Origin of the sequence: Streptomyces sp. NPDC098789 (genome assembly GCF_044759975.1) — a bacterium.
In the GTDB taxonomy this organism is placed as follows: Bacteria; Actinomycetota; Actinomycetes; order Streptomycetales; family Streptomycetaceae; genus Streptomyces.
The window spans coordinates 405,271-459,916 of record NZ_JBIWAJ010000005.1 but is presented as its reverse complement, the minus strand read 5'-3'; the positions used below and the strand labels follow the sequence as shown (position 1 = coordinate 459,916).

55 protein-coding genes (2 of these 55 running past the window's edge) are annotated in these 54,646 nt (G+C 72.3%); 28 read left to right on the top strand and 27 right to left on the bottom strand.

Annotated features, from left to right (window positions below; all coding sequences use genetic code 11):
• Window positions 1-17 carry the beginning of a DUF3558 domain-containing protein gene (locus tag ACIQWR_RS14420; protein ID WP_404008409.1) on the bottom strand. It extends 892 nt beyond the left edge of the window, so only the first 17 of its 909 coding nucleotides appear in the window; it begins with the start codon at window positions 15-17; the stop codon falls past the left edge of the window.
• 207 nt (window positions 18-224) lie between these two features.
• Here ACIQWR_RS14420 and ACIQWR_RS14415 point away from each other — a divergent pair, with 207 nt between their 5' ends.
• Both ACIQWR_RS14415 and ACIQWR_RS14410 read left to right on the top strand, forming a co-directional pair.
• Window positions 225-1,418 carry an RtcB family protein gene (locus ACIQWR_RS14415; RefSeq protein WP_399264029.1) on the top strand — a complete coding sequence of 398 codons (1,194 nt, stop codon included), beginning with the start codon at window positions 225-227 and terminating at the stop codon, window positions 1,416-1,418.
• Between the two features lie 176 nt (window positions 1,419-1,594).
• Window positions 1,595-2,335 carry a polysaccharide deacetylase family protein gene (locus ACIQWR_RS14410; protein WP_404008407.1) on the top strand — a complete coding sequence of 247 codons (741 nt, stop codon included), beginning with the start codon at window positions 1,595-1,597 and terminating at the stop codon, window positions 2,333-2,335.
• 48 nt (window positions 2,336-2,383) lie between these two features.
• Here ACIQWR_RS14410 and ACIQWR_RS14405 read toward each other — a convergent pair whose 3' ends face one another.
• A complete protein-coding gene (locus ACIQWR_RS14405) occupies window positions 2,384-3,148 on the bottom strand; it encodes an SDR family NAD(P)-dependent oxidoreductase (protein ID WP_404008404.1) in 765 nt (254 codons plus the stop codon).
• A 70-nt stretch (window positions 3,149-3,218) separates the two neighbouring features.
• Window positions 3,219-3,554, bottom strand: a complete 336-nt coding sequence (locus tag ACIQWR_RS14400) for a YnfA family protein (protein WP_385787021.1) — start codon at window positions 3,552-3,554, stop codon at window positions 3,219-3,221.
• 126 nt (window positions 3,555-3,680) lie between these two features.
• On the opposite strand from ACIQWR_RS14400, the gene ACIQWR_RS14395 reads away from it, so the two are divergent.
• Complete coding sequence (locus ACIQWR_RS14395) at window positions 3,681-4,262, top strand: hypothetical protein (RefSeq protein ID WP_404008401.1); 582 nt, start codon at window positions 3,681-3,683, stop codon at window positions 4,260-4,262.
• Window positions 4,263-4,292: 30 nt separating this feature from the next.
• Here ACIQWR_RS14395 and ACIQWR_RS14390 read toward each other — a convergent pair whose 3' ends face one another.
• Genes ACIQWR_RS14390 through ACIQWR_RS14380 form a run of 3 tightly spaced genes read right to left on the bottom strand, consistent with a single transcriptional unit; the run spans window position 4,293 to window position 7,191 of the window.
• Window positions 4,293-5,966, bottom strand: a complete 1,674-nt coding sequence (locus ACIQWR_RS14390) for an FAD-dependent oxidoreductase (protein WP_404008398.1) — start codon at window positions 5,964-5,966, stop codon at window positions 4,293-4,295.
• Between the two features lie 31 nt (window positions 5,967-5,997).
• Window positions 5,998-6,735, bottom strand: coding sequence for a Mut7-C RNAse domain-containing protein (locus ACIQWR_RS14385; RefSeq protein ID WP_404008395.1), 738 nt, complete (start codon window positions 6,733-6,735; stop codon window positions 5,998-6,000).
• Between the two features lie 42 nt (window positions 6,736-6,777).
• The gene (locus tag ACIQWR_RS14380; RefSeq protein WP_404008392.1) at window positions 6,778-7,191 is read right to left on the bottom strand and encodes a winged helix-turn-helix transcriptional regulator; all 414 of its coding nucleotides are present in this window, start codon (window positions 7,189-7,191) and stop codon (window positions 6,778-6,780) included.
• 176 nt (window positions 7,192-7,367) lie between these two features.
• Here ACIQWR_RS14380 and ACIQWR_RS14375 point away from each other — a divergent pair, with 176 nt between their 5' ends.
• On the top strand, window positions 7,368-8,276 hold the full coding sequence (locus tag ACIQWR_RS14375; RefSeq protein ID WP_404008511.1) for an NADP-dependent oxidoreductase: 909 nt from the start codon (window positions 7,368-7,370) through the stop codon (window positions 8,274-8,276).
• A 75-nt stretch (window positions 8,277-8,351) separates the two neighbouring features.
• Here ACIQWR_RS14375 and ACIQWR_RS14370 read toward each other — a convergent pair whose 3' ends face one another.
• Both ACIQWR_RS14370 and ACIQWR_RS14365 read right to left on the bottom strand, forming a co-directional pair.
• Window positions 8,352-8,864: a GNAT family N-acetyltransferase gene (locus ACIQWR_RS14370; RefSeq protein ID WP_404008389.1), complete on the bottom strand. Its 513-nt coding sequence runs from the start codon at window positions 8,862-8,864 to the stop codon at window positions 8,352-8,354.
• A 173-nt stretch (window positions 8,865-9,037) separates the two neighbouring features.
• On the bottom strand, window positions 9,038-9,661 hold the full coding sequence (locus tag ACIQWR_RS14365) for a hypothetical protein (protein ID WP_404008386.1): 624 nt from the start codon (window positions 9,659-9,661) through the stop codon (window positions 9,038-9,040).
• A gap of 133 nt (window positions 9,662-9,794) precedes the next feature.
• Here ACIQWR_RS14365 and hemL point away from each other — a divergent pair, with 133 nt between their 5' ends.
• The 7 genes from hemL to ccsB all read left to right on the top strand — a co-directional run bounded on the left by hemL (window position 9,795) and on the right by ccsB (window position 17,625).
• Complete coding sequence (gene hemL / locus ACIQWR_RS14360) at window positions 9,795-11,129, top strand: glutamate-1-semialdehyde 2,1-aminomutase (RefSeq protein ID WP_404008383.1); 1,335 nt, start codon at window positions 9,795-9,797, stop codon at window positions 11,127-11,129.
• Entirely contained in the window at window positions 11,126-11,806 is a 681-nt protein-coding gene (locus ACIQWR_RS14355; protein WP_385787000.1) for a histidine phosphatase family protein, read from the top strand. The genes hemL and ACIQWR_RS14355 overlap by 4 nt, the downstream gene beginning before the upstream one ends.
• A 206-nt stretch (window positions 11,807-12,012) precedes the next feature.
• Complete coding sequence (locus ACIQWR_RS14350; protein ID WP_404008509.1) at window positions 12,013-13,254, top strand: hypothetical protein; 1,242 nt, start codon at window positions 12,013-12,015, stop codon at window positions 13,252-13,254.
• 121 nt (window positions 13,255-13,375) lie between these two features.
• Complete coding sequence (locus ACIQWR_RS14345; RefSeq protein WP_404008380.1) at window positions 13,376-14,011, top strand: TlpA family protein disulfide reductase; 636 nt, start codon at window positions 13,376-13,378, stop codon at window positions 14,009-14,011.
• On the top strand, window positions 14,008-14,754 hold the full coding sequence (locus ACIQWR_RS14340) for a cytochrome c biogenesis CcdA family protein (protein ID WP_404008377.1): 747 nt from the start codon (window positions 14,008-14,010) through the stop codon (window positions 14,752-14,754). Before ACIQWR_RS14345 ends, ACIQWR_RS14340 begins: the two co-directional genes overlap by 4 nt.
• Window positions 14,755-14,767: 13 nt before the next feature.
• A complete protein-coding gene (locus ACIQWR_RS14335) occupies window positions 14,768-16,540 on the top strand; it encodes a cytochrome c biogenesis protein ResB (RefSeq protein ID WP_404008374.1) in 1,773 nt (590 codons plus the stop codon).
• Between the two features lie 2 nt (window positions 16,541-16,542).
• Window positions 16,543-17,625, top strand: coding sequence for a c-type cytochrome biogenesis protein CcsB (ccsB, locus tag ACIQWR_RS14330; RefSeq protein ID WP_404008506.1), 1,083 nt, complete (start codon window positions 16,543-16,545; stop codon window positions 17,623-17,625).
• A gap of 84 nt (window positions 17,626-17,709) precedes the next feature.
• Here the strand turns inward: ccsB and ACIQWR_RS14325 are convergent, their stop codons facing one another.
• A complete protein-coding gene (locus ACIQWR_RS14325; RefSeq protein ID WP_404008372.1) occupies window positions 17,710-18,069 on the bottom strand; it encodes a PLD nuclease N-terminal domain-containing protein in 360 nt (119 codons plus the stop codon).
• Between the two features lie 88 nt (window positions 18,070-18,157).
• Here ACIQWR_RS14325 and ACIQWR_RS14320 point away from each other — a divergent pair, with 88 nt between their 5' ends.
• The 4 genes from ACIQWR_RS14320 to ACIQWR_RS14305 are packed head-to-tail and all read left to right on the top strand — an operon-like array spanning window position 18,158 to window position 21,707.
• Window positions 18,158-19,615, top strand: a complete 1,458-nt coding sequence (locus tag ACIQWR_RS14320) for a menaquinone biosynthesis decarboxylase (RefSeq protein WP_404008369.1) — start codon at window positions 18,158-18,160, stop codon at window positions 19,613-19,615.
• Entirely contained in the window at window positions 19,612-20,082 is a 471-nt protein-coding gene (locus tag ACIQWR_RS14315) for a hypothetical protein (RefSeq protein ID WP_404008366.1), read from the top strand. The genes ACIQWR_RS14320 and ACIQWR_RS14315 overlap by 4 nt, the downstream gene beginning before the upstream one ends.
• Window positions 20,079-21,002 (top strand): menaquinone biosynthesis prenyltransferase MqnP, encoded by a 924-nt coding sequence (gene mqnP, locus ACIQWR_RS14310; RefSeq protein WP_399264061.1) that lies wholly within the window; start codon window positions 20,079-20,081, stop codon window positions 21,000-21,002. The genes ACIQWR_RS14315 and mqnP overlap by 4 nt, the downstream gene beginning before the upstream one ends.
• A gap of 21 nt (window positions 21,003-21,023) precedes the next feature.
• A complete protein-coding gene (locus ACIQWR_RS14305) occupies window positions 21,024-21,707 on the top strand; it encodes a UbiX family flavin prenyltransferase (protein WP_399264063.1) in 684 nt (227 codons plus the stop codon).
• A 16-nt stretch (window positions 21,708-21,723) separates the two neighbouring features.
• Here ACIQWR_RS14305 and ACIQWR_RS14300 read toward each other — a convergent pair whose 3' ends face one another.
• Complete coding sequence (locus ACIQWR_RS14300; protein WP_399264441.1) at window positions 21,724-21,858, bottom strand: hypothetical protein; 135 nt, start codon at window positions 21,856-21,858, stop codon at window positions 21,724-21,726.
• Between the two features lie 130 nt (window positions 21,859-21,988).
• Here ACIQWR_RS14300 and ACIQWR_RS14295 point away from each other — a divergent pair, with 130 nt between their 5' ends.
• The 6 genes from ACIQWR_RS14295 to ACIQWR_RS14270 all read left to right on the top strand — a co-directional run bounded on the left by ACIQWR_RS14295 (window position 21,989) and on the right by ACIQWR_RS14270 (window position 26,528).
• A complete protein-coding gene (locus ACIQWR_RS14295; protein ID WP_354380387.1) occupies window positions 21,989-22,444 on the top strand; it encodes an Lrp/AsnC family transcriptional regulator in 456 nt (151 codons plus the stop codon).
• Window positions 22,445-22,531: 87 nt separating this feature from the next.
• On the top strand, window positions 22,532-23,695 hold the full coding sequence (mqnE, locus tag ACIQWR_RS14290) for an aminofutalosine synthase MqnE (RefSeq protein WP_404008362.1): 1,164 nt from the start codon (window positions 22,532-22,534) through the stop codon (window positions 23,693-23,695).
• 109 nt (window positions 23,696-23,804) lie between these two features.
• Complete coding sequence (locus ACIQWR_RS14285) at window positions 23,805-24,353, top strand: GNAT family N-acetyltransferase (RefSeq protein WP_404008359.1); 549 nt, start codon at window positions 23,805-23,807, stop codon at window positions 24,351-24,353.
• 139 nt (window positions 24,354-24,492) lie between these two features.
• Window positions 24,493-24,801, top strand: a complete 309-nt coding sequence (locus ACIQWR_RS14280; protein WP_399264069.1) for a DUF4229 domain-containing protein — start codon at window positions 24,493-24,495, stop codon at window positions 24,799-24,801.
• 214 nt (window positions 24,802-25,015) lie between these two features.
• On the top strand, window positions 25,016-25,093 hold the full coding sequence (locus tag ACIQWR_RS14275; protein ID WP_330335068.1) for a putative leader peptide: 78 nt from the start codon (window positions 25,016-25,018) through the stop codon (window positions 25,091-25,093).
• Between the two features lie 88 nt (window positions 25,094-25,181).
• Window positions 25,182-26,528, top strand: a complete 1,347-nt coding sequence (locus tag ACIQWR_RS14270; protein ID WP_404008355.1) for a dicarboxylate/amino acid:cation symporter — start codon at window positions 25,182-25,184, stop codon at window positions 26,526-26,528.
• 250 nt (window positions 26,529-26,778) lie between these two features.
• Here the strand turns inward: ACIQWR_RS14270 and ACIQWR_RS14265 are convergent, their stop codons facing one another.
• Both ACIQWR_RS14265 and ACIQWR_RS14260 read right to left on the bottom strand, forming a co-directional pair.
• Entirely contained in the window at window positions 26,779-27,312 is a 534-nt protein-coding gene (locus ACIQWR_RS14265) for a nuclear transport factor 2 family protein (protein ID WP_404008353.1), read from the bottom strand.
• Window positions 27,313-27,389: 77 nt separating this feature from the next.
• Window positions 27,390-28,466, bottom strand: coding sequence for a medium chain dehydrogenase/reductase family protein (locus ACIQWR_RS14260; protein WP_404008350.1), 1,077 nt, complete (start codon window positions 28,464-28,466; stop codon window positions 27,390-27,392).
• Window positions 28,467-28,597: 131 nt separating this feature from the next.
• Between ACIQWR_RS14260 and ACIQWR_RS14255 the strand changes: the two genes are divergently transcribed.
• Together ACIQWR_RS14255 and ACIQWR_RS14250 are read left to right on the top strand one after the other, a co-directional pair.
• Window positions 28,598-29,260, top strand: coding sequence for a TetR/AcrR family transcriptional regulator (locus tag ACIQWR_RS14255; protein WP_404008347.1), 663 nt, complete (start codon window positions 28,598-28,600; stop codon window positions 29,258-29,260).
• A gap of 292 nt (window positions 29,261-29,552) precedes the next feature.
• Complete coding sequence (locus ACIQWR_RS14250) at window positions 29,553-30,809, top strand: hypothetical protein (RefSeq protein WP_404008344.1); 1,257 nt, start codon at window positions 29,553-29,555, stop codon at window positions 30,807-30,809.
• 46 nt (window positions 30,810-30,855) lie between these two features.
• Here the strand turns inward: ACIQWR_RS14250 and ACIQWR_RS14245 are convergent, their stop codons facing one another.
• Entirely contained in the window at window positions 30,856-31,005 is a 150-nt protein-coding gene (locus ACIQWR_RS14245) for a hypothetical protein (RefSeq protein ID WP_404008341.1), read from the bottom strand.
• On the opposite strand from ACIQWR_RS14245, the gene ACIQWR_RS14240 reads away from it, so the two are divergent.
• Window positions 31,000-33,015 carry an AMP-dependent synthetase/ligase gene (locus ACIQWR_RS14240; protein WP_404008338.1) on the top strand — a complete coding sequence of 672 codons (2,016 nt, stop codon included), beginning with the start codon at window positions 31,000-31,002 and terminating at the stop codon, window positions 33,013-33,015. The genes ACIQWR_RS14245 and ACIQWR_RS14240 overlap by 6 nt on opposite strands.
• A 145-nt stretch (window positions 33,016-33,160) precedes the next feature.
• Window positions 33,161-34,744, top strand: coding sequence for an alpha/beta hydrolase (locus ACIQWR_RS14235; RefSeq protein ID WP_404008336.1), 1,584 nt, complete (start codon window positions 33,161-33,163; stop codon window positions 34,742-34,744).
• 28 nt (window positions 34,745-34,772) lie between these two features.
• On the opposite strand, the gene ACIQWR_RS14230 is transcribed toward ACIQWR_RS14235, so the two are convergent.
• The 3 genes from ACIQWR_RS14230 to ACIQWR_RS14220 all read right to left on the bottom strand — a co-directional run bounded on the left by ACIQWR_RS14230 (window position 34,773) and on the right by ACIQWR_RS14220 (window position 38,523).
• Complete coding sequence (locus tag ACIQWR_RS14230) at window positions 34,773-35,972, bottom strand: lipase family protein (RefSeq protein WP_404008333.1); 1,200 nt, start codon at window positions 35,970-35,972, stop codon at window positions 34,773-34,775.
• 108 nt (window positions 35,973-36,080) lie between these two features.
• Window positions 36,081-37,289 (bottom strand): lipase family protein, encoded by a 1,209-nt coding sequence (locus ACIQWR_RS14225; protein ID WP_404008330.1) that lies wholly within the window; start codon window positions 37,287-37,289, stop codon window positions 36,081-36,083.
• Between the two features lie 103 nt (window positions 37,290-37,392).
• Window positions 37,393-38,523, bottom strand: coding sequence for an AraC family transcriptional regulator (locus ACIQWR_RS14220; RefSeq protein WP_404008327.1), 1,131 nt, complete (start codon window positions 38,521-38,523; stop codon window positions 37,393-37,395).
• Between the two features lie 135 nt (window positions 38,524-38,658).
• Here ACIQWR_RS14220 and ACIQWR_RS14215 point away from each other — a divergent pair, with 135 nt between their 5' ends.
• Together ACIQWR_RS14215 and ACIQWR_RS14210 are read left to right on the top strand one after the other, a co-directional pair.
• Window positions 38,659-40,449: an AMP-dependent synthetase/ligase gene (locus ACIQWR_RS14215; protein ID WP_404008324.1), complete on the top strand. Its 1,791-nt coding sequence runs from the start codon at window positions 38,659-38,661 to the stop codon at window positions 40,447-40,449.
• Between the two features lie 38 nt (window positions 40,450-40,487).
• Window positions 40,488-41,126, top strand: a complete 639-nt coding sequence (locus ACIQWR_RS14210) for a DUF1707 domain-containing protein (RefSeq protein WP_404008321.1) — start codon at window positions 40,488-40,490, stop codon at window positions 41,124-41,126.
• A 363-nt stretch (window positions 41,127-41,489) separates the two neighbouring features.
• Here the strand turns inward: ACIQWR_RS14210 and ACIQWR_RS14205 are convergent, their stop codons facing one another.
• From ACIQWR_RS14205 to ACIQWR_RS14165, 9 genes are all read right to left on the bottom strand, one after another.
• Window positions 41,490-42,143 (bottom strand): contact-dependent growth inhibition system immunity protein, encoded by a 654-nt coding sequence (locus tag ACIQWR_RS14205; RefSeq protein WP_404008318.1) that lies wholly within the window; start codon window positions 42,141-42,143, stop codon window positions 41,490-41,492.
• A 12-nt stretch (window positions 42,144-42,155) separates the two neighbouring features.
• Window positions 42,156-42,455: an RNase A-like domain-containing protein gene (locus ACIQWR_RS14200; RefSeq protein WP_404008315.1), complete on the bottom strand. Its 300-nt coding sequence runs from the start codon at window positions 42,453-42,455 to the stop codon at window positions 42,156-42,158.
• 36 nt (window positions 42,456-42,491) lie between these two features.
• The gene (locus tag ACIQWR_RS14195) at window positions 42,492-43,136 is read right to left on the bottom strand and encodes a hypothetical protein (RefSeq protein WP_404008312.1); all 645 of its coding nucleotides are present in this window, start codon (window positions 43,134-43,136) and stop codon (window positions 42,492-42,494) included.
• 50 nt (window positions 43,137-43,186) lie between these two features.
• Window positions 43,187-44,980, bottom strand: coding sequence for an RNase A-like domain-containing protein (locus ACIQWR_RS14190; protein ID WP_404008309.1), 1,794 nt, complete (start codon window positions 44,978-44,980; stop codon window positions 43,187-43,189).
• Window positions 44,980-45,285, bottom strand: a complete 306-nt coding sequence (locus ACIQWR_RS14185) for a WXG100 family type VII secretion target (protein ID WP_385783015.1) — start codon at window positions 45,283-45,285, stop codon at window positions 44,980-44,982. Before ACIQWR_RS14185 ends, ACIQWR_RS14190 begins: the two co-directional genes overlap by 1 nt.
• A 22-nt stretch (window positions 45,286-45,307) precedes the next feature.
• Entirely contained in the window at window positions 45,308-45,709 is a 402-nt protein-coding gene (locus tag ACIQWR_RS14180; protein ID WP_404008305.1) for a WXG100 family type VII secretion target, read from the bottom strand.
• A gap of 108 nt (window positions 45,710-45,817) precedes the next feature.
• A complete protein-coding gene (locus tag ACIQWR_RS14175) occupies window positions 45,818-46,678 on the bottom strand; it encodes a TIGR03619 family F420-dependent LLM class oxidoreductase (protein ID WP_404008503.1) in 861 nt (286 codons plus the stop codon).
• A 62-nt stretch (window positions 46,679-46,740) separates the two neighbouring features.
• The gene (locus ACIQWR_RS14170; protein ID WP_404008302.1) at window positions 46,741-48,612 is read right to left on the bottom strand and encodes a toll/interleukin-1 receptor domain-containing protein; all 1,872 of its coding nucleotides are present in this window, start codon (window positions 48,610-48,612) and stop codon (window positions 46,741-46,743) included.
• A gap of 77 nt (window positions 48,613-48,689) precedes the next feature.
• The gene (locus ACIQWR_RS14165; RefSeq protein WP_404008299.1) at window positions 48,690-49,829 is read right to left on the bottom strand and encodes an ADP-ribosylglycohydrolase family protein; all 1,140 of its coding nucleotides are present in this window, start codon (window positions 49,827-49,829) and stop codon (window positions 48,690-48,692) included.
• Window positions 49,830-50,090: 261 nt separating this feature from the next.
• Here ACIQWR_RS14165 and ACIQWR_RS14160 point away from each other — a divergent pair, with 261 nt between their 5' ends.
• Window positions 50,091-51,185, top strand: coding sequence for a tyrosine-protein phosphatase (locus ACIQWR_RS14160; protein WP_404008297.1), 1,095 nt, complete (start codon window positions 50,091-50,093; stop codon window positions 51,183-51,185).
• Window positions 51,186-51,273: 88 nt separating this feature from the next.
• On the opposite strand, the gene ACIQWR_RS14155 is transcribed toward ACIQWR_RS14160, so the two are convergent.
• Together ACIQWR_RS14155 and ACIQWR_RS14150 are read right to left on the bottom strand one after the other, a co-directional pair.
• Entirely contained in the window at window positions 51,274-53,871 is a 2,598-nt protein-coding gene (locus ACIQWR_RS14155; RefSeq protein WP_404008294.1) for a bifunctional FO biosynthesis protein CofGH, read from the bottom strand.
• Window positions 53,872-53,923: 52 nt separating this feature from the next.
• Window positions 53,924-54,646 carry the 3' portion of an SDR family oxidoreductase gene (locus ACIQWR_RS14150; protein ID WP_404008292.1) on the bottom strand. It continues 60 nt past the right edge of the window, so the window shows 723 of its 783 coding nt (coding positions 61-783); its start codon lies off the right edge, out of view; it ends in the stop codon at window positions 53,924-53,926.

Genomic DNA, 54,646 nt, shown 5'->3' with positions numbered 1-54,646 from the left:
ACCGCGTTGCGCTGCACGTCGTCTGGCTCCGTTCGACAGGCTTTCGACAGGCTCTGGGTGGGCCTTGGGTCGGGAAATTGCGTTGCCGCTGCTGGGCCGCGCGTGGACACAATGTCTATCGCACACGCTGGTGCTGACGCCGGTCCCATGTCGTCTTTGGGCCCTGTTGCGAGGCTTTTTGCGTATTGAGACTTTTCAGTGGTTAACGGGGTGTTGAGGACGTTATGTCTTATGTAGAGGTGCCCGGGGCGAAGGTCCCGATCCGGATGTGGACCGATCCGTCCACGGTCGAGGACAGTGCGATGCGACAGCTGCACAACGTCGCGACCCTGCCCTGGATCAAGGGCCTGGCCGTCATGCCGGACGTGCACTACGGCAAGGGCGCCACCGTCGGCTCGGTGATCGCCATGAAGGACGCGGTCTGCCCGGCCGCGGTGGGCGTGGACATCGGCTGCGGCATGTCGGCGGTCCGCACCTCGCTGACGGCCAACGACCTGCCCGGTGACCTGTCACGGCTGCGGTCGAAGATCGAGCAGGCGATCCCGGTCGGGGCGGGCCTGCACAAGGAGGCGGTGGACCCGGCGCGGCTGTACGGCTTCGCGGCCGACGGCTTCGACGACCTCTGGTCGCGCTTCGACTACATCGCGGACGCGGTCAAGTTCCGGCGCGAGCGCGCCGCGAAGCAGATCGGCACGCTCGGCGGCGGCAACCACTTCATCGAGTTCTGCCTCGACGAGACGGGCGCGGTCTGGCTGATGCTGCACTCCGGTTCCCGGAACATCGGCAACGAGCTGGCCGAACACCACATCGGCGTGGCCCGCGGGCTCGCGCACAACCAGGACCTGGTGGACCGCGACCTCGCGGTGTTCCTGGCGGCCACCCCGCAGATGCAGGACTACCGCAACGACCTCTTCTGGGCGCAGGAGTACGCGAAGTACAACCGCGCCGTGATGATGAGCCTGTTCAAGGAGGTCGTCCGCAAGGAGTTCCGCAAGGCGAAGGTCTCCTTCGACCACGAGATCAGCTGTCACCACAACTACGTGTCCGAAGAGCGCTACGACGGCATGGACCTGCTGGTCACGCGCAAGGGCGCGATCCGCGCGGGCAGCGGTGACTTCGGGATCATCCCCGGTTCGATGGGCACCGGCTCGTACATCGTGAAGGGCCTCGGCAACGCGAAGTCCTTCAACTCGGCCTCGCACGGCGCGGGCCGGAAGATGAGCCGGACCGCGGCGAAGAAGAAGTTCTCGGCGCGCGACCTGGCGGACCAGACCAAGGGCGTGGAGTGCCGCAAGGACTCCGGGGTCGTGGACGAGATCCCGGGCGCCTACAAGTCGATCGAGCAGGTCATCGACCAGCAGACCGACCTCGTCGCGGTCGTGGCCAAGCTCAAGCAGGTCATCTGCGTCAAGGGCTGATCGTCGGCCCGTACGTCGTGCTCGGGAGCGGTGCTCGGGCGCAGCTCGGGGGAGTGGAGGGGCCCGGACCGGTCAAACGGTCCGGGTCCCTCCGTATGTGGGGGTCGATCGGGGTCAACTGTTGCCGCACGCAAGGGGGTTGACGGTCAGAGTTGGTCTAGACCAAGGTGTGCGCCATGTGGAGATCTCGCGTGGTTCTCGGTGTGTTCGCTTCGCTGTCGCTCACCTTCGGGGTGGCCGGATCCGCCGTGGCGGGGGCGGGGGATCCGGTCCCGTCCGCTGCCGCTTCCGAGGCCGCGGCCGGCGCCGTGGGCGCGGTCGTCGGCGTGGGGCTGCCGCCCGTCGTCTCGCACGTACCGACCACCGACAAGGTCGTCTTCATCACCATCGACGACGGCTGGAACCACGACCCCGCCGCCGCGCGGACGCTGATCGACAAGCGGGTGCCGGTGTCCCTGTTCCTGCTGCCGGGGGCGACGTCCTACGACACCGGCTACTTCACGGACCTCATCGAGCAGGGCCGGGCCACCGTGGAGAACCACACCGTCAACCACCCGGACCTGACCACGCTCGACGCGGCCGGCAAGGACGCGGAGGTGTGCGGGGCGCGGCAGCAGCTGACGGGGACCTTCGGGCGGGCGCCGCAGCTGCTGCGACCGCCGTACGGGGCCGTCAACGACGACGTGCGGCTCGCGGCGAAGGCGTGCGGGGCGAAGGCGCTGATCACCTGGACCTACGACTTCACCACCTGGAGCCAGACCCCGCCGACCCCGCGGCTGCAGGCGGGGGACATCGTGCTGCTGCACTTCACGCCCACGCTGGAGGCCGACCTGGAGCGGGCGCTGGGAGCGGCGAAGGCCGCAGGCCTGAAGCCTGCGGCCCTCCTGCCCCAGCTCAAGGCGGCCGGGCTGGCGTAGCCCCGGGGCCTGGGACCGCGGTCCGGGGCCGGGGTCACGCGGCGGGTGTCACAGGTCGCGGTGGACCTTCGTGTTCGAGGCCTGGGCGCGGGGGCGGACCACCAGCAGGTCGATGTTGACGTGGCTGGGGCGGGTCACGGCCCAGGTGATGGTGTCGGCCACGTCGTCGGCGGACAGCGGTTCGGCGACGCCCGCGTACACCTTGGCCGCCTTGTCCGCGTCACCGCGGAAGCGGGTCGTGGCGAACTCCTCCGTCTTGACCATGCCCGGCGCGATCTCGATCACGCGGACCGGCTGGCCGACGATCTCCAGGCGGAGGGTCTCGGCCAGGACGCGGGCGCCGTTCTTCGCGGCGACGTAGCCCGCGCCGCCCTCGTACGTCGAGTGCCCGGCGGTCGAGGACAGGATCACGACGGTGCCGTCGCCGGAGGCGGTCAGGGCCGGGAGCAGGGCCTGGGTGACATTGAGCGTGCCGATGACGTTGACCTCGTACATCGTGCGCCAGTCGGCCGGGTCGCCGGTGGCGACCGGCTCGGCGCCGATGGCCCCGCCCGCGTTGTTGACCAGCACGTCGACGGAGGGGAACTGCTCCAGGAACGCGGCGAAGGCGTCGACGGCGGCGCGGTCCGTCACGTCCAGGGCGTGGGCGGTGGCGAGCCGGCCGGCCGCGGTGATCTCGGCGGCGAGCTGCTCGATGCGGTCCTTGCGGCGGGCGGTCAGCACGACGTGGTAGCCCGCGCCGGCGAGCTGCCGTGCGGTGGCCGCGCCGATTCCGCTGCTCGCCCCGGTGACGACTGCGATGCGGGGGGTCATGGGAGCGCTCCTCGTTCGGGTGATCGATACCCGGCCAGCATAGGCATGCGGACGGGACCCCGGGGGGCGCTCAGCGGCCGCGCGGGGCGTACATGATCAGGGCCATCCCGGCCAGGCAGACCAGGGCTCCGGCGATGTCCCAGCGGTCGGGGCGGTAGCCGTCGGCGACCATGCCCCAGGCGATGGATCCGGCCACGAAGACCCCGCCGTAGGCGGCCAGTACCCGGGCGAAGTCCCCCTCGGGCTGGAGCGTGGCGACGAAGCCGTAGAGGCCGAGGGCGATGACCCCGGCGCCGATCCAGACCCAGCCCTTGTGGTCGCGCACGCCCTGCCAGACGAGCCAGGCGCCACCGATCTCCAGGACGGCGGCGAGGGCGAACAGGGACGCGGAGCGGACGATCAGCATGGGGCAACCCTGGCATGCGACCGGCGTCGGTGCGTGCCCGCCGGGTACGTCGCAGATGGCGGTGGGCGCGCCCTCGTTCGTGTGATGGTCCGACCGGTGGGGGGCGGGGGTCGTTAGCCTCCGCGCGTGGAGGTGGTGACGGTGGCGGTGTGCCGTGGCGTCGTACGAATCGTGGTGGCCCTCGGGCTGGTCCTGGCCGGGGCCGCGGCCCAGACGGGAGCCGCGCAGGCCGGGGTGGTACCGGCCGGGGCGGGGGTCGAGCGGGCCGGCGCGGGTGCCGTGCGGGCCGGCGCGGGTGCCGTGCGGGCCGACGCCTGGCGGGCGCCCGAGGCCGATGTGTCCTACCGCGGGCGGGTGAAGCTGTCCGCGGGGCGGCTCGCCGTCTGGGTGGTCCCGGAGAACCAGGGGCCCGCCCCGCTCGCGAACACCACCCTGCGGCTGCGGTTCTCCGCGGCCCTCGCCGACGGCCAGGAGCTGGCGGAGGGCTGCGCCCGGGCCGGGCAGCGCGAGGTGATGTGCGAGACGGGGGCCCTGCCCGCGCACGGGCCGGGCCGCCACATCGGGCTGCGGCTGTGGCTGAAGGAGCGGCCGTCGGAGGTGGTGGTGCGCGTGGACACCTGGTGGAACGGTGGCGCGAACGACCGCAACCACGCCAACGACGAGCACACGGTGCTCGCCCTCGACACCGGCGACTCCTACTCCTTCTGAGGCCGCTGCTCCGCTACTCCCTCTGGGGCGCTACTCCTTCTGGGGTCGCAGGGTCCAGCGCGCGACGGCCCGGTCGACCTCGGCGGGAGTGGGTGCGGGGGCGGACCAGGCGACGTAGCCGTCGGGGCGCACGAGCACGCAGGCGGTACGTCCGGGGGTGCGCCAGGAGGCGTGGGTGAGCCCCGGCTCCGTCGCGGGGCGGGGTGCCGGTGCGGCGGATCCGTCGGTGCCGGTTGTGGTGGTGCCGGTTGTGGTGGTTGCAGCGGTGGCGGTGGCGCCGGTTCCGGGGGTCGTCCCGGGCGGGGTGATCAGGACGAAGGCGCCGGCGCGCAGCAGCTCGTACAGCCTGCCCTCGCGCAGGACGGCGTCGGGTGCGCGACGGCCCGCGGGGCGGGCAACGCCCGGCGGCGGCGGGTAGGAGATGCCGATCCCGGAGACCGTGCGGACCGCGCGGTCGCGCGCGGGTCGGATCCGTCCCAGCAGCGCGGCGCCGATGTTGCGGGCCGTGCGGCGGACCGGGGTGGTGGCCATCGTGATCCGGGTCAGGGCGCCGCTGCCGCGCAGTACGAGGCGGCCGACGGGGTGCCGTTCGCCCTCGTAGCTGTCCAGCAGGGCCTCGGGGTCGGGGGCGCGTCCTAGGAGGACGGCCGTGAGCTTCCAGGAGAGGTTGGCGGCGTCCTGGAGGCCGGTGTTCATGCCCTGGCCGCCCGCGGGGGAGTGGACGTGGGCGGCGTCGCCGGCGAGGAAGACGCGGCCCACGCGGTAGTGCGGGACCTGGCGTTCGTCGGCGTGGAAGCGGGAGATCCAGCGGGGGTCGTGCATGCCGTGGTCGGTGCCGAGGGCGGTGCGCGTGATGGTGCGCAGTTCGTCGAAGTCGACGGGGTCGCCGTCCTGGGCCCGGCCGTCGCGGTGCCAGGCGATGGCCCGGTACCAGCCGTCGCCGAAGGGGACGAGGAAGGCGAAGGCCCGACCGCTGCTGTTGACGGCGAGCTGGTCCGGGGGTTCCTCGGTCAGGCGTACGTCGGCCAGCACCATCGAGCTGACCACGGCGTGGCCGGGGAAGGGCAGGCCGAGTTCGCGGCGGACGGTGGAGCGGACGCCGTCGGCGCCGACGACGTGTCGGGCGTGCAGGGTGACCGCGGTGCCGGGGGTGCCGGGGGTGTCTGCGGTGCCTGTGGTGTCCGTGGCGCCGGTGGTGTCCGTGGGGGTGCGGAGGTCGAGGGTGACGGTGTCCTGGCCCTCGGCCTGATGCAGTGCGATCAGCTCATGGTCGTACCGGAAGTCCACACCTGTGGACAACGCACGACGCTCCAGCAGGCGTTCGGTCTCAAATTGAGGGGTGATGAGGACGAACGGGAAGCGGGTGGGGAGCGTGTCCAAGGAGAGGGTGAGTCCGCCGAAGAGGCGGAGTTGCCGGATCGGGCGGCCGGTGGCGACGAGGTCGTCGGCGAGTCCGCGCGCGTCGAGGAGTTCGAGGGTGCGGGCGTGGACGGCGAAGGCGCGCGTGAGGTTGGCGGCGGTCTGCGGGCGCCGCTCGATCAGGGCGACGGTCAGTCCGGCGGCGGCGAGATCTCCGGCGATGAGCAGACCGGTCGGACCGGCGCCGATCACCGCGACGTCCACGATGTCCCCGATGTTCGCGGCGGGTTCGGATTCGGATTCGGGCGCGGGATCGGGCACTGGGGCTGGGGCTGGGGATGTCATGGTGGAAGATCCTGCCCACCCCCGCCGGGCCCTACGCGGTGACGCCGCCGCCGAATTCGGCCAACGCCTCGCTGACGATCAGCTCCAGGCGGGCGTGGTGCGCGCCCCGCCAGTACACGCGCTCGCATTCGGCGCATTGGGCGAACACGTCGTAGGAGCGCTGCGTACCGCCCTCCAGGAGGTCGCCGACGCTGTCCTTGTCGGCCGCGCGCAGCGTGCCGTTGCAGGCGGTGCAGCGGGTCCAGGGGGTCAGCTCCGGCGCGAACCGGCCGAGGATGTCGCGCAATTGCTCGTCGGGGCTGTCGCTGTAGACGTAGGCGCCCGCCCAGATCTCGCGGCGCCGCAGCAGGCCGCGGTCACGGGAGAGCAGGACGCGCCGCTCGGCGGCGGAGCGGGTGGCGAGGGCGGGGTCGCCGATGTCCTCGTTCTCGTAGGCCGTGTCGATGCCGAGCAGGCGCATCCGACGGGCGAGCGTGCCGAGGTGGACGTCGAGGAGGAAGCGGAGCGGGGCGCCGGGGACCTCTTGCGGGCGGGGCGGGCCGGAGACCTCGACGGCCTCACCGCCTCGGGGCACGTAGGAGACGGGCGCCTCGCGGCCGTCGACGAGCAGGCGGCCGACCTCGGTGAGCGGGACGCCGACGGATTCGACGACGTGGCCCAGGCTGGAGGTGCCGTCGACCGTGGTGGGTACGCGCTCGCCGCGTCGACTGGGCGCGGTGAAGACGCGCAGCTCGGGGGCGAGGGTGAGGGTGATGTCCGGTCCGTTCACGTGGCCCAGCATGCCAGCTCGGGGCGGGGCGGCGAAGGCCAATTACGCGGGGGCGGCGGCTTCCTCGTCGTAGACCTCGCGGTGGGCGCTGACCTGGTCGAAGTGCTGCTCGGCCCAGTGCTTCACGGAGGTGAGGAGGCCGCCGAGGCTGTGGCCGAGGGGGGTGAGGCGGTAGTCGACGCGGACGGGCACGGAGGCGGTGACGGTGCGGCTGACGAGGCCGTCGCGTTCGAGGGCGCGCAGGGTCTGGGTGAGCATCTTCTGGCTGACGCCGGGGATGCGGCGGCCGAGGTCGCTGTAGTGCATGACCTCCGTCTCGTTGAGGGCGCTCAGGACGAGACCGACCCACTTGTCGCTGATGCGGTCCAGGAGTTGGCTGGTCGGGCATTCCTTGAGGAAGGCGTCGTAGGCGTGGCGGGCCTCCTGGCGGCGGGTCTCGGCAGTGCGGGTGGCCATGGCGGGCTCACTTTCGGGTCGGGTACGCACCTTGGAGTACGTACTTACGAAATGAAAGTACCTCTCCCTAAGTTAGTGCGCATCGGAACGAACGAAAACGAGCGCAAGGGACGAGACCCATGAGCCAGAACCAGCACCAGCACCAGACGCAGGGCCAGACGCAGGGTCAGAAGCTGATCGAGGCGGCGGTCGTCACCGCATTCGGCGGCCCGGAGCGGGTCGTGACGGCGCAGGTGCCGCTGCCGGTTCCGGGGGCCGGGCAGGTACGGGTCCGGGTACGGGCCGCGGGGCTCAATCCGGTGGACGCCCTGGTCCGCCTCGGGGTCTTCGGGGGCGAGGGGAAGCGGCTCGGCTTCGGGTGGGACGTGGCCGGTGAGGTCGATGCGGTCGGCGCCGGGGTGACCCGGTGGAGCGCCGGTCAGCAGGTCGTCGGGCTGCACTACGGCCAGGTCAAGGAGCTCGGGACGCACGCGGAGTACGTGGTCCTCGATGAGGGCGCCCTCGCCGCCGCCCCCGAATCCGTGGACGCGACCGCCGCCGCGGTGCTGCCGCTCGGCGGGCTCACGGCGGCCCGGGCCCTGGGCCAGTTGGGGCTGGCGGGCGGGGAGTCGGTGCTGGTCACCGGGGCTGCCGGGGTGGTCGGTGGGCTGGCGGTCCAGCTCGCGGTGCACGCCGGGCTGAAGGTGACCGCGCTGGCGGCCCCGGCGGACGAGGAGCTGGTCCGGTCGCTGGGCGCCACCGACTTCGTGGCCCGGGGCACGGCCGGGGCGGATGCGGGGGTGCGGGTGGACGGAGTGCTGGATACCGCGGTGCTGGGGGAGGCCGCGCTGGACTTCGTCCGTGACGGCGGCGCCTACGTCGGGCTGCGGCCGGGCGGGGCCCCCGCTCCGGTCCGCGGGATCCGGGTCCTGGAGCAGGAGGTCGCGGCGGACGGGGCGCACCTGGCGCGGCTGGTGTCCTTGGTGGACGAGGGCGCGCTGACCCTGCGGGTGGGCGGGACCTACGCCCTGGCCGACGCGGCCGAGGCGCACGCCCGCCTCGCGGAGGGCGGCGCCCGGGGCCGGCTGGTCCTGACGGTGGCCTGAGCCCGCTCCGACGGTCGTGCCGGGCGGGCGGGCCGCGCAGGGTCAGGTGGGCGGTGCGGTGCGGTGCGGGTCGGGTCAGGCGGGCAGGGTGTAGCGCCAGTCGTGGCTCGGGTGGAACACGCCGGGCGGGTACTCGAAGTTGACGTCACCGAGCGACTCGAAGCCCGCCCGACGGCACACGGAGTTGGATGCGGCGTGGTCCGTGCCGGGGAAGGCGTGCACGAAGCGGCGGGAGCCGTGTTCGGCGACGTACGCGAGGAGTTCGGTGATCGCCGCCACCGCGAGGCCGCGGCCCTGGTGCTCGGGGAAGATCGCCCAGCCGCTCTCGTACACCTCTTCGTCGCGCCACTCGCGGGGCCAGAAGCCCACGGAACCGACGGTCTCGCCCGTCTCCGCCAGGCTGACCCGGAACATCCGTCCGGCGGCGGGTTCCCGGTCGCTCAGGGCGACGTACCGGCGCTGGCGGTCGGCCAGCTTCTCCTCGGACTCGGGTCCCCCCAAGTACTTGGTCATCTGGGGCTCGTTGGCCCGCAGCAGTAACCCGAGGTCCTCTTGGGACCAGGGGGTCAGACGCAGCGATATTTCCATGTTGAGGAGGGTACGAGGAACTCCTCCCCGCTGTCCGGGACTCGGCCCCATGTCGTGGCCGGAAGCGGTGAGAAGCGGAAGGAAGCTGAAGGAGGCGGAAGGAAGTGGAACGGAGTCGAAGGGGGACGAACGGGGCGGAGCCGTCCCGGTCCCTCCCGGCCCGGCGCGGTCCGTCAGGGCCAGACCAGGCAGTACGGCTGGTGGCCGGCCTCGTGCAGGCGGTGGGAGAAGTCCTGCCACTCGTGCAGCAGCTGGTAGACGTTGAAGGCGTCGCGCGGGCCGCCGCGGTCGGGGACCGTGGACCAGATGAAGGCGGCCGCGCCGACGGACTCCTCGCCGATGCCGCGCAGCGGGTCGACCACCGTCATCGGGAGCTTGACCACCGCGTAGTCGGGGTGCAGGACCACGAGCTCCAGCGGCGGGACCTTGTGCAGGGGTATGCCTTCGATGCCGGTGAGGACCATCGCGGCCACCGTCTCCGGCTTGATCTTGCTGAACATGCCGCCCATGCCGAGTTCGTCGCCGCCGAGCTGTTCCGGCCGCATCGAGATCGGGACGCGCGCCGCCGTGGCCCCGTCGGGGGCGCCGAAGTACTTGTAGGTCACTCCCATGCCGCGACCCCCCGGGACCGCGCTCGCGGGTGCCGGTACGCCGTCCACCGCGTCCGCGCCCCGGCGGCGGTGCTTGCCGCGGCGCCGGGCCTCCCGGGATGCCTCTCGGGAAGCGTCGCGGGCCTCGCGCGCACGCTCGGGCCCCAGGCCGTCCGTACCCTCGCCCGGTCCGCCACCGCGTTGCATATCTCCACCCGACTGGTCTTGCCTGCCCCGGCCCCGTGACCCCCGCCACGCGGCCTGATCATCATGGCAGTGACCTCCCCCGCGGCGGCGCGGTGAAACGCCCGTCCGCAAGTCTGTCGCGGCCTCTGAGACCATGGCTGGTGTGAGCTACCCGTATCCGTATGAAGCCCCAGTCTCGCAGAACCTGTTTGACCGCGCGTCCCTCGTGACCCCCGGCGGCGTGAACTCTCCGGTGCGTGCATTCCGCGCCGTGGGGGGAACGCCCCGGTTCATGGTGTCCGGTACCGGTCCGTACCTCACCGATGCCGATGGCCGCGAGTACGTCGACCTGGTCTGCTCGTGGGGGCCGATGATCCTCGGCCATTCCCACCCCGCCGTGATCGAGGCCGTGCAGGCCGCGGTCGCCCGCGGCACGTCCTTCGGCACCCCCGGCGAGGGCGAGGTCGCGCTCGCCGAGGAGATCGTCGCGCGGATCGCGCCCGTCGAGCAGGTGCGCCTGGTGTCCTCCGGTACGGAGGCCACCATGTCCGCGATCCGGCTGGCCCGCGGTTTCACCGGCCGGGCCAAGATCGTGAAGTTCGCGGGCTGCTACCACGGCCACGTGGACGCGCTGCTCGCCGCCGCCGGATCGGGCCTCGCGACCTTCGCGCTGCCCGACACCCCCGGTGTGACGGGTGCGCAGGCCGGCGACACGATCGTCCTCCCCTACAACGACCTCGAAGCGGTCCGTGCCGCCTTCGCCGCGCACCCCGGTGAGATCGCCTGTGTGATCACCGAGGCCGCGCCCGGCAACATGGGCGTGGTGACCCCCGGCGAGGGGTTCAACCAGGGCCTGGCCGACCTGTGCCGCGCGAACGGCGCGCTGTACGTCTCCGACGAGGTCATGACGGGCTTCCGCACCTCCCGCGCCGGATGGTTCGGCGTGGACGGGGTCGCGCCCGACCTGATGACCTTCGGCAAGGTCATGGGCGGCGGCTTCCCGGCCGCGGCCTTCGGTGGCCGCGCCGACGTCATGGGGCACCTGGCCCCCGTCGGCCCCGTCTACCAGGCGGGCACCCTCTCCGGGAACCCGATCGCCACCGCCGCCGGCCTCGCGCAGCTGCGGCTGCTCGACGACGCGGCGTACGCGAAGGTCGACGCCGTGTCGGCCGAGATCCAGGGCCTGGTGACGGACGCGCTCCGCAAGGAGGGCGTGGCACACCGGCTGCAGACCGCGTCCAACATGTTCTCCGTCTTCTTCACCGAGGACGAGGTCAGGAACTACGACGACGCCAAGAAGCAGGAGAGCTTCCGCTTCACCGGCTTCTTCCACTCGATGCTGGCCCAGGGCGTCTACCTGCCGCCCTCGTCCTTCGAGTCCTGGTTCGTCTCCACCGCCCACGACGAGCGGGCGATCGAGCGCATCGCGGCCGCGCTGCCCGCCGCCGCCCGCGCCGCCGCCGAGGCCACCCCGGAGGCCACCGCATGAGCAGCAGCGACATCACCGTCGTCCACCTGATGCGCCACGGAGAGGTGCACAACCCGGACGGGGTCCTCTACGGGCGCCGCCCCGGCTACCACCTCTCCGAGCTGGGCCGGCAGATGGCCGAGCGGGTCGCCGAGCACCTGGAGAACCGCGACATCACCCACGTCGTGTCCTCCCCGCTGGAACGCGCGCAGGAGACGGCGGCCCCGATCGCCAAGGCGCACAGCCTGGACCTGGCGACCGACGGGCGGCTGATCGAGGCGGGCAACGTCTTCGAGGGCAAGACCTTCGGCGTCGGCGACGGCGCCCTGCGCAAGCCCGCCAACTGGAAGCACCTGACGAACCCGTTCCAGCCGTCCTGGGGCGAGCCGTACATCGAACAGGTGGTCCGGATGATGGGCGCGCTGGACGCGGCGCGCGACGCGGCCCGCGGGCACGAGGCGGTGTGCGTGAGCCATCAGCTGCCGATCTGGATCGTGCGCAGCTTCGCCGAGAAGCGCAGGCTGTGGCACGACCCGCGGCGCCGGCAGTGCACGTTGGCCTCGCTGACGTCGTTCACGTACCAGGGCGACAAGATCGTGTCGGTGGGCTACAGCGAGCCGGCCCGGGACCTGGTCCCGGCGCACCTGCTCGCGGGCGCGAAGCCGGTGAAGGGCAAGTCGAAGGCGTTCGGCGCCTGAGTCGTGACGCCGGTCCGCGAGCCGGCGAGCCCGCGGACCCGCGGACCCGCCGGCTCGCGAGCCGGCCCGGAGGCGCTGCCTCCGATCGTCAAGATTCGACATGACCAGACCTAATTTCATACAAGTCGCCGCGCTACTGCCGATCTGACGCTCAGCCTGCGTTGGAATGTCCGTTTATACGACATTCCATCAGCGAGGTGAGCGACATGCGTGAGGTCAGCCGGAGGGGTGCGCTCGGACTCGGGCTCGGCGCCGTGGCCGCGATGGGGATCGCGGGTTGCAGCGGCGGGTCCGGCTCCGGGGGCGCCCACATGGGTGCGGGTTCCGGCAAGGCCGGCCCCGCCCCGAGCGGCGGGGCCGCCCACCCGGTCAGGCCCATCGGGGACGGTTCCACCGCGGACACGGGCCCCCAGCCCCACCAGCCCGCGAAGCCCGTCCCCCTCCAGCCCGGGGAGACCCCGCCGCAGTTCGTCGTCTTCAGCTGGGACGGCGCGGGCGAGATCGGCAACGGTCTCTTCCCGCGCTTCCTCAAGCTCGCCAAGGACCACCACGCGGGCATGACCTTCTTCCTCTCCGGGCTCTACCTGCTCCCCGAGTCGAAGCGGGAGCTCTACCGCCCGCCCAACAACCCGGTGGGCGCCTCCGACATCGGGTTCCTGAAGGACGAGAACGTCCGCAACACCCTGAAGTGCGTGCGCGAGGCCTGGCTCGACGGCCACGAGATCGGCACCCACTTCAACGGGCACTTCTGCGGCGGATCCGGCTCGGTGGCCCACTGGAGCGCGCAGGACTGGCACAGCGAGATCGAGCAGGCCGTGTCCTTCGTCACCAACTGGCGCACCAACACCGGCTTCACCGACCTCGAACCGCTGCCCTTCGACTACGCGAAGGAGCTCGTCGGGGCCCGCACGCCGTGCCTGCTCGGCCAGGACCAGCTGCTGCCCACCGCCGAGAAGCTCGGCTGGCGCTACGACGCCAGCTCGCCCGGCGGCCTCCAGCAGTGGCCGGAGAAGAAGGGGAACGTATGGGACCTGCCCCTGCAGTCCATGCCCTTCCCCGGCCACTCCTTCGAGGTGCTCTCGATGGACTACAACATCCTCGCCAACCAGTCGCAGAACACCACCCGGGGCGTTCCCTCCAACTACCCGGGCTGGCGCAGCCAGGCCACGGCCGCCTATCAGGGCGGCTTCCGGCGGGCGTACGAGACGAACCGCGCGCCGCTCTTCATCGGCAACCACTTCGAGGACTGGAACGGCGGCATCTACATGGACGCCGTCGAGGAAGCGCTCAAGTCGATGGCGGACAAAAGTGACGTACGCCTCGTATCGTTCCGCCAGTTCACCGACTGGCTCGACGTCCAGGACCCCAAGGTGCTCGCCAAACTGCGGGGCCTGGCCCCCGGTCAGCCGCCGACCGGCGGCTGGAAGACCTTCCTGACCGCGACCTGACCACGACCTGACCAGCCGCTGACCACCCCCTGACCGGCCCCTGACCAGGGGGTGGTCAGGATCCGGCCTGGTGGCCGGGGGGCGCGCAAGATCCACAATTCGCCCATGCGAAACTTTTCACATGAGCCTTAGCCGCGCCCCCCGACGCCGCCGCTCGACCAGCGGCCGCGCCGCCTTGCTGACCGCGGTGGCCGTCGCAGGCGCCCTCACCCTCACCTCCTGCGGAGATTCGGCCGGTGGCGCCAAGTCCTCCGGCTCCGCGGGCGGCAACTACGTGACGGGCCCGGGCGGCATCTCCACCGTCGCCAAGGGCCAGCGCGACGACGCCCCCAAGCTCGACGGCGAGACCGTCGACGGCAAGACGCTCGACACGACCACCCTCAAGGGGAAGGTCGTCGTCCTGAACGTCTGGGGCTCTTGGTGCCCGCCGTGCCGCGCCGAAGCCCCCTACTTCGCCAAGGTCTCCAAGGAGATGGCCGACGCGGGCAAGGACATCGCCTTCGTCGGGATCAACACCCGCGACAACAGCAAGCAGAACGCGGTCTCCTTCGAGGAGAACTTCGGGATCACCTACCCGAGCCTCTACGACCCCGACGGCAAGCTGATGCTCCGCTTCCCCAAGGGCACGCTCAACGCGCAGTCGATCCCCTCCACGATCGTCCTCGACAAGGAGGGCAAGATCGCCGCCCGCACCCTGGTCGCGGTCAACGAGGAGCAGCTGCGCAAGATGGTCGACCCGCTCCTCGCGGAGAAGTGACCGGCGTGAACGAGACCGTTTTCGGCGGCGCCCTGCTGCTCGCCCTGCCCATCGCCGTGCTCGCCGGGCTCGTCTCCTTCTTCTCCCCGTGCGTGCTGCCGCTCGTCCCCGGCTACCTCTCCTACGTGACTGGCGTCACCGGCGCCGACATGGCCGAGGCCCGGCGCGGGCGGATGCTGGCCGGGGCGAGCCTGTTCGTCCTCGGCTTCACCGCCGTCTTCGTCTCCACCGGCGCGCTCTTCGGGTTCTTCGGCGACGTCCTCCAGGACAACCGGGTCGTGATCTCCCGGGTGCTCGGCGGCGTGGTCATCCTCATGGGGCTCTTCTTCATGGGCCTGATCCCGGGCCTGACGATGCGGGAGTTCCGCTTCCACAAGAAGCCCACCGGGGGCCTGATCGGCGCGCCCGTCCTCGGGGTCCTCTTCGGCATCGGGTGGACGCCCTGCATGGGCCCGACCCTCACCGCCGTGAACACGCTCTCCCTGAACGAGGCGAGCGCCGGCCGCGGCGCGCTGCTGACCACGGCGTACTGTCTGGGCCTCGGCCTGCCCTTCATCCTCGCCGCGATCGCCTTCCGCAAGGCGCTCGGCGCCTTCGGCTGGGTGAAGAAGCACTACGCGTGGGTGATGCGGATCGGGGGCGGCATGCTGGTCCTGACCGGTCTGCTGCTCGTCACAGGTTGGTGGGCCACGATCGTCAACGACATGCAGAGCTGGACACAGGGCTTCACGGTGGGGATCTGAGGACTAAGAGCACATGAGTACGAGCGACAAGGCGCCCACCGCGGCGTCGGACCCCGAACACGACGCGGCCGCCCCGGAAGCCGACACGGAAGCGGCGGCGGCCGCCACCGACGCCGCGGCGTCGGCCCAGTTGTCCACCGCCCCGCTGGAGGATCCCCCGGCCGGCGGCCCCGCCGTCGGCATCGGCGTGCTCGGCTGGGCCCGTTGGTTCTGGCGCCAGCTCACCTCCATGCGGGTGGCGCTGATCCTGCTCTTCCTGCTGTCCCTCGGCTCGATCCCCGGCTCGCTGATCCCGCAGAACCGGGTCGACCCGATGAAGGTCGCGCTCTGGAAGGGCAAGCACGAGTTCTGGGTGCCGGTCGCCGAGAAGCTCCAGCTCTTCGACGTCTACAGCTCGGTGTGGTTCTCCGCGATCTACATCCTGCTGTTCGTGTCGCTGATCGGCTGCATCGTCCCGCGCACCTGGCAGTTCGTCGGCCAGCTCCGCGGCCGCCCGCCGGGCGCCCCGCGGCGCCTGGACCGGCTCCCCGCCTACACCACCTGGCGCACCGAGGTGGGCCCGGACGAGGTCCTCGCGCACGCGAAGGAGGTGCTCGGCGGGCGCCGCTTCCGTACCGCCCCCGACACCGCCGGGCACGCGGTGGCCGCGGAGAAGGGGTACCTGCGCGAGGCCGGGAACCTGGCCTTCCACATCGCCCTGATCGTGATGCTGGTGGCCTTCGCCACCGGCCAGCTCCTCAAGTCCGAGGGCGGCAAGCTCGTCCTGCGCGGCAAGGGCTTCGCCAACACGCTCACCCAGTACGACGACTTCAAGTCCGGCAGCCTCTTCGACTCGGACGACCTGCCGCCCTTCAGCTTCACCCTGGACAAGTTCGACGCGGAGTACGAGAAGAGCGGCCCGCAGAAGGGCACCCCGCGCGAGTTCAAGGCGTACGTCACCTACAGCAAGGGCGCGCACGGCACCCCGACGAAGACCGAGATCGAGGTCAACAAGCCCCTCGACGTCGAGGGCTCCAAGGTCTACCTGCTGGGCCACGGCTACGCGCCGATCCTCTCGGTGACCGACCCCTCCGGCAAGGTGATCTTCAAGGACGCCGTGCCGATGCTGCCGCAGGACGCGAACCTGACCTCCGCCGGAGCCGTCAAGGTCACCGACGGCTACCAGGACAAGAACGGCAAGAAGGAGCAGCTGGGCTTCAACGCCCGCTTCGTGCCGACCTTCGCGGGCAAGGGCGGGGGCACGATGCTCTCGCAGTTCCCCGCCGCGGACTTCCCGGTCCTGGCGCTCAACGCCTGGCACGGCAGCCTGGGCGTGGACTCGGGGCTGCCGCAGAACGTCTACCAGCTCGACACCGCCAAGATGCAGCAGTTCAAGAAGGAGAACGGCGACCCGTTCTCCCAGCTGATGCTCCCCGGCGAGACGATGACGCTCCCCGACGGCGCGGGCACCGTGAAGTTCGAGGGCATCGAGCGCTGGGCCACCTTCCAGATCTCCCAGGAGCCCGGCACCGGCTACGCCCTGGCGGGCGCGGTGGCGGCCATCCTGGGCCTGGCCGCGTCCCTCTTCATCCAGCGCCGCCGGATCTGGGTCCGGGCGGTGACCGGCGAGGACGGCGTGACCGTCGTCGAGATGGCGGGCCTGGGCCGCAGCGAGTCCGCCAAGCTCCCCGAGGAACTCGCCGACCTGGCCGCCCGGCTGAACGAGCGGGCGCCGACCGCACCCGCGCCCGAGGCCGTCCCCGGCAACACCCCTGTCGAAGCAACCGTTGAAGGAGGACGCGGATGACCCTGCTCGCAGCCGCCGCGACCAACACGAGCCTGGCCCACGCCAGCAACGTGCTGATCTATTCGTCGATGGCGGTCTACATGCTCGCCTTCTTCGCCCACATCGCCGAATGGACCTTCGGCAGCCGCAGCAAGGTGGCCCGCACGGCCAACGCGCTGACGGCGGGCGCGGGCGCCGCGAAGGCCCCCGCCGTCCAGGTCCGCACGAAGGCGGGGGGCACCGCGGTCCTCGACAAGCCGCAGGTCGTCACCCGCTCCGCCACCGGCACGCGCGACGTGCCGGACGGCCCCGGCGCGGCCGGCGGCACGGTCAAGGGCGACCTGTACGGCCGGATCGCGATCTCGCTGACCGCCCTCGGCTTCCTGCTCGCGGCCGGCGGCGTGGTCAGCCGCGCCCTGTCGGTGCAGCGGGCGCCCTGGGGCAACATGTACGAGTTCTCGATCACCTTCTCCACGGTGGCCGCGGGCGCGTACCTGCTGCTGCTGGCCCTGGGCAAGAACGTCCGCTGGATCGGCCTGATCCTGGTCACCACGGTCCTGCTGGACCTGGGCGTGGCCACGACCTGGCTCTACACCGACAGCGCGGCGCTGGTCCCGGCCCTGCACTCGTACTGGCTGTGGATCCACGTCTCCACCGCGATCATCTGCGGCGCGGTCTTCTACATCGGTGCGGCCGGCACGGTCCTCTACCTGTTCCGCGACGCGTACGAGAACCACCTCGCCCAGGGGCGCAAGCCCGGCACCTTCCGCACCTCGATCATGGAGCGGCTGCCCTCGGCGTCCTCGCTCGACAAGTTCTCGTACCGGATCAACGCGGCGGTCTTCCCGCTGTGGACCTTCACGATCATCGCGGGCGCGATCTGGGCGAACGACGCCTGGGGCCGGTACTGGGGCTGGGACCCCAAGGAGGTCTGGTCCTTCATCACCTGGGTCGCCTACGCCTGCTACCTGCACGCGCGCGCCACGGCCGGCTGGAAGGGCCGCAAGGCCGCCTACCTGGCGCTCTTCGCCTTCGCGTGCTGGATCTGGAACTACTACGGCGTGAACATCCTGCTCAACGGCAAGCACTCCTACGGCGGGGTGTAGTCGAGCGGCACGGCGAACGGCGAAGGGCCCGACCCCCCTCGGGGGGTCGGGCCCTTCGCCGTTCGCCGTGTTTCACCGCGTCGACTAGCCCTTGTCGGGGTCGTTGCGGTCCTTCCCGTCCTGCTTGCCCTGGCCGTCCTGCTTGCCCGGGCCGTCCTGTCGCTCCTGCTCCTCGCGCAGCGATTTCAGGAACTCCGGGTTGTCGTCCGGCGCGACCCACTGGGTCCGGCGCGCCCGGCCGCCGCCGAAGCCGCCGCCGACCGCGGAGCGCTTCTTCCCGGCGAACAGCCACACGACGGGGCCGACGATCGAGAAGAGCAGGATGATGATCACCCAGACCACCTTCGGGAGGTGCTTGACCTCCTCCTCGGGCGTGTTCAGGCAGTCGATGAAGGCGTAGATGGTCAGCGCGATGATCAGCAGGAACGGCAGATAGCGCAACACGGTGAGAGCCAGACCCCCAAGACGGTGGCGGGGCCGCGTCGGGCCCCGGTGACTCCCCCAGGGTAGTCCGTGGCCGATACTGGGTCGCATGGCTTACGACGATCTCCGCTCGCTGCTCCGGGCTCTGGAGCGGGAGGGCGACCTCAAGCGCATCAAGGCCGAAGTGGACCCGTACCTGGAGGTCGGGGAGATCGTCGACAGAGTGAACAAGGCGGGCGGGCCCGCGCTGCTCTTCGAGAACGTCAAGGGTTCGGCGATGCCGCTGGCCATGAACGTCTTCGGCACCGACCGCCGGCTGCTCAAGGCCCTCGGCCTGAAGTCCTACGCCGAGATCAGCGAGAAGATCGGCGGCCTGCTCAAGCCCGAGCTGCCGCAGGGCTTCATCGGGGTCCGCGAGGCCTTCGGCAAGCTCGGCTCGATGGTGCACGTACCGCCGAAGAAGGTGAAGGGCGAGTCCGCGCCCGTCCAGGAGGTCGTCCTGACCGGGGACGACGTGGACCTGGACCGGCTGCCGGCCCTCTTCACCTGGCCCAAGGACGGCGGCTCCTTCTTCAACCTGGGGCTGACCCACACCAAGCACCCCGAGACGGGCGTGCGCAACCTCGGGCTCTACCGCCTCCAGCGCCACGACAAGCGCACCATCGGCATGCACTGGCAGATCCACAAGGACAGCCGCAACCACTACGCCGTCGCGGCCAAGCGGGGCGAGCGGCTCCCGGTCGCGATCGCCTTCGGCTGCCCCCCGGCCGTGACGTACGCGTCCACCGCGCCGCTGCCGGGCGACATCGACGAGTACCTCTTCGCCGGGTTCGTCGCGGGCAAGCGGATCGAGATGGTGGACTGCAAGACCGTCCCGCTCCAGGTCCCGGCCCACGCCGAGGTCGTCATCGAGGGCTGGCTGGAGCCGGGGGAGACGCTCCCCGAGGGCCCCTTCGGCGACCACACCGGTTTCTACACCCCGCAGGAGCCCTTCCCGGCCCTGACGATCGACTGCGTGACGATGCGCAAGCGTCCGCTGATCCAGTCGATCGTCGTCGGCCGCCCGCCGACCGAGGACGGGCCGCTGGGCCGCGCGACGGAGCGGTTCTTCCTGCCGCTGCTCAAGATCATCGTGCCGGACATCGTGGACTACCACCTGCCGGAGTCGGGCGGTTTCCACAACTGCGCGATCGTCTCGATCGACAAGAAGTACCCGAAGCACGCGCAGAAGGTCATGCACGCCATCTGGGGCGCGCACATGATGTCGCTGACCAAGCTGATCATCGTGGTGGACGCCGACTGCGACGTGCACGACCTGCACGAGGTCTCCTGGCGGGCGCTGGGCAACACGGACTACGCCCGCGACCTGACCGTCGTCGAAGGCCCGGTGGACCACCTGGACCACGCCTCCTACCAGCAGTTCTGGGGCGGCAAGGCGGGCATCGACGCCACGAAGAAACTGCCCGAAGAGGGCTACACCCGCGACGGCGGCTGGCCGGACATGGTCGAGTCCGACCCCGCGACCGCGGCCCTGGTCGACCGTCGTTGGAAGGAATACGGACTGTGAGCCCCATCGGAGTGAGCGGCCCGGAGCTGTTCATCGGCACCGACGCCGCCTACGTGGCCCTCGTCCGGCCGCAGATCGACCCGACGCTGGCGGAGGTCAAGCTCGCGGCCGAGGAGGCCGGGGTGACGCCCGAGGAGTTCGCGGGCCCCGGCAACATCTGGGCGCTGATGCTCGACGTGGACGGCGAGGGCGACGGCTTCGAGCTGCCCGGCGCGCGGGACGTGGAGGCGGACGACTTCGCGGAGCAGCTCCAGCGGTCCCTGGGGGCCGCCGAGCCCTTCACCGCGGAGGCGGGCGGCTTCCTGTCCCTCGACGCGCGCCCGGCCGACGCCGACGGCTGGCGGCTGACCGTCCGGGTCACCCCGCCCGAAGGCCACGACCAGGGTCCCCGGACCCTGGAACTCGGCCCGCTCCCCACCGCGGAGCTCCTGGCCGACCTCGAAGACTTCCGGAGAAGCCTCGCATGATGACGACCGCCGACGGAGTGGTCGGCCCCGGCCCCGCGCCGCAGCCCACCGGCAAGGTGAAGGCGTTCCTGCGGCTGGTGATGATCGAGCACTCGGTCTTCGCACTGCCCTTCGCCTACATCGCCGCCCTCACCGCGATGTTCCAGCTGGACCGCGAGGTCCACTGGATCAAGCTGCTGCTGGTCACCGTCGCCATGGTGGGCCTGCGCACCTTCGCGATGGCCGCCAACCGGATCATCGACCGCGAGATCGACGCCCGTAACCCGCGCACCGCGGGCCGCGAGCTGGTGACCGGCGCGGTCTCGGTGCGCTCGGCCTGGACCGGCGCCGGCGTCGCGCTCGCGGTGTTCCTCGGGGCGGCGGCGCTGCTGAACCCGCTGTGCCTGGCGCTCGCGCCCATCGCGGTGATCCCGATGGTGGTGTACCCGTACGGCAAGCGCTTCACGAACTTCCCGCACGCGATCCTGGGCCTGGCGCAGGCGATGGGTCCGGTCGGGGCCTGGCTGGCGATCACCGGCGAGTGGTCCTGGGACGCGGTCGTCCTCGGGCTCGCGGTCGGCGTGTGGATCGGCGGCTTCGACCTGATCTTCGGCTGCCAGGACGTGATGGCCGACCGTGCGGAGGGCGTCAAGTCCGTCCCCGCCCGCTTCGGTGTTCCGGCGGCGCTTTGGGGCGCGCGAGTCTGTCATGTCGTGACCACCGGACTGCTGGTCTGGTACGCGCTCGCGACCGGTGCCGGGGTCTTCTTCTGGGCCGGGATGATCGTCGTGGTGGCCGCCTTCGGCTACGAGCACTCGATCGTGACGCCCAAGGACCTGTCCCGGCTGAACCGGGCCTTCTTCACCGTCAACGGCTTCATCGGCATCGCGCTCTTCGTCTGCGCGCTGGGGGACCTGATGGTGCGGGGGCTGACGCTGTAAGTCCCGGATAGGCTCGGACGCATGAGTGAGGGCAAGCGCACCCCCTGGGTGGTCGGGGTTTCAGGGGCGTCCGGGACGCCGTACGCGGCGTCCGTGCTGCGGGGGCTGCTCGCGGCGGGGGAGAGCGTGGACCTGGTGGTCAGCCGGTCCGCGCGGCTCACGCTGCTCGACGAGACGGGGATCGCCTTCCGGGACGCGCACTGGCGCGCGGACCTGGAGCAGTGGCTGGAGCGGGGGGCCGACGGGAAACCGGGCACCTTCGCGGGCTTCGACCTGGACGCGGTGCGCTACTGGAACGCCGGGGACCTGGCGGCCGGGCCGTCGTCCGGCTCGTACCCGGTCAAGGGGATGCTGATCGTGCCCGCGTCCACGGCGTGCGTGGCGGGGGTGTCACTGGGGCTTTCGAAGGACCTGCTCCAGCGGGTGGCGAGCGTCACGCTCAAGGAGCGGCGCCGGCTGGTGGTCGTGGTGCGCGAGACGCCGCTGAGCGGTCAGACGCTCAAGGCGCTGGTGACGCTGGATGAGGCGGGCGCAGTGGTGCTGCCCGCCTCTCCGGCGTTCTACGCGGGTGCGACGCACATCCAGGATCTGGCTGACTTCGTCGCGGGGCGGGTACTGGACGCGGCAGAGGTGCCGCACCGGCTGTACCGCCGTTGGGACGGGGAGCTGGGCGCGGCCCGTGCTCCCGGTGCTGGTGAGGACTAGCCCGGGTGAACCGGTACTAGCGCTTCTTGGCGCCGAACGACTTGCGGGTCTTGTCGACACGCACGGCGGCGGCGGGCTGGTGGGCACGGGATCGGTTGGCCAGCTCCTGGAGCTGTCGCATGTGTGCGTAGGCCATCTCGATCGTGTACACGGTGAACCACTCCTGAAGATTGTCAGATCATCGTTGATCTGTTGAAAGATTCACAGGACGTCGACCCTGTGTGCCTTAGATTCTATACGTAAACTTGCGGGATCGCCGAATAATGGAAGGCTCCAGGTATATGGACACCGTGGACAGGCAGCTCATCCAGGCCCTCCGGGAGAACGGCCGTGCCTCCTACGCGGAGCTGGGCCGGCTCGTGGGCCTCTCCGGCCCCAGCGTCACCGACCGGATCAACCGGCTGGAGACGGCCGGTGTGATCACCGGCTACCGCGCGACCGTGGACGCGGCCTCGCTCGGCCTCGGGGTCACCGCGCTGATCGGCATCTCCCTCTCCGACGCGGCGGACCACGAGGACGTGGCCCGACGACTGCGCGACCTCGCGGAGATCGAGGACTGCTGGTTCATCGCGGGCGACGACTCCTTCATGCTCAAGGTGCGCGCGAGCGACGTGGACGGCCTGGAGAAGATCATCCGGCGGCTGTCCGGCACCAAGGGCGTCTCCCGGACCCGCACCACCATCGTGCTCTCCACCAAGTGGGAGAACCGGGTCGGGGATCTGCCGGAAGAGCACTGAGAGTACGGTGGGGCGGGGTTCCGCAGGGACAGGTACGGACGTCCGCAGGACAGACACAGCAGGACAGACATAGGAGGCGACCGGCACATGGACGCTGGGCTCAAGCGCGAGCTGGAGGAGAAGGTCCGCTCCGGCGAGCGGCTGACGCGTGAGGACGGCATCGCCCTCTACGAGTCGGACGATCTGGCCTGGCTCGGTGGCCTCGCCCACGAGGTGCGCACCCGCAAGAACGGTGACGTGGTCCACTTCAACGTCAACCGCCACCTGAACATGACCAACGTGTGCACCGCCTCCTGCGCGTACTGCTCGTTCCAGCGCAAGCCGGGCGAGAAGGACGCGTACACGATGCGCATCGAGGAAGCCGTTCGCCTGGCCAAGACCATGGAGAACGAGAACCTCACCGAGCTGCACATCGTCAACGGCCTGCACCCCAACCTGCCGTGGCGCTACTACCCGCGCTCGCTGAGCGAGCTGAAGAAGGCGCTGCCGAACGTCTCGCTGAAGGCGTTCACGGCGACGGAGATCCACCACTTCGAGACGATCTCCGGTCTCTCGGCGTCCGAGATCCTGGACGAGCTGATCGAGGCCGGCCTGGAGTCGCTCACCGGCGGCGGCGCGGAGATCTTCGACTGGGAGGTCCGCCAGCACATCGTCGACCACCGCACCCACTGGGAGGACTGGTCGCGCATCCACCGCCTCGCGCACGAGAAGGGTCTCAAGACCCCGTGCACGATGCTGTACGGGCACATCGAGGAGCCGCGCCACCGCGTGGACCACGTGCTCCGGCTGCGCGAGCTGCAGGACGAGACGGGTGGCTTCCAGGTCTTCATCCCGCTGCGCTACCAGCACGACTTCGTGGACATGAAGGACGGCAAGGTCCGCAACAAGCTCCAGGCGCGGACCACGATGGCCACCGGCGCCGAGGCGCTGAAGACCTTCGCGGTCTCGCGACTGCTCTTCGACAACGTCCCGCACGTGAAGGTCTTCTGGGTGATGCACGGCGTGCAGACCGCCCAGCTGGCACTCCAGCACGGTGCGGACGACATGGACGGCTCGGTCGTCGAGTACAAGATCACGCACGACGCGGACAACTACGGCACGCCGAACAAGCTGGGTCGTGACGACCTGCTGGAGCTGATCCGGGACGCGGGCTTCCGTCCGGTCGAGCGCAACACGCGCTACGAGATCATCCGGGAGTACCCGGGTCCGGACGCGGGTCTGCGCGACGAGCCGCAGGCGATGCGCCTCTGACGCCGCGCTGTTGACGTTGTGACGAGGAGGCCCCGACCCCCTGGGACGTGCCCGGGGGGTCGGGGCTTCTTCGTTGCCGAATGTCGACGGTAATGGCTACTCTGCACATATGACCATTACGGCCCCCCTTCCGCTTCCGCTCACCTTCAGCGTCGACCCGGTCGTCGACCCGGCCCTCCACGCGCAGGTCCTCGACCTCTGGGTCGAGGTCAGCAACGCCGGTGGCGCCGTCGGCTTCGTGCCGCCCGTCCGTCACGAGGTCGTCCGCCCCGAGCTGCTCAAGCACCTCGTCGCGATGGCCGAGGGGCGGACCCGGCTGGTCGTCGGGCGCGACGGGGACGGTCGGGTCGTGGCGACCGCCTTCCTCGCCAGCAATGCGCACGGGCTCATGAAGCACTGGCTCTGGGCGTACACGGTGATGGTCGCGCCCGGCCTCCAGGGGCGGGGTGTCGGGCGCGGGCTGATGGCGGCCGTCGCCGACGCGGCCCGCGCCATCGAGGGCATCGACGCGATCCGGCTCGGCTGCCGAGGCGGCCTCGGCCTGGAGCGTTTCTACGCCTCCTGCGGATACCACGAGGTGGGGCGCGTGCCCGGTGCGATCCGGGTGGCCCCGGGCGACGACCGCGACGACGTCACCATGCTGCTGCGACTGCGCTGAGTCGGGGACGGGCGCCGGGCGACGCCGGTCGGGTGGGGCCCCGGCGGGCGGCACGGGGGGTCCGGCATGCTTCACTGGTCGGGCACTTCCGGGCGTATCCGACGCTCACAGTCGACGAAGACAGAGAGAAGGGGTCACCGTGTCCCTCAAGCCGAGCGCAACGATCCGCTACACCACGATGCGGCTGGCCATCTTCGTGGGCTGCTTCGTCCTGGTCCTGGGCCTGGTCAAGGCCGGTCTCGTGCCGTCCTCCCTCGGCGACGCCAACCTCGCCTGGGTCGTGCTGCTCGCGCTGGTGCTCTCCGCCCCGCTCTCCTTCGTGCTGCTGCGCAAGCAGCGCGACGTGATGTCCGAGCAGATCTCCGGACGCATCGCGGGTGCGAAGGGTCGGCTCGCCGACAACCAGACGCAGGAGGACGCGGCGGACGACGCCGCCCGCGCGCACTGACCTCGACGTATTGCCGAAGCGCCCCTGCGGCGGGATCCCTCCCGCCGCAGGGGCGCTTCGGCGTTTCCGGGGTCCCTCCCGGGGTCCTTTCGGGGTCCTTTCGGGGTCCTTCCGGGATCGGCCGAGATCGGTGCTCAAAGCAGTTCTTTGAGATTCTCAAAGGAAAAGTGTTAGCGTGTTCAACATGTTGACGTCAGCTGCGCCCTTCGAAGCCATGAGCACCCTGCTCGTGGCGCGCCTGCACGTCGACCTCTGCCGCCGCGCGTCCGCGGCCTGTTGCTGCTGTCGCTGATCCAGCCCACGCAACGCACGCAGCAGCGGTCCCGGCCGGCCACCTCCGGCTGCCGTACCGCATCACCACCACCTTCCGGAGAGTGTTCGTGTCCGCGACCCCCGAGGCCCCCGCCAAGGCCTCTTTCAAGTTCCCCTTCTGGGCCCAGATCGTCACCGGTCTCGTGCTCGGCGTGCTGTTCGGCTGGCTCTCGCGCAGCCAGGACATCAGCTGGCTGGCCACCACCCTGGAGAAGGTCGGCGACATATTCGTCCAGCTCCTGAAGCTGGCCGTCGCCCCGCTCGTCTTCTTCGCGATCCTGGTGTCCGTCACCAACCTGCGGAAGGTGAACAACGCCGCCCGCCTCGCCTCGCGCACGCTGCTCTGGTTCATGATCACGTCGCTGATCGCGGTCGGCATCGGCCTCGCGATCGGCCTGCTGACCAACCCGGGCTCGGGCACCGGCCTCACCGCCGCCGACGGCAAGGAGCCCAAGCGGCACGGCTCCTGGATCGACTTCCTGACCGGCATCGTGCCGAACGACATCGTCACGCCGTTCACCGAGCTGAACGTCCTCCAGATCGTCTTCCTGGCCGCCGTCGCCGGCATCGCCGCCCTCCAGCTCGGCGCGAAGGCACAGCCCGTGCTGACGCTCGCCGAGTCCGTCCTGGAGCTGCTCCAGAAGGCCCTGTGGTGGGTCATCCGGCTCGCCCCGATCGGTACGGTCGGCCTCATCGGCACCGCCATCGCCAGCTACGGCTGGGACCTGATCGGCAAGTACGCCGTCTTCACCGCCGACGTCTACATCGGTTGCGCGCTCGTGCTGTTCGGCGTCTACCCGCTGCTGCTGGCGACCGTCGCCAAGGTCAACCCGATCCAGTTCTTCAAGGGCGCCTGGCCCGCGATCCAGCTGGCCTTCGTCTCGCGCTCCTCGGTCGGCACCATGCCGGTCACCCAGAAGGTCACCGAGCGCCTCGGCGTCCCGAAGAACTACGCGAGCTTCGCCGTTCCCTTCGGTGCCACCACGAAGATGGACGGCTGCGCCGCCATCTACCCGGCGCTCGCCGCGATCTTCATCGCGCAGATCTTCGACGTGCAGCTGGGCATCGGTGACTACCTGCTCATCGCCTTCGTCTCCGTGGTCGGCTCCGCCGCCACCGCCGGTCTGACCGGCGCGACCGTGATGCTGACGCTGACCCTGTCCACGCTGGGCCTGCCGCTGGCCGGTGTCGGTCTCCTGATGGCGATCGACCCGATCCTCGACATGATGCGGACCGCCACCAACGTGGCCGGTCAGGCCCTGGTCCCGGTCATCGTCGCCGCCCGCGAGGGCATCCTGGACCGCACGGCCTACGCCACCGCCTCGTCCTCCCCGCTGGACGAGCTCCCGGCCGAGCCCGAGTCGGTCGAGTCCGCCGAGTCCGCCGCCGAGGAGAAGGTCCCGGTCGCCGTCTGACCGTACGGGCCCAGGCCGGCACACCGGCACGCACACTCATCGCAGCCTCCGCCCCCGTCCGGGCGGGGGCTGCGGTGCGTCCGGGGTCGGGTGGTCCGGGGCCGGGTGGTAGGTGCCCGGAGGGCCGGATCCCCGGTGTCTGCGACCCGGTTCGGCCCGACGTATAAGACCAAAGAACCTAGAGAAACCAACCCAACCAAACCCCTCCGGCTCCCCGCGGCTGCCCCCGGGGGGCGCGGTGGCGCGGTGGTCACGAGGTGGGGGGCGTCCAGTCGGCGGGGAGGCCGGACTGGGCGAGGACGGCATTCAGGCTGTAGAAGTCCTGGTCGTGGGCGATCCGCGGCCCGTCGAGGTCGAGCAGGGTCGCCAGTGGCACGGCGAAGGGCTTGGGCGCGCCCTTGAGGTGCCCGGAGTAGACGGCCTCGATGGTGATGTGGTCGCCGTCCCGGTGCGCGGCGCGCACGGTGACCCGGACGTTCTCGATGAGGGCGTCGGTGCGGGCCTTCCAGCCGGATATCTCCTGACGGCCCGTGAACGTGACGCCTATCGCCTGGTCGGTGTAGGTCCCGCCGGAGGTGAACAGCGCGCCGAGCGCGTCGGGCTTCGTGCCGTTCCAGGCGGTCTGCCATGCGGCGACGACCTTCGGCAGGTGCCGATCGCCGGGCGACGAGGCGTAGGAGGCGGTGCCGAGCGCGACCGTGGCGATCGCGGCGCAGGCGAAGGCGGTCAGGGTGTGGGCGAGGCGGGTGTGGGCGGTGCGGGTGTGGGTGGTGCGGGGCTTCATGGCGTTCGTCCTCCGTCGTTGAGGTCTGTGGTTCTTTTGGGGGCGGGGGGTGAGGGGGCAGGTAGGGGGTCAGGGGGTCAGGGGGTCAGGACGACCTTGCCGGTGACGGTGCCGGACTCCGCCAGGGCGAGGGCCTCGGCGGCCCTGGCGAGCGGCAGTTGGGCGGCGATCCGGGCGGTGATCTCGCCGCGCTGGAGGGCGGCGAAGACCTCGGTGAGGTCGCTCCGCAGTCGGGCGCGGAAGCGGTCCTGGTTCAGCGCGCGACCGGCCCAGATGTTGTAGAAGTGCGCGCGCCGGCCGTTGGGCAGGGCGTTCCAGAGCCAGGTGCGGGCGAGGATCTTCAGCACGGGGAGCTGCTTGGAGCCGCTGTCGTCGCGGGTGGAGGCGCTGCCGTAGGAGACGAGGGTGCCGCCGGGGGCGAGCAGGTGCCAGGAGTCGATGACGCTGCGGCCGCCGACGTGGTCGAAGACGGCGTCCACGCCGTCGGGGGCCAGCTCCCGGGTCCTGGCCGCCACATTCCCCACGCGGTAGTCGATCGGGGTGACGCCCAGCTCGCGCAGTGCTTCGTGGTGGCGGGCGGAGGCCGTGCCGATCACCTTCACGCCGGCCGCGCGGGCCAGCTGGACCAGGACGGAGCCCACTCCGCCACTGGCGCCGTGCACCAGGACGGTCTGCCCGGCGCGCACGCGGGCCGTGCGGTGCAGCATCTGCCAGGCGGTGATGCCGTTGACCACGACCGTCTCGGCCTGCGCCGCGCTCAGGCCCTCCGGCACCTCGACGGCGTCCTTCGCGTCGACGACCACATGGCTGGCCCAACCGCCGACCTTGACCAGCGCGGCCACCCTCCGGCCGGCCAGGTCCGGGGCGACTCCCGGGCCGGTCGACACCACGCGGCCCACCAGGTCGTAGCCGGGCACGAAGGGGAACGGCGGCTGGTCGTAGTACCGCCCGCGGCGCATCTGCTGCTCGGCGAAGGAGACGCCGGTCGCCTCCATGGCGATCAGCAGCTGACCCGGGCCGGGCTCCGGCACGGAGGTGCGCAGGACCTGCAGGCCCTCCGGTGCCACGACGCCCGGCAGGACGACCTGGGTGGCCTTGGCGGACTGCGGGTTCCGGGTGGACCGCGGGGTCTGGGTGAGGTGGTCGGTGTTCATGTCGCTCACTCGTTTCGTAGGGGGTTTCTCGTTCGTTAGAAGTTGTAACCCGTTTGGGTCGCGATAGTCAAGAGCTTTCGTGATACCTTCTAACCAACGGTGGATGAGAGACGAGAGAGTGGAGGCAGGTCGTGAGTGATTCGGATGCGAGGACTCCCCGGGAGCGGTACCGCACCCAGGTGCGGGAGGAGGTCAAGCAGCACGCGTGGGACCAGATCGCCGCGGCCGGGGCCTCCGCGCTGTCCCTCAACGCCATCGCCAAGCAGATCGGCATGAGCGGGCCGGCCCTGTACCGGTACTTCGCCAACCGTGACGAGCTGATCAGCGAACTCATCAGGGACGCCTACCGCAGCCTCGCCGATGCCTTCCGCGTCCGGGCCGAGGCCGGCGTCGACCTCGGCGGCCTGGCGGACACCCTGCGCGCGTGGGCCCTGGCCGATCCCCAGCGGTACCTGCTCGTCTACGGCACCCCCGTGCCCGGCTACGAGGCGCCCGAGGACACGACCCGGATCACCGCCGAGATCATGGCCGTCCTCCTCGACGCCTGCGCCGCCGAGGAGCCCGCCGCCAGGCCCCCGTCACCGCTGGAGGCGCATCTGGAGGCGCACTTGGCGGAGCACCGCATATGGGCCGCCGAGCATCCGGGTCCGCCGTCGACCCTGCACCGCGCGCTCACCTTCTGGACCCGGCTGCACGGCACGCTCTCGCTCGAACTCTCCGGCCACTTCACCGGCATGGGATTCGATCCGGCGCTGCTCTACACCGCGGAGGCGGAGGCGCTCACCGGCCGCTGACGGCGGCCGCACGCCGCCGCGTCACACCGGAAGGGGGTGGGTAACTCGCATGGGTGAACTGTTCCAACTCGGCTGGATTTCTGGGGGGTTGCCGGGCATATGCTCGCCGCACACCGTCCAGACATGAGACGGCCCCCGCCGGGACTGGCATCCCGAACGAGGGCCTGACCAACTAGGAAGTAGCAGCTTCCCAATGGCTCCTGAGCACCCTAGCGCGGCCTCGCGCGCATCGTCCCGCCTTCCTGCCGGGACACCTCGATCCGGTGTCTTCCACGTCAACATTCCGCACACCATGCGGTTCGTGGTCGTGGGCAACCACCTCTCCCAGCACTACGCCCTGTCGCTGATGGCGATCGGTCTCGCCACGCACATCCAGTCGCTGCCCACCGGTGCGCAGATCGGCATCAAGCGACTCGCCAGGCGGTTCCCCGAGGGGGAGGTGCGGATCGCCTCGGCCCTGCGGGAGTTGGAGACGCACGGGTACCTGGAGCGGGTGCGCGTGCGGCTGGCGACGGGGCAGGTCATCACCCGTACGGTGTCCTACAACCAGCCGGGCGCGGCGTACCCCGAAGGTGCGACGACCGACCACGCACCGCCGCCGTTCCGGGCCGGCGCCCCCACGGCCGAGCCGGAGGCGGGGCATGCGCCGGACGCCGAGCCGGAGGCGGAGCCGGGTCCTGCGCCGGATGCCGTGCCGGGTCCTGCGCTGAATGTCGTGCCGGGTCCTGCGCTGGACGCCGTGCCGGAGCCCGATTCGGAGCCTGAGCGGGAGCCGAAGCCCGACGCCGAGCCGACTCCGGAGCCCGACGCCGACGCCGACGCCGATCCTGAGCCGGATCCCGATGCCGATCCCGAGCCGGATCCCGAGCCCGACCCCGGCCCCGAGCCGGATCCCGAGCCCGACCCCGGCCCCGAGCCGGATCCCGAGCCCGACCCCGGCCCCGAGCCGGATCCCGAGCCCGACCCCGGCCCCGGCCGCGACCCCGAGCCGGATCCCGATCCCGAGCCGCAGGGGCCTCGGTGCGCGCCGGAGCCGGGGTCGCGGCCGGCGTCCCGAGGGTCGTCGCTGGGGCCGTTGCCCGGGGCCGGGCGCGGGCCCGCGGTCGAGGCCGTGGTCGCACATGGATGCGGGTGGGGTGCCGCTGGTGCGGCGGGCACGGGCGGGGTTCCGGTCGGGCGGGTCCGGCAGGAGGCGTTCGACCTGCTCGCGGAACTGCGGCTGCGAGATCCTCGGCTGTTGCTTCCGGCGCGGGCGGTCAGCCAGTTGGCACCGGAGGTGTCGGGGTGGCTGGACCTCGGCGTCGAGCCCGAGGCCGTGGCGCACCTGCTCGCCGGGAACCTGCCCGCGGAGCTCGGCAATCCGGCGGCCCTGATCGGGTACCGCCTGAGAGCGCAGGTCCCGCCGCGGCTCCCGGCGCCGCGGGGCGCCCCGCCGACCGCGCGGCCGGACCCGTTCCAGACGTGCGACGGGTGCGAACGGGCCTTCCGGGCGCCGGTCCCGGGCGGGTACTGCCGGGACTGCGGGCCAGTGGCGCAGCAGGCCGCCTGATCGCGCCTGCTGTGGCGGGCCCCCGCCCCCCGCCCCTCGCTGCCGGTCAGGCGGCGGCGGATCCGCGGTCGTCGCGGTGCCTTCCGCGCCGGAAGCCCACGACGAGCACGCCGCCCAGGCCGAGGGCGACCCCCGCCCCGCCGAGGGCCCAGGCGGTGGCCGCGCCCGCGCCGGTGCTGGCGAGGGCTCGATGCACCCATGTGCCTCCTTTGTGGCCCCGGGGTGGGACGGTCCGGGCGGTCCCGGTTCGGGAAAAAGGGGTGCGGGGGCTGGTCGGACGGTGTTACCGCTGGGTAGATTACCGGCGGTAACAGCCGAGCCGGGCCGAGGAGCGTGCACCGTGGAAGCCGAGCAGCAGCAGCCCCCGCAGCTGGTGGAGCCCGTCAAGACCCTGATCGACGGGGTGGTCCGGCAGGTGGAGGTCCCCGCGCTCGTCGGCCCCTCGGCCCACGGGACCCTCGGGGACATCCCCTTCGACAATGCCCTGCAGGCGCCGCACGAGCCCGTCCTCGCCCGCAAGGACCGCGACGGTGTCTGGCACGACGTGAGCGCCGCCGCCTTCGCCGCCGAGGTGCTCGCCGTGGCCAAGGGCCTGATCGCCGAGGGCCTGCGGCCCGGCGACCGGCTCGCCATCATGGCCCGCACCACCTACGAGTGGACCCTGCTCGACTTCGCCGGCTGGGCGGCCGGGCTGGTCACCGTACCGATCTACCCCACCTCCTCCGCCCACCAGGCCCGCTGGATCATCGAGGACTCCGGCGCCGTCGCCTGCGCCGTCGAGGACACCGCGCAGGCCCGCGTGATCAGCGGCGAACGCGTCGCGCTGCCCGGCCTCGCGCACCTGTGGGAGTTCGACACCGGCGCCCTCGCCCGGCTGGTCAAGGCGGGGGAGCGGATCCCGGACGCGCTCGTGCACGAGCGGCGCGAGCGCTGTGCGCCCGACTCCGTCGCCACCCTCATCTACACCTCGGGCACCACCGGCCGCCCCAAGGGCTGTGTCCTGACCCACGGCAACTTCCTCGCCGAGGCGGACAATTCGGTCGCCCTGCTGCACCCCGTCTTCCGGTCCGTCAGCAAGGACCCGGCCTCGACGCTGCTCTTCCTCCCGCTCTCCCACGTCTTCGGCCGGACCGTGGCCATCGGCTGCCTGCGCGCCCGCGTCAAGCTCGGCCACGCCCCGAGCATCCGGACCGACGACCTGCTCGCCGACCTGGCCGGTTTCCGCCCGACCTTCCTCCTCGCCATCCCCTACGTGCTGGAGAAGGTCTACAACACCGCCCGCGCCACCGCCGAGAAGATGGGCCGAGCCGCCTCCTTCGACCGGGCCGCGCGCATCGCCCGCAGCTACGGCGAGTTGGTCGAGGGCAGGTCCCCGGGACTCGGCCTGAGGGCCGCCCGGGCGCTCTACGACCCGCTGGTCTACCGGCGGATCCGGGCCGCCCTCGGCGGTCGGGTGCGCTACGTGCTGAGCGGCGGCTCCCCGCTCGGCCGCCGCCTCGCCGCCTTCTACACGGGCGCCGGCATCGAGGTATTCGAGGGATACGGGCTCACGGAGACGACCGGGGCCAGCACGGTCACGCCCCCGCTGCGGCCCCGCCTCGGCACGGTCGGCTGGCCGCTGCCCGGCACCGCCGTGCGGATCGCGGACGACGGCGAGGTGCTGCTGCGCGGCCGGCACGTCTTCGCCGGGTACTGGAACAGCGGCGCGGGCCTGCCCCAGGGCAGCTGGTTCGCCACCGGGGACATCGGCGAGCTCGACGTCGACGGGTACCTGAGCATCACCGGCCGCAAGAAGGACATCATCATCACCTCGGGCGGCAAGAACGTGGCCCCCGCGCCGCTGGAGGACTGGCTCCGCGCCCACCCGCTGGTCGGCCAGTGCATGGTCGTGGGCGACAACCGCCCGTACGTCACGGCGCTGATCACCCTGGAGCCCGAGGGGTTGGTGCACTGGCGGCAGATGCACAAGAAGCAGCGGATGCCGCTCACGGAGCTGGTGCACGACGACGACCTGCGCGCGGAGTTGCAGAAGGCGGTGGACGAGGCGAACAAGCTCGTCTCGCGCGCCGAATCGATCCGTCGCTTCGCGGTGCTGCCCGCCGACTTCACGGAGGAGCGCGGCCACCTCACCCCCTCGATGAAGCTCAAACGCTCAGCGGTCGCCCGCGACCACGAGCGGGAGATCGAGGAGCTCTACCGCCGCTGAGTCGGGGCCGTACCGGGGCCGTACGGGCGCTGACCGGGGCCGTACCGGGGCTGTACGGGCGGTGACCGGGGCCGTCCCGCGTGGGCGGGCGGGCGGCGGGCGGCCCGCTTATGGTGGTCCGGGGGCAGCCGCCGAGGAGGGCGCCGTGCACCGGTTCCGTTCCCGCCGTACCGCCGTCGTGTGCGCCGCCGCCGTGGTGGCGCTGACCTCGCTCGGCGCGAGCCCCGGCCCCGGCCCCGGCCCCAGCCTCGGCTCCGGCCCCGGCGCGGGCCCCAGCCCCGATCCCGCCCCCCTCGCCCGGTTCTACGGGCAGCACGTGCGCTGGGGCGGCTGTCCGGACCAGCCCGGCGCGCCCGCCGCCATGCGCTGCGGCACCCTCACCGTGCCCCTCGACCACGCCGACCCCGCCAAGGGCACGATCGAGCTGGCCCTGGCCAAGATCCCGGCCAACGGCCGCAAGCGGCTCGGCTCGCTGCTGCTGAACTTCGGCGGGCCCGGCGCTCCCGGCATCGAGGGGCTGGCCGCCGACCCCACGGCCTTCGCCGACCTCGGCGAGTCCTACGACCTGGTCGCCTTCGACCCGCGCGGGGTCGGCCACAGCGCACCGATCAGCTGCGGCGGCGCCCTCGACGCGCAGGACGGGGCCGGCGACGACGACCCCGCCGCGCAGCTCGCCGCCCTGCGCGCGGTGGCCGAGCGCTGCGCCGAGCGTTCCGGGCCCGTGCTGCCGTACATCGGCACCGTCCACGCGGCGCGCGACCTGGACGTGATGCGCCAGGTGCTCGGCGACCCGAAGCTGAACTACCTCGGCTTCTCCTACGGCACCCGGCTGGGCGCCGCCTACGCCGCCCTGTTCCCGCGCCGCGTCGGCCGGATGGTCCTCGACGGGGTGGACACGCTGACCGAACCGCTGGCCCAGCAGGCGCTCGTATCGGCCCAGGGCCAGCAGCAGGCGCTGGAGAACTTCCTGCGCTGGTGCACCCGGCAGAGCGGCTGCGTCCTCGGGACCAACACCCGCAGCGCCAAGGAGAACCTGACCGATCTCGTCGCGCACCTCGACCGGGATCCGCTGATCGGCGAGGACGGCTCGCGGTTCACCGGGCAGGACGTCGTCGAGGCCATCGGCGGCGCGCTCTACTCGGAGAAGAGCTGGCCCGGGCTCGCCGAGGGCCTGGCGATGGCCGACCGGGAGGGCGATGCCACCGGGCTGCTGCAACTGGGCGGGCCGATCGGGCCGCCGCCCCCGCAGGAGAGCCCGCCGCCCGGGGCGACACCGGTGCCCGCGGACAACATGCAGGCCGCGCTGATCGCCGTGAACTGCGCCGACGACCCCGACCGGGGCGACGCGAAGGCCGCACCGGCGGTGATCGAGAAGGAGATCGACGCCCGGGCGGCCGAGTTCCGCGCCGCCTCGCCGCTCTTCGGGCCGCACCAGCTGATGACGGTCCTGTCCTGCTACGGGCGCCCCGCCGGCAGCGACTTCCTGCGCGGGATCGACCGGCCGGGCGCCCCGCCCGTACTGCTGGTCGGCACGCGCGGCGACCCGGCGACCCCGTACCGCTGGACCGAGGAGACCGCGGCGCGGCTCGGCTCGGCGGTGGTGCTGGACTACAAGGGCGACGGGCACGCCGCCTACATCCACTCCGGGTGCGTGCGCGAGCGGGTCGACGCCTTCCTCGTCGAGGGGGAGCTGGCCACGGGCACGCGCGCGTGCCCCGCCGGCGAGTGACCGGCGGGGCACGCGTGCCACCGTGCGCTCAGCAGTTGCCGGTCGCCGGGCGCCCGGCGAAGCGGTCCGCGAGCCAGTTGCCGGCCGCGAGGGACTGGCTGATCGCGCCGGTGACGTGACCGCCGATCCAGATCGTGGTCCAGTCGACGTCCGCGCCCTTCGCGCACCAGTCGGCGCGCAGCTGCTTGCCGACGGCGTACGGGATGAGCTCGTCGCCGAGCGCGTGGTACTGGTACACCGGCGCGGCCGGTGCGCTCCCGCCGAGCCTGGACTGGTTCAGGCGGGCCTGCCAGTCGGGTCGGGACAGCGGGTTCGTCGTGGTCATGTCGGCGATCCGCTTGAAGGAGCCGGCGACCGACCCGGCGGCGACGCAGGTGGTCTTGAGCTGGTCGACCAGGATCCTGCCGGCCGGGTTGAGGTAGGAGTCCAGCTCCAGCTCCGGGAAGGCCGCGTCCTGGCCCGCCGCGGCCATGAAGACGAGGCCCGAGCCGTAGGAGCCGTCGTTGGCGGCCGCGACCTTGAGGAGGTCCGCCGGTACCCCGCCCGTCGCGGTCCCCTTCACCTGGAGTTCGGGGGCGTAGGAGCCCTGTAGCTCGGCGGCCCAGCTGGAGGCCTGGCCGCCCTGCGAGTACCCCATGATGCCGACCGGGCCGGAGGCCGACAGGCCGGCCTCCGGGAGCCTTTGGGCGGCGCGCGCCGCGTCGAGGACGGCGTGGCCGGCCGAGCGGCCGACGGTGTAGGTGTGCAGGCCGGGGGTGCCGAGGCCCTCGTAGTCGGTGACGACCACCGCCCAACCGCGCTGGGTGAGTTGCTGGATGAGGTTGGCCTCCATGCTGGTGCCCCGGGGAAGGTTGTTGCTGGGGGCGCAGGAGTCGTCGAGGCCGACTGTGCCGACGGCGTAGGTGACCAGGGGGCGGGGGCCGCTGCGGCCGTCCTGGGGGACGATCACGGTGCCGGAGACGACGTTCGGAGTGCCGTCGGCGGTGGTCGAGCGGTAATGGACCTTCCAGGCGCGGGTGTTGGTGGGCTGGTCCGGCAGCGGGTGGAAGGCCGAGGGGGCGACGGCGACCACGTCACCGGGCCGGCCGGCGGGCTGAGCGGTGGCGGTGGTGGGGGTGGCCTGGTCCGTGCTGGCGTGGGCGGTGGTGGCGTGCGCGGTGGTGGCGGGGATCGCGCCGGCCAGGGCCAGGGCGGCGACGGCGGCGAGCGCGGTGCTTCGGATGCGCATGGGGCGGCTCTCCCGAGGGGTCCGGTGGGGGGTGTGGTGAGGAGACCGTAGTGACCGACCGGTCGGAAGGTCGCTGACCGGGCAGCTCACCTTTGCTGACCCGAGCCCTCAGGTCCGCGGTCGAGGTGCGGCGCAGTCGCCGTCCGAGGGGCGGCCGGCGAAGCGGTCGGCGAGCCAGTCGGCCGCCGGGGTCGCGCCGCTGTTCCCCCCGGTGATGTGGCCGCGGTTCGGGATCGCGCGCCAGCGGACGTCCGCGCCCTTCGCGCACCAGTCGGCGCGCAGCTGCTGGGCGACGGCGTACGGGATGAGCTCGTCGCTGATCGCGTGGTACTGGTACACCGGCGCGGCGGGCGTGCCACCGCCGAGCCTGGACTGGTTCAGGCGGGCCTGCCAGTCGGCCAGGGTCAGCGGGTCCGTCGTGGTCAGGTCGGCCATCCGCTTGAAGGAGCCGACGGTGGTGTCGATCGCGGCGCAGTGGCTCCTGACGTAGTCGACCAGGTCCTTGCCGGCCGGCTTGAGGTAGGAGTCCAGCTTCAGCTCCGGGAAGGCCGCGTCCTGGCCCGCGGCGAGCATGAGGACGACGCCGGAGCCGGCACGGCCGTCGTTGGCGGCCGCGACCTTGCGCAGGTCGGCGGGGATCCCGCCGGCCGCCACCCCCTTGACCTGGAGTTCGGGGGCGTACGCGCGCTGCTGCTCGGCCGCCCAACCGGTGGCCTGGCCGCCCTGCGAGTACCCGAGGAGGCCGACCGGGCCGGCGGCCGACAGGCCCGCCTCCGGCAGCTGTTGGGCGGCGCGGGCCGCGTCGAGGACGGCGTGGCCGGCCGAGGGGCCGACGCTGTAGGTGTGCGGGCCCGGCGTCCCGAGGCCCTCGTAGTCGGTGACGGCCACCGCCCAACCGCGCTGGAGCAGCCGCTGGATGATGCCGCCCTCCGCGGAGGTGCCCTTGGGGAGGTGCGCGCTGGGGGCGCAGGAGTCGTCCAGGCCGACCGTGCCGACGGCGTAGCCGATCAGGGGGCGGGGGCCGCTGCGGCCGTCCTGCGGGACGATCACGGTTCCGGAGACGACGTTCGGGGCGCCGTCGGCGGTGGTCGAGCGGTAACTGATCTTCCAGGCGCGGGTGTTGGTGGATTGGGTCGGTGTGGGGCGGAAGGCCGAGGGGGCGGCGGAGAGCAGGTCGCCGGGCCGGGCGGCGCGGTCGCCCGCCCCGGCGGGGGCGTGGGCGGCGCTCGCGGGGATCGAGGCCGCGATGGGCAGGGCCAGGGCCAGGGCCAGGGCCATGGTGGTCGCGGCGGTGAGGGCGGTGCTTCGGATGCGCATGAGTGGTTCTCCCGAGGGGCCGGGTGGGGCGTGCGGGGTGCCCCACCCTTGCCGACCCGCCCCCCCGATCCCGCTCCACCCGGTGGCGGGCACGCCGGTAACTTCACCCGAAAGAGGGACCGGGCGGCTGGTCCATCGGGGCCGCAGGGTGCGTCGGGGTCGTCGAGGCCGTCGGGGACGCCGGCTGCGCGCGGTAGGCGCCCGGGGTGGTGCCCGTCCAGCGGCGGAACGCCCGGTGGAAGGCGGTGTCCTCGGAGAAGCCCAGCCGCGCCGCCAACTCCGCGATCGGCTCCCGGCCCTCGGCCAGCCCGGCGATCGCCGCGTCCCGTCGTACGTGGTCCTTGAGCTGCTGGAACGAGGTCCCCTCCGCATGCAGCCGGCGCCGCAGCGTCGCCGGTGAGACCGCGAGCCGCCCCGCCACCTCCGCGACCTCCGACAGGCGCGGGGCCACCCGCAGCTGCCGGGCCAGCGCCCGGCGCACCTGCTCGGCGACCGTGGTCCCGTACTCCGGGCGCGACAGCAGGTCGAAGGGGGCGCGGCGCAGCATCGCGTCCAGCGCGGCCTCGTCCCGTACGAGCGGTGCGCCGAGCCAGCGCGCGTCGAAGGCGGCCCCGGTGCGGGGCTGCCCGAAGCGCACCGGGCAGTCGAAGAGCAGGGCGTACTCGTCCTCGTGGGGCGGCGCGGGATAGCCGAAGGAGGCGTGGGCGAGCGGGATGCGCCGCCCGATCAGCCAGCTGCACAGCCGGTGGAAGATCGCGAGCAGGCACTCGGTGAGGAAGCGGTCCGCGTCCCGCCCGAAGTCGTTGTGGACCCCGAACCAGGCCAGCCCCGCGCCCGCGGCTCCGCCCGTGGCTCCGTCCGTAGCCCCGCCCGTAGCCCGGCCCGCCGCTTCCAGGGTCAGTTCCGGGCCGCCGGGGAAGAGCCGGTAGAAGGCGGCCCCGCGCTCGATCGCCGCGCCCAGGTCCCGGCAGCCCAGCGAGGCGTGGCACATCATGGCGAAGGTGCCGGGGCGGCTCGGGGCCGTGCCGAGGCCGAGGAACTCGTCCTGCGTGACCCGGTACAGGGCGCGGAAGAGCCGGGCGAACTGAGCGGGCGTGACCCGCGCGCGGTCGTCCCCCAGCAGCAGCGGTGGAATCTGCGCCTCCTGGAGCAGCGGCACGACGTCGACGCCGTTGGTGCGCGCGCCCGCGAGCACGGCGCGCACCTGGTGCACGGTGACCGTCCGCCTCCCCATGCCTGCGACGGTAGCCGCAATGAGCGCTGGGGTCAGCCGGGGTGACGTTTCCGGTCATGTCGCCGGGGGCGATCGGCTGCCTAGCGTCGTCCGTACGTACCCCCGTACCCGCTGGTAGCCCTGGAGGCGATACCGATGGACGCTGTGCGACCGGACACGCTGGCGGTGTTCACCCGCTGGACCGCACGGCGGTACGGGCCGGAGCCGGCCCAGCGCTTCCGGCGCGCGGGGAGCTGGCTGACCCGGACGTACGCCGAACTGGACGCCCTGGTCGAGGAGACGGGCCGGGCGCTGCTGGCCCTCGGGGTGGCGCCGGGCGAGCGGGTCGCCGTGCTCGCCGAGACCCGGCCGGAGTGGACCCGCACCCACTTCGGGGTGCTCGCGGCGGGGGCGGTCATCGTGCCGGTGTACCCGACGGCGGGCGCCGAGGAACTGGCCTGGGTGCTCTCCGACTCGGGATCGGTGGTCGTCGTCTGCGACGACGAGGCGCAGGCGGCGCGGGTGACGGCCCTGCGGGACCGGCTGCCGGACCTGCGCGAGGTGGTCCTTATGGACGCGGCTGACCCGGCGGACCTGGCTGATCCGTCGGATCCGTTGCCGGGGCGCACCCCGTTCCTGTCCTCCTTCGCACCGGCGGGCGGAGCGACGGGGGAGCTCGACGCCCGCGCGGCGGCGGTCGGCGCGGACGACGACGCCTCCATCGTCTACACCTCGGGCACCACCGGCCTGCCCAAGGGGTGCCGCCTCACCCACGGCAACCTCGGCGCCATCCAGGACGCCACCCTTCCGCTGATCAAGGGCGGCCCGGGCGACTCGACGTACCTCTACCTGCCGCTCGCCCACCTGCTGGCGCAGCTGATCCAGTTCACCACCCTGCTGGAGGGCGGGGAGCTGGCGTACTTCGGGGGTCGGATCGAGGACGTCATCTCGGAGCTGGCCGAGGCCCGGCCGACGCACCTGCCGTCCGTGCCGCGGCTGTTCGAGAAGCTGCACTCGGTGGTGCTCTCGCTCGCCGAAGCGCAGGAGGGCGGCCGGGAGCGCTTCGAGGAGGCGGTCCGGCTCGGGGTGCTGGCGGCGGACGGTGAGCTGCCGGCCGCCTCGCGGGACGCGTACGAGGCGGCCGAGAAGTCCCTCTACTCCCTGGTGCGGGGAGCCCTCGGCGGGCGGTTGCAGTGGGCGCTGACGGGCGGCGCGCCCATCGCGCCCGCGACCCTGGACTTCCTGCGGGCCTGCGGGATCGCGGTCTTCGAGGGGTACGGGATGACCGAGTCCGCCGGGGTGATCAGCCTCAACCATCCGGCGGCCGTGCGGTACGGGACGGTCGGGCGGCCCATAGCGGGCTGCGAGGTGCGGATCGCGGACGACGGTGAGGTGCTGGCCCGGGGGCCCATGGTCTTCCCCGGCTACCACGCGGACCCCGTTGCCACGGCCGCGGCCGTGGACGGCGACGGCTGGCTCCACACGGGCGACACGGGACGCCTGGACGAGGACGGCTTCCTGAGCATCACCGGCCGGAAGAAGGAGCTGATCATCACCTCGTCGGGCAAGAACATCACCCCGACGGAGGTGGAGTTCGCCATCCAGCGCTCCCGCTTCGTCTCGCGCGCGGTGATGGTCGGCGACCGCCGCCCCCACCCGGTGGCCCTGATCGCCCTGGACACGGAGGAGGTCACGGCCTGGGCCGCCCGCGAGGGCCTCGACCTGGCCGGTGCGCCGTCCGCGCACCCGGCGGTCCGCGCGCTGGTGGAGGCAGCGGTGAGCGAGGCCAACGCATCGGTCTCGCGGCCCGCCCGGATCCGTGCGTTCCACGTCCTGGAGGGGGAGTTCACGGTGGAGTCGGGCGCCCTGACCCCGACGTTGAAGCTGCGCCGCAAGGTGGTGACCGATCGCTACGCGGCCGAGATCGACGCCTTGTACGGGGGCTGACCTGGTCCCTCGGGAAGCCGCCTCCTTAGGGTGTGTACATGACGAACCAACTCCCTGAGATGCGTGCCTCCGATGCCGAGCGCGAAGACGTGGCCGAGACGCTCCGGCAGGCCGTCGCGGAGGGGCGCCTCGACATGGAGGAGTTCGACGAGCGCCTGGGCGCGGCGCTGCGTGCGCGTACCCGGGGTGAGCTGGCCACCTTGACCAGTGACCTCCCGGTGGGGGGTGCCGCTCCCGCTTCCGTGGTGGGGGCGTCGGCGAGTGGCTGGGGCGAGCGCACCGGGGGGCGGGCGACCTCGTCCGGGGCCTTCGCGGTCTGGGGCGGCTTCGCCCGGCGGGGCCACTGGACGGTGGGGCGGACCTTCACCGCGTTCACCCTCTGGGGTGGCGGGGTCATCGACCTGCGCGAGGCGCGCTTCGAGGGGGCCGAGGCGAACATCCGCTGCTTCGCCCTCTTCGGCGGGATGTCGGTGGTGGTACCGCCGGACCTGGAGTGCGAGGTCAAGGGCATCGGGATCCTGGGTGGCTTCGGTGACCGCGCGAGCGGGCCCGGCGCGGCCGGCTCGCCGCGGGTCACCGTCACGGGGCTTGCCCTTTTCGGTGGCATCGGCGCCGAACGCAAGGAGCGCAAGGCGGTCAAGGCCGCCGCCAAGGCCGCCCGGAAGTCCCTGGCCTAGCCGCTGCGCGGCCCACCCGGGCTCCGCCCGGACCCGGTCCTCAAACGCCGGACGGGCTGGATACGGCCGGGGTCCGGTGGCCAAGGGCCTGCCGATTCAGCCTCGCCGGACACCTTGCGCCGGCCCATCCAGCCTCGCCCGGGGGCCCCTCCCAGCGGTAGCTGGGGGAGTTTGAGGCGCGGGTCCGGGCGGAGCCCGGGACGACGGGCGGCAGCCGGATCCCCGAGCCTGGTGCGGCGCACCCCCGGGCTCCGCCCGGACCCGGTCCTCAAACGCCGGACGGGCTGGATCGGCCCGGGTCCGGTGCGCGGGGCCGGGGCGGAGTCCGGGACGGTGGGGCGCGGCCGGAGACCGGAGGGTTGGTCAGGCCGTGAGGTCGGCGGCTACCAGGCTCAGCCAGGCGCCGTAGGAGAAGGGTTCCGGGACGCCGACCTCCATGCCCAACTCGGCCACGGCCACGGCGTAGTCGCTCTCCTCCAGCGGGAGCGCGACCAGCTCGTTCAGTTCGCCGACCAGGCGGGCCACCAGGTGCGGGTGGGTGGTCGCGGCGTAGTCCGCGACGGCCGCGTCGTGGTCGTCGAACTGGTCCACGATGTCCTGGGAGAACCAGCCGCCCAGCAGCTGCCCCGTCTCCGGGAAGCGGGCGTGCCACTCCCAGTGGGTCCGCGGCGTCGCGGGCGCCGGCACCTCACCGTTCTCGACGCTCGCCCTGAGGTGGTCGGCGAGGACGAGCAGCCACGCGCCCACGTCGGACTCCGCCATGCCGGTGTCGGGAACCGCGTAGTACTCCCCGAGGCTCAGGCGCAGCCGGCCCGGGGGCGTACGGCCGTACTCGCGCAGCTGGCGCTCCGCCTCGGCGATCGCCCAGGGGCGGGTGTGCCAGGTGTGGCGGAGGTAGGCGTCGAGGGCGGTGCTGCGCCGCTCGGGCGTGTCATCGGCGGGCTGGCCGAGGTAGGCGCGCATGACCTGGTCCAGCTCGCCGTAGCGCCGGTCGTGTTCGAGGGGCTTCATGGACACGGGGGCGGGCCTCTACAGGTAGATCGGGACGGTGGTCAGTACGACGAACCCGTGCGGGCTGGCCGGCTCGCGCCGCAGCACGATGCGGGCCGCGCGGACGTCGACCGGGTCGCGCCCGGCGAGCAGCATCGCTTCGAGCAGCACCCGCCCGACGGGCTCCTCCCGCGAGGGCCAGGCGGCCTCGATGGTGAGCCGCTGCCGGGTGCCCTGGGCCAGCCAGCGGTGGATGGCCTGCTCGTTGGCGGTCACGACGCGCTGGGTGGCCCACTGGGCGGTTTCCCGGTCGGGGTAGCTGGCGGATCTGGTGAGCATGGGGTCATTGTCTCCCGATGGCGGATTCCGCTCGGTTCACTGCGCGTTGAAGGACCAGAAGACGCCGACCTCGGCCGCGCTCACCACGACCAGGCCGAGCTCTTCGAGGTAGTCGGTCCAGCGGGCCCCGCCGCCGGCCAGGCGCTCCCGGAGGAAGTCGGGGCGGGCGCTCGTACGGGCCGCCGGCGAGGTGGTCCAGTAGGCGGGGGACGCCCCCTCGACCCCCGTCCCGCCACCGTCGAAGCGCCGCAGCAGGGTACGGGCGTCCTCCCGCACCGCCTCCAGCGCCGCGGCCGGGCGTCCGTACAGCGGGGCCGTCTCGAAGGTCCACTCCTGCGTGAACGAGGCGAGCAGGTCCGTCGCGGCGGCGCGCTCCAGCGGGTACAGCGTCGCGGGCACGGCGGCGGCGGTGAGGTCCGCGCGGAAGGGGAAGGAGGGGCCGGCCGCGGCCCGCTCCTCGCCGTCCCGGTCCCAGTCGAGGCCGGCCCAGCCCCGCGGGTCGGCGTGCTCGCGGCGCAGCACGGCGAGGACGTCCTCGGCCCAGTCGGGGCGCAGCCGCGGCCCGACCGAGGCGAAGACGTACGGGTCGTCGAGCAGCCGCAGCGCGGCCCCCTCCCACGCCCGCGCGCCGTCTTCCGCGGCAGCGTCCGCGTCCGAGGGCGTGCTTCCGGGTGCGTTCATCGGGGGTCCAAGGGGTTCGGGGCCGGTCACGGGGCGGGTCACGGGTCCGATCACGGCGCGGGCATCGAGGTGTAGATGATGTACGGCGGATCGAGGCGGGAGTCGTATTTGAGCACCGTTTTGACGTTCTTCACGTCGACGGCCTTGGCGTTCAGGCCGTTGTCCTTGTACCCGGACCCCGGGTGGGCGGGGTCGGGCTGCTTGGAGACGTAGCGGCCGCTGTTCTCACCGTTCGGCGCGGTACTGGTGAAGTCCTTGTTGGTGCCCTCGGCGGGCGGCGGCGGCCCGGTGAGCCAGGCCTGGATCTCGGAGCGGCGGTTCTTGAGGTTGTACTCCGTCAGCGACTGGGCGTGCGCGTAGTCGCTGAAGGTCGAGGAGCCGCCGATCTTCGGCTTGTTGTGCGGCCAGGCGGCGGTCGGCGGGTCGGACTGGTCGCGCAGGCGCTGGGCGAGCTGCTCGTCGGTCTTGCCGACGTGCTTGTCGAGGGTGTGACCGCCGCCCAGGTACTCGTTGCCGGCCAGGTCGAAGGCCTGGTTGCCGTCCTTGTCCTGGACCGTCCACTTCTGCTCGTGCTTGAACTCGTTGAGCGCGCGCGCACCGAAGCCGTGCGCGCGGGCGACGCCCGCTTCGAACTTGGGCGCGCTGAGGAAGGCCTCGTCCAGGGCGGGCATCTTGTTGTCCACGCGGGTGGTGAGCCCGCCCAGGGTGTGCGTGTAGGTGTCGACGATCCGGTTGATGGCGGCGGTGTCCAGCTTGAGGATGAGCTGGACGTCGAAGTCCAGCAGCATCTTGCCGGCCTTGCCGAGGCCCTTGGCCAGGCCCTTGACGTCCTTCATGCTGAAGCCGTCCTTGAGGTCCACGTCCTCCAGGACCTCCTTGGCCGCCTGCTTCGCGGCCTTCACGAACTCTTCCCAGATCTCGTGGTTCAGCTTGACCGCCGCCTCCGCGTACTCGCGCAGGATGTTGCTGATCTCCATGGCGGTGTCGAAGAGGACGGTCATCACGGGCTGGCTGCCGGTCGGCGCGGCGCCCGGGCCGTGACCGGAGCTGTGGGCCCACTGGTAGCCGGCGGTGGCCTTGCCCCAGGCGGAGGTGCCCCACACCGCGCTGCAGAACGTCTTCATGGCGTTCTCCCAGTCCGCCTGCTGCGGATTGGTGATGGTGGAGACCTCGGCCGTCAGCGTGCCGGAGACCTGGCCCAGGCACATCGTGGTGTTCGACCAGGTCTGGGAGAGCGAGTTGAGGTAGTGCTGCTGCGGCTCGGGGAAGACGTCGGCGAGGCGGCCGATGCGCAGGGCCTTCTTCAGCACCGGCTGGAGGATGCTCCGTACGGCCTCGGGGATCATCTCCAGCACGCTGCGGATGAAGTCGTCGCCGCCGTCGTCGTCCCCCCACTTGAGGTCGGGGACCTTGCCGTAGTCCGGGGTCTTGTCCGTGACGGCGGGCACCGGTCGCGTCTCGGCGGCCTGGCCGGGCTTGGGGTGGGCGGCGGCGTCGGCCTGGGAGTAGGCGTTCGCGGTCTCGGTGAAGCCGACGGCGGCGCCGCCGATGCTCAGGACGCCCTTGCCCCAGACCTCCAGCCAGCGGTTGCCGGTCTTCATGTACGCCTGGGAGAAGCGGGCCGCGTCCGTGCCCGCGCCGCCCGCGTCCGGGTACTTCTCCAGGCCCGTGATCAGGTTCTTGGCCCCGGTGTGCATCATGCCCTGCTGCTGCGCGATGTGGCCCGACACCCGCCACAGGTCGCTGGGCTTGACGTCGATGGAGCCCGCGCCGCCGGGCGGCTGCGCGGGACCGGCCGGGGCGCCGGGGGTGCCGGGCGTGCCGGGCGTGCCTGGGCCGGCCATCAGGCGCCACCGCCCCAGCCGCGGAGCACGGAGCGGTTGGCCGCGTCGTAGTTGAGGTGCCCCTTGACGACCACTTCGTGCAGCCAGGCCTGGGCCGCGACGAGGTCCTGCGCGGAGCGGTCCCACTTGTCCAGCTCGTCGACGAAGGCGTCGCGGGCCTCGCCGTCCCAGCTCAGCACCACCTTGGTGGTGCGCTCGTACAGGCCGTCGAGCTTCTCGTTGAGCGTCTTGAGGATGCTTTCGAGTTCGCCCGACAGCCTGCGCAGCGTCGCGAAGTCGACGGTGATGCGGTCGTCGTCCGTCATGGTGTCGCTGGTCCCCCGTGGTTCACATGTCCAGGATCCGGCTCTGGGGACGCGCGGGCGGCGCGGCCGGGGCCGGGTCGGGCGACTCCAGGGCGCGGGCCGCCGCGGGGACGTCCTCGGTGTCCTGCATCCTCTTGAGCCGCGACAGGGTCTCCAGCTCCTGCTCGGTGAAGCCGTCCCGGCTGGCCCGGGTGGCCGCTTCGAGCAAGACGAGGACCTGGCGGATGCGGACGGCGTCCTCCGCCACGCCCCGGTGGAGACTGCGGTAGGCGGTGGCGGTGGGGCCCTGCCAGCCCGCCGCGACGGCGTCGACGACGCCGTCCATGCGGCGCGTCTGCTCTTCCAGGTACGACTGCATCGCGTCGAGGTCGTCGGCGAGCCGGCCGAGGTCGTCCTGGGACACGTCGAGGTCGGAGTTCTGCATCCCGGCCCGGCCCCCGTCCGTCGCGTGTGCGGGCCGATTCCCGCCCGTGGCTCATTTCCGACGGGAAGTCTAGGTGCGCGTGTCAAGAGGGCCGGGTCCGGGGGTCGTTCAGAGGTACTGGGCGTACTCGTCCAGTGTCCGCATGACCTCGGCCCCGTCCGCGGAGGGCAGTTGCAGGACGACCTCGTCGAGGCCGAGGTCGGCGTAGTGGGCCAGCTTCCCGGGAGTGGGCCGGACGGCGTACGGAACCACCTGGAGGGACTTCGGATCCCGCCCCGCGGCCTCCCACACCGCGCGCAGCGCGGGCAGGGACTCGGTCAGCCCGCCGCCGCCGATGGGCATCCACCCGTCGGCGTGGTCGGCGATCGCGGCGAAGAGCTTGGGCCCGGCCTGGCCGCCGATCAGGGTGCGGGGGCCGTGCAGCGGGACGCCGGAAGCGAGCTCACGGGGGGCCTGGGCCGGCTTGGGGAAGGCCGAGCTGGCCCGGACTCCGGAGAACTGGCCGACGTACGCGGTGGGTTCGGGCGCCCACAGCGCACGCATCAGGGCCATCCGGTCCCGCACCAGCTCGCGCCGCTCCCGCCACCGCACCCCGTGGTCGGCGGCCTCCTCGACGTTCCAGCCGTAGCCGAGGCCGAGGGTGAAGCGGCCACCGGAGAGGTGGTCGAGGGTGGCGATCTGCTTGGCCAGCCCGATCGGGTCGTGCTGGGCGACCAGGGTGATCCCGGTGCCGAGGTGCAGCCGCTCGGTGACGGCGGAGGCCTGCCCGAGGGCCACGAACGGGTCGACGGTGCGCCCGTACTCCTCGGGCAGCGCGCCGCCCATCGGGGCCGGGGTGTCGCGGCTGACGGGGATGTGGGTGTGCTCGGGCAGGTAGAGCCCGGAGAACCCCCGCTTCTCCAGGGCGCGCGCGAGCGGCACGGGCGCGATGGTCCGGTCGGTGAGGAAGATGGTGGTGGCGATCCGCAGGTTCGGTGTGCTCGGCATGCTGACAGAGACCTCCGTGACGTGGGTGGGGTCACGGTACGGGCTCACGCACGAGGTGGGCAGGGCGCCGAGACGGCCAACTCCGAGAGGTAGCGGTCGTGTTCCGTCTTGCTCAGCGGATCGGACACCACCCCGCAGAGGATCCGGCGCCAGGACGCGACGTCGATGCCGCGACGGACGAGGGACCCGTCGCTGCCGAAGGTCAGGATCTGGCCGTCGGGGTCGTTGAGGACGGAGCGGTCGTGCCACTCCGTTCCCAGCGGCTGCCCGTCGAGCGCCCAGGTGCCCCGGGCCTCACCGGTGTCGGCGTCCCAGAACTGCAGGAAGGAGTCCTTGCCCTTCGGGATCGCCTGCACGAGCAGTCGCCCGTCGGGGCTGAAGGCGATGGCGGTGGTGCCTTGCTGGGTGACGGACGTGCTCTCGACAATGCGGCCCGAAGCGACGTCGAGGATGTGCACGCGCCCGTCCGTGTCCACGGCAGCCGCTTTGGCGCCGTTCCCAGTGAACGCCACGGTGTGGATTCTGAGGGGACCGGGCATCTCGGAGGGCTGCTTGACCAGCTTCCCTCCTGACCACCGCCATATGGTCGTGGTGTCGCTCCCGGTGAACGCGAAGGTGGAGCGGTCCCCGCTGATGCCGACCCGAAGGAGCGGGTCCGTGCGGTATGGGATGCGCTGGCCGGATTCCCAGCTCCGGGTGTCGACCACGGAGACGTCCTTCTTCCACTGGACCAGTGCGTGGACGTCGTCGGGGAGGAAGGACAGGAACTGGGGCTCGTCGTCCTCGATCGGCATCTCGGAGCCGATCCGCTTGCCCGTGCGCAGGTCCCACAGGGACATCTTCGCCGCTTGGGAGACCGCCGCCCGGGTGCCGTCGGCGGTGACGACCACGGAGTCGGTGGAACCGGGCTTGCGGCTGATGGCGACGGGCAGGTGCCCCAGCCGCTGGAGTGCGCCCGAGGGCGCGGCGGAGACCCGCCAGACGTCCGTCCCGCCGTCGACGTCGCGCAACGCGAGCCCGTGGTCCGCGGTGAACTCCTCGCGCTTCAACTGCTGCGGATTCGCGACGGGCGCGCCGGTCTGGGCCCGCGCGGTGCCCCGGCCGTTCGCCGCCACCGCCCGCCCCAGCGCCTGTGCGGCCTCGCCCGTGGGCTCGACCTCGTCGGCGTAGAGGGCGAACTGCGCCGCCTTGCGGGGGTCGGAGCCCGCTATCTCCAGGGAACGGGCGGCCAGGGCCAGTGAGGCGGAGGTGCGGGCACGGGCCAGGGCGGTGTCGCGCTGCTGCCAGGCGAAGGCGCCGGCGATCAGGGAGGTCACCAGGAGCAGGGCGAGGGTGACGACGGCGGTGCGCAGGATGCGGGTCGCGAGGCGGTGACGCAGGTCCTCGCTGTCGAGCGCGTCTTTGGTGCGCCCGTGGAGCGGCGCGGCCAAGGTGGCGACGGCGTCGCGGAACTCGGGTCGGCGGAGGGAGAACTCACCGCTCTCCCGGATGTCCACGAGGTCCACCCACAGGGGTTCGGTGGTGAAACGGCCGCGCAGGACGTCCGGAAAGACGTCCGTCTTCTCCCAGTCGAAGTCCCGGGCGCCGGGGTCCCAGGCGATGGTTCCCCGGCTGACCGCGATGAGGAACCGGTCCATGGAGCGGTGGGTGATCCAGAATTCGACTTCTTCGCGGACCCAGCGGGACTCGGCGGCCGCCGGAGACGCCAGGTAGATGAGGTAGCGGGAGTTCGCCAGCTCCCTCCTGATGGATCCGCCCAGGTCGCTGGTGGCGGCGAGGCTGGTCGTGTCGCGGAAGACGTTGATCGTTCGGCGGCGCGTCCACGGCCGGGCGAGGCGGTGCAGTCCCCGCTGGAGCCCCTGTGCGAGCGCCGAGTCCTGCTGGTGGCTGTACGAGATGAACGCGTCGCGCTCCACGACCTGTCTCCCGGAACCGTGCACCCGCGTCTCCGGCTCCCGCGCCAGGCCGCCGACGGGTCCCGTGACGAGACCGGTCAGGCTCTGGGGTAGCGGGTCAGCCAGCCCGGGGAGGAGAGCGTCGGGCCGTGGAGGGTGGGGCCCTGGGTCATCTCCAGGGCGAAGTCGTCGGCGAGTTCCAGCAGGGTGGGCCGGCCCTCCAGGTCGGCCAGCCAGGGCGCCGGGAGGGCGGTCTCGCCGTGCAGGGCGCCCAGTAGGGCTCCGCAGAGGGCGCCGGTCGCGGTGGAGTTCCCGCCGTGGTTGACCGCGAGGCGCAGGCCGTGGCGGACGTCCTCGGCGACCAGGGCGCAGTACACGGCCGCGGCGAGGGCGTCCTCGGCGCCGTGGCCGTCGCCGGGCGAGAGCGACGCGATGATCTCGGGGGAGGGGACGCCTCGGGTCACGGCGGCCGTGGCCCGCTGGAGGGCGTCGGTGACGGGCTGCTGTCCGGCCCGGGAGCCGAGCAGGCCCAGGGCCCGCTGGACGGCCGCGTCGAGGCTCTCGCCGCGGGTCAGGCCGTGGACGATGACCGCGAGCGCGCCCGCCGACAGGTAGGCGGTGGGGTGGCCGTGGCTCTGCGTGGCGCACTCGACGGCCAACTGGAGTACCAGGGCCGGCTCCCAGCCGACGAGCAGTCCGAAGGGGGCGGAGCGGACCATCGCGCCGGCGTCCCGGGCGGTGGGGTTCTTGGGCTGTTCCAGGGTGCCGAGGATCTCGTCGCCGAAACCGGTCATGCAGGCGCGGTCGGGGCCGCGGCGGGCGTAGAGCCACTCCTCGTGGGCGAGCCAGCCGTTCTCCTTGCGCCGCTCGTCCGGGCCCCAGTCGTGCTGGGTCGCGGCCCACCGCAGGTAGGCGCGGTGGACGTCGGTGGGCGGGTGCCAGGCGCCGGTGTCCCGGCGCACGTGGGCCCGTATCAGGCCGTCGACGGTGAAGAGGGTGAGCTGGGTGGCGGCGGTGACGGCGCCGCGCCGGCCGTGGGCGGGGGCGGGTTCGGTCAGGCCCTGCGGGCCGTGGGTCTCGCGGATCCCATCGAGGGAGAGCCCGGCGATCGGCGCGCCGAGGGCGTCGCCGAGGGCGGAGCCGAGCAGGGCGCCGCGCACCCGGCTGCGGAAGTCCTGCTGTTCGACCCGGCCCCACAGGGCCGTGGTCACGCTCCCGGTGGTCACGCTTCCCGTCATCACGTCTGCCGCCGCCAAGTCCATCGACTCATCCCCCCGCTGGCTCTGGCGGGCACTGTAGTGGACCGGCCCGTTCGATTCCGGAGAGATGCTTTCAAGCGGCCCGTAAGTGTGCGGAGAAAGGCCGGAATAGCGGTACTTCCGGCTCCGCATGCCCGGTGATCGGCCAAGTGGCACGTTTTGCCACTAGCCTTCGAGGTGGCTGTTTCCGGCCATGCTTCGTTCACGCGACGTTCGCGCCGGGCCCACAGATTCGACGGCATGAAGAAGGCACTCCTCGCCGCGACCGCCGTCGCCGCCGCGTTCACCCTCACCGCCCTCGTCGCCCCGGCCGCCAGCGCCCACGGGGGGAGCGACGAGCGGGGCCGCTCGGCCGTTCCGTTCACCGCCGCCACCGTCACGGCCGGCGCCGACGGCTCGTTCACCGTGAAGTGGGACGCCCGCAGGACCGGCAACGCCAAGGGGCCCAAGGGCGTCGAGCGGGTCGAGATCAAGGCCAACGGCAAGGTCGTCGCGAAGGGCGGCGCCACCGGTCAGGCCGTGGTCAAGGGCCTGCCCGCCGCCGACCGCCAGTGGTTCGACCTCGTACCGGACCGCGGCCAGGGCCTGCACCTCGCCGACCGCCTGATCAAGCTGGACGGCACGGCCAACTTCCGTGACGCGGGCGGCTACCGGACCACCACCGGCCAGTGGGTCAAGATGGGCGAGATCTACCGCTCGGACGCCCTCGACAAGCTCACCGAGGGCGACCGGGCCAAGCTGGGCCGGCTGCACGTCAAGACCGTCTTCGACCTGCGCATGGAGGACGAGCGGACCAAGGGCCCCGACAAGGTCCCGGCGGGCGCCACCTACGTCGTCGCCGACGTCTTCGCGGGCTCCGGCTCCTTCCAGACCCTGCCCAAGACCCCCGACGAGGCCGTCAAGGCCATGACCGAGGCCGAGAAGGCCATGGTGAGCGGCGCGGGCGGCAAGAAGGCGTACGCGCAGGTCTTCGAGGGCATCGGCAACGACCGCTCCCGCGCCGTCCTCTTCCACTGCACCGCGGGCAAGGACCGCACGGGCTGGGCGAACGCCTCCCTGCTGACCGCGCTCGGCGTGCCGGCCGAGACCGTCATGACCGACTACCTCGCCAGCAACGACTACCGCAAGGCCGCCAACGACGCGGTCCTCGCGCACCTGCCGGCCCAGCAGGCCGCCGTCTACAAGCCGATGCTCGACGTCCGCCCCGAGTACCTGAACGCCGGCTACGCCGAGGTCGCGGCCCGCTACGGGTCCTTCGACCGCTACCTCGACAAGGGGCTCGGCATCGACGCGCGCGAGCTGAAGCGGCTCAAGCGGGACCTGCTCGTCGGCTGACCCGCCACGAGGGGGAGCGGCCCGATGGGCGGACGCGCGGACGTCCGACCGTCGGGCCGTTCTGCGTCCGTCCCCCGCCCGCTCCCGCCTACTCCAGGACCGGCAGCAGCTCGGGCAGGTGCCCGTCCGAGGCGTGCGCCGCGCGCAGGCGCTCCTCGGGCACCTCGCCGTACAGCGTCGTACGGGCCCGGGCCGGTCGCCCGGCGGCCTCCGCGATCGCGACCAGGTCCCGGATCGACTTGTACGAGCCGTAACCCGAGCCCGCCATCCGGGAGATGGTCTCCTCCATCAGGGTCCCGCCCAGGTCGTTCGCCCCCGAGCGCAGCATCTCGGCGGCGCCCTTGGCGCCGAGCTTGACCCAGCTGGTCTGGATGTTGGTGATGTGCGGGTGGAGCAGCAGCCGGGACATGGCGATCACCGCCCGGTTGTCGCGGTCCGTCGGGCCGGGCCGGGCGATGCCCGCCAGGTAGACGGGCGCGTTGGTGTGGATGAAGGGCAGCGTCACGAACTCCGTGAACCCGCCCGTCCGCTGCTGGATCCGGGCCAGGGTGCGCAGGTGGCCGAGCCAGTGCCGCGGCTGGTCCACGTGCCCGTACATCATCGTCGACGAGGAGCGGATGCCCAGCTCGTGCGCGGTGGTGACGACGTCGATCCAGTCGGCGGTGGGCAGCTTCCCCTTGGTGAGCACCCAGCGGACCTCGTCGTCCAGGATCTCCGCCGCCGTCCCCGGGATCGAGTCCAGCCCGGCCTCCTTGGCCGCCGTCAGCCAGTCGCGGACCGACATCCCGGTACGGGTCGCGCCGTTGACGACCTCCATCGGGGAGAAGGCGTGCACGTGCATGCCGGGCACCCGCGCCTTCACCGCGCGCGCGATGTCGAAGTACGCCGTCCCGGGCAGGTCCGGGTGGATGCCGCCCTGCATGCACACCTCGACCGCGCCCACGTCCCAGGCCTGCGCGGCCCGGTCGGCGACCTGGTCGAGGGAGAGGGTGTAGGCGTCGGCGTCCGTGCGGCGCTGCGCGAAGGCGCAGAAACGGCAGCCGGTGTAACAGACGTTGGTGAAGTTGATGTTGCGCGTGACGATGTACGTCACCTCGTCGCCCACGACGGACCTGCGCAGGTCGTCGGCGATCCGGCAGAGCGCGTCCAGGGCCGGGCCGTCCGCGTGCAGCAGGGCGAGGGCCTGGTCGTCGGTGAGCGCCGTCGGGTCGTCCGCGGCCTGCGCGAGGGCCGCGCGGACCTCGGTGTCCAGCCGCTCGGGGTCGCTGCGCCCGGGGTCCGCGGCCATGCCGGGGGCGGCGGCCTCGCGCAGCGCCTCCCAGTCGCCGTAGACGTGGTCGAAGTCGTCCCGCCGGTCGGAGGTGCGGCCCTCGGTGTCGATGGTGGCGTGCAGATCGGTGCGGCCGGCGCTCGTGAACCCCTCGTCGGGCTCCTGCCACGGACGCCCCTCGACCCGGGCGCGCTCGTCCGCGAGCCCGGTCTCCCCGTCGGCCAGCGCGCGCACGTGCGGCAGCAGCCGGGGGTCCAGCCAGGGCTCGCCACGCTGGAGGAACTCCGGGTAGATGGTCAGGCGTTCGCGCAGCTCGAAGCCGGCGGCGGCGGTCCGCGCGGCCAGCTCCTCGACGTGCGGCCAGGGGCGTTCCGGGTTCACGTGGTCGGGGGTGAGCGGGGAGACCCCGCCCCAGTCGTCGATGCCCGCGCCGATGATCAGGGCGTACTCGGCGTCCACCAGGTTCGGCGGGGCCTGGATCCGGGCGGCCGGGCCCAGGACGTGCCGGGCCACCGCGATGGCGGCGGCCAGCTCCTCCAGCTCCGCGTCGGGCATCGCGCGCATCGCGGTGTCCGGCTTGGCGCGGAAGTTCTGGACGATGACCTCCTGGATGCCGTGGTAGGCCCGCTGGATCCGGCGCAGCTCGAAGAACGCGTCCGCGCGCTCCTCGTACGACTCGCCGATGCCGATCAGCACCCCGGTGGTGAAGGGGACGTTGGAACGGCCCGCGTCCTCCAGGACGCGCAGCCGCACGGCCGGCTCCTTGTCGGGGGAGCCGTGGTGCGGGCCGCCCGGCTCCGACCACAGCCTGGTCGCGGTGGTCTCCAGCATCATGCCCATCGAGGGCGCGACCGGCTTGAGGCGCTGGAGGTCGGACCAGGTCAGCACGCCGGGGTTGAGGTGCGGGAGCAGGCCCGTCTCCTCCAGCACCCGGATCGCCATCGCCCGGACGTAGGCGAGCGTGTCGTCGTAGCCGTGCGCGTCGAGCCACTCGCGGGCCTCGGGCCAGCGGTCCTCGGGGCGGTCGCCGAGCGTGAAGAGCGCTTCCTTGCACCCCATCGCGGCGCCCTGGCGGGCGATGTCGAGCACCTCGTCGGGGGAGAGGTACAGGCCGTGGCCCGCGCGGCGGAGCTTGCCGGGGACCGTGACGAAGGTGCAGTAGTGGCACTTGTCGCGGCAGAGGCGGGTGAGGGGGATGAAGACCTTGCGGGAGTACGTGATGACCCCCGGGCGGCCCGCGGCGTCGAGGCCGGCGTCCCTGACCCGGGCGGCGGAGGCGGCGAGGTCCCGCAGGGCCTCGCCGCGCGCCTGGAGCAGAACGGCCGCCTCGGCCGCGTCCAGCGCGACGCCGTCGCGCGCCCGCTTGAGGGCGCGGCGCATGGAGTTGTCGGTCGGAGCGGTGCTCGGAGTGCTCATGGCGTGAGCATACGATCCGAGGATCGGGGTGCGTGGGCTGCTGTGACGGGCCTCATCGCATCAGCTCACCGGCGTTGACCAGCAGCGACTGGCCGGTTATCGCCCGGGCGCGGTCGGAGGCGAGGAAGACCGCGGCGTCCGCGACGTCCCCGTCGGTGGCCAGCTCGGGCAGTGCCATCCGCTGGGTGAGGCGCGCCAGCACCTCCTCCTCCGGAACGTTCTCGGAGTGCGCACTGAAGGTCACGAAGGCCTGTACGGGCGGCCCCCACATCCAGCCCGGCAGCACGGTGTTGACCCGGATCCGGTCCGGGCCGAGCTCGCGGGCCATCGAGTACATGGCGGAGGTCAGCGCGCCCTTGGAGGCGGCGTACGCGGCCTGCTGGACCTCCGAGGGGGCGGCTACGGCGGACTGCGTGCCGATGATGACGACGGCCCCGCCGTTGGCCCTCAGAGCGGGCAGGCAGGCGCGGGTCATCCGCAGGGTGCCGAGGAGGTTGACGTCGAGGATCTGCTGCCAGGTGCCGAAGTCGGCGTCCTGGAGGCCGCCGAAGTAGGAGTCCCAGGCGGCGACGTGCACGACCGCGTCGATCCGGCCGAAACGGTCCTGCGCGAGGGCGGCGAGGGCGGCGCACTGCGCCTCGTCGGTGATGTCGGTGGGGAGGTAGGCGGTGTGCGTGCCGTCGGGGTCGATCTCGGCGGCGGACTTGGCGAGGTTGGCCTCGGTGCGGGCGCCGAGGACGGCGTTGCCGCCGTCGCGCACGACGGTGGCGGCGAC

Excerpts from the sequence above, each read along its gene's own strand:
- ACIQWR_RS14415 (WP_399264029.1), top strand. The coding sequence starts at position 225 with ATGTCTTATGTAGAGGTGCCCGGGGCGAAGGTCCCGATCCGGATGTGG.
- ACIQWR_RS14410 (WP_404008407.1), top strand. The coding sequence starts at position 1,595 with ATGTGGAGATCTCGCGTGGTTCTCGGTGTGTTCGCTTCGCTGTCGCTC.
- ACIQWR_RS14405 (WP_404008404.1), bottom strand. The coding sequence starts at position 3,148 with ATGACCCCCCGCATCGCAGTCGTCACCGGGGCGAGCAGCGGAATCGGC.
- ACIQWR_RS14400 (WP_385787021.1), bottom strand. The coding sequence starts at position 3,554 with ATGCTGATCGTCCGCTCCGCGTCCCTGTTCGCCCTCGCCGCCGTCCTG.
- ACIQWR_RS14390 (WP_404008398.1), bottom strand. The coding sequence starts at position 5,966 with ATGACATCCCCAGCCCCAGCCCCAGTGCCCGATCCCGCGCCCGAATCC.
- ACIQWR_RS14380 (WP_404008392.1), bottom strand. The coding sequence starts at position 7,191 with ATGGCCACCCGCACTGCCGAGACCCGCCGCCAGGAGGCCCGCCACGCC.
- ACIQWR_RS14370 (WP_404008389.1), bottom strand. The coding sequence starts at position 8,864 with ATGGAAATATCGCTGCGTCTGACCCCCTGGTCCCAAGAGGACCTCGGG.
- ACIQWR_RS14365 (WP_404008386.1), bottom strand. The coding sequence starts at position 9,661 with ATGCAACGCGGTGGCGGACCGGGCGAGGGTACGGACGGCCTGGGGCCC.
- hemL (WP_404008383.1), top strand. The coding sequence starts at position 9,795 with ATGGCTGGTGTGAGCTACCCGTATCCGTATGAAGCCCCAGTCTCGCAG.
- ACIQWR_RS14355 (WP_385787000.1), top strand. The coding sequence starts at position 11,126 with ATGAGCAGCAGCGACATCACCGTCGTCCACCTGATGCGCCACGGAGAG.
- ACIQWR_RS14350 (WP_404008509.1), top strand. The coding sequence starts at position 12,013 with ATGCGTGAGGTCAGCCGGAGGGGTGCGCTCGGACTCGGGCTCGGCGCC.
- ACIQWR_RS14345 (WP_404008380.1), top strand. The coding sequence starts at position 13,376 with ATGAGCCTTAGCCGCGCCCCCCGACGCCGCCGCTCGACCAGCGGCCGC.
- ACIQWR_RS14335 (WP_404008374.1), top strand. The coding sequence starts at position 14,768 with ATGAGTACGAGCGACAAGGCGCCCACCGCGGCGTCGGACCCCGAACAC.
- ACIQWR_RS14320 (WP_404008369.1), top strand. The coding sequence starts at position 18,158 with ATGGCTTACGACGATCTCCGCTCGCTGCTCCGGGCTCTGGAGCGGGAG.
- mqnP (WP_399264061.1), top strand. The coding sequence starts at position 20,079 with ATGATGACGACCGCCGACGGAGTGGTCGGCCCCGGCCCCGCGCCGCAG.
- ACIQWR_RS14305 (WP_399264063.1), top strand. The coding sequence starts at position 21,024 with ATGAGTGAGGGCAAGCGCACCCCCTGGGTGGTCGGGGTTTCAGGGGCG.
- ACIQWR_RS14295 (WP_354380387.1), top strand. The coding sequence starts at position 21,989 with ATGGACACCGTGGACAGGCAGCTCATCCAGGCCCTCCGGGAGAACGGC.
- mqnE (WP_404008362.1), top strand. The coding sequence starts at position 22,532 with ATGGACGCTGGGCTCAAGCGCGAGCTGGAGGAGAAGGTCCGCTCCGGC.
- ACIQWR_RS14285 (WP_404008359.1), top strand. The coding sequence starts at position 23,805 with ATGACCATTACGGCCCCCCTTCCGCTTCCGCTCACCTTCAGCGTCGAC.
- ACIQWR_RS14275 (WP_330335068.1), top strand. The coding sequence starts at position 25,016 with ATGAGCACCCTGCTCGTGGCGCGCCTGCACGTCGACCTCTGCCGCCGC.
- ACIQWR_RS14265 (WP_404008353.1), bottom strand. The coding sequence starts at position 27,312 with ATGAAGCCCCGCACCACCCACACCCGCACCGCCCACACCCGCCTCGCC.
- ACIQWR_RS14260 (WP_404008350.1), bottom strand. The coding sequence starts at position 28,466 with ATGAACACCGACCACCTCACCCAGACCCCGCGGTCCACCCGGAACCCG.
- ACIQWR_RS14250 (WP_404008344.1), top strand. The coding sequence starts at position 29,553 with ATGCGGTTCGTGGTCGTGGGCAACCACCTCTCCCAGCACTACGCCCTG.
- ACIQWR_RS14240 (WP_404008338.1), top strand. The coding sequence starts at position 31,000 with ATGCACCCATGTGCCTCCTTTGTGGCCCCGGGGTGGGACGGTCCGGGC.
- ACIQWR_RS14230 (WP_404008333.1), bottom strand. The coding sequence starts at position 35,972 with ATGCGCATCCGAAGCACCGCGCTCGCCGCCGTCGCCGCCCTGGCCCTG.
- ACIQWR_RS14225 (WP_404008330.1), bottom strand. The coding sequence starts at position 37,289 with ATGCGCATCCGAAGCACCGCCCTCACCGCCGCGACCACCATGGCCCTG.
- ACIQWR_RS14220 (WP_404008327.1), bottom strand. The coding sequence starts at position 38,523 with ATGGGGAGGCGGACGGTCACCGTGCACCAGGTGCGCGCCGTGCTCGCG.
- ACIQWR_RS14215 (WP_404008324.1), top strand. The coding sequence starts at position 38,659 with ATGGACGCTGTGCGACCGGACACGCTGGCGGTGTTCACCCGCTGGACC.
- ACIQWR_RS14210 (WP_404008321.1), top strand. The coding sequence starts at position 40,488 with ATGACGAACCAACTCCCTGAGATGCGTGCCTCCGATGCCGAGCGCGAA.
- ACIQWR_RS14200 (WP_404008315.1), bottom strand. The coding sequence starts at position 42,455 with ATGCTCACCAGATCCGCCAGCTACCCCGACCGGGAAACCGCCCAGTGG.
- ACIQWR_RS14195 (WP_404008312.1), bottom strand. The coding sequence starts at position 43,136 with ATGAACGCACCCGGAAGCACGCCCTCGGACGCGGACGCTGCCGCGGAA.
- ACIQWR_RS14190 (WP_404008309.1), bottom strand. The coding sequence starts at position 44,980 with ATGGCCGGCCCAGGCACGCCCGGCACGCCCGGCACCCCCGGCGCCCCG.
- ACIQWR_RS14185 (WP_385783015.1), bottom strand. The coding sequence starts at position 45,285 with ATGACGGACGACGACCGCATCACCGTCGACTTCGCGACGCTGCGCAGG.
- ACIQWR_RS14180 (WP_404008305.1), bottom strand. The coding sequence starts at position 45,709 with ATGCAGAACTCCGACCTCGACGTGTCCCAGGACGACCTCGGCCGGCTC.
- ACIQWR_RS14165 (WP_404008299.1), bottom strand. The coding sequence starts at position 49,829 with ATGACGGGAAGCGTGACCACCGGGAGCGTGACCACGGCCCTGTGGGGC.
- ACIQWR_RS14160 (WP_404008297.1), top strand. The coding sequence starts at position 50,091 with ATGAAGAAGGCACTCCTCGCCGCGACCGCCGTCGCCGCCGCGTTCACC.
- ACIQWR_RS14155 (WP_404008294.1), bottom strand. The coding sequence starts at position 53,871 with ATGAGCACTCCGAGCACCGCTCCGACCGACAACTCCATGCGCCGCGCC.